Here is a 47,362-nt window from a genome sequence, read left to right on the forward strand (position 1 = left end):
CCTCGGAACATATACATGAGCTTGGGGAATAACTGGCCAATAACTGACAAACTTAAAAAAGAATTAAAAAAGCAAAGCGAGAAAGGTCGCTTTGTTTTTTCTAATCCTAGCTGCTTAATTCCTGCTGATTGTCATGTCGGTCATTCCGATGACCATCGTCGGCGTCATTCTTGGATTATTCCTGAGTCATCTCTTCATCCCACTTCACTTTTAACGGAACGTTTTCCTCATTGATTTTCAGTTCACCTACAGGCATCTGTAAAAAGGCTTGCTCAATGAATTGCTTGATCTGCGGCTGGGACAATCCCGCTTTTTCAATTTCAGACTCATTCAGCTGGACAACTTGTTCAACAGAAGTTCTTTCAATGGAATTTTCGGCCGCGACAATTCCTTCAATAGTCTTTAGTTCTTCTATAAACCCATCAGCGATTGTTTGGAGTTCATCAAAGCTCTCACCTGAGATATTGATTCGAACAGGGGACCCGCCGCCTCCAGACATGGCTGCTGCGGCGCTCTTCAAAGGAACCTTCTCCTCTAGACCTCTTAATGACTTAAGAATCTTTTCATTCACGTCTTTTTGTTCTCTTGTAATTTCATCGCCTTTTGTCATATTGATGACGGTGTACAGCATGTTGCCATTATCCATTACATAGTAAGATCCAATATCTTTAACCTCGTCTAGTGCTTTGTTCATTTCATCAGGAACTTCTCGGATAGAGAAGGAATCAGAGTGAACGAAACAATTACAGAGCTAATGAGAGTAATGGCTACAACAACAGATAGGATGATCATGAATGAGCCCATTTCACCGCCAAGCAAACCAATCGGCACAAAAACGACAATTGCGGTGAGCATCGAAGCCAGAACGGCTGTGGCTACTTCCTGGGTTCCTTTAATGACTGCCTCCAGACTCTTTAAACCGAGTTTTTTTTACGGTAGATGGATTCAAGAATAACGATGGATGAATCGACCATCATCCGATTCCAAGTCCGAGACCGATCAAGGTGAGCATATTGAAGCTGTCACCAAAAACCCACATTGAAGCGAAAGTGAGATTGATAATCCTACGATCAATGTAGCACGGATATTTCTCAAGAACAGCATCAGAATCGCGACGGCAATAGCAGCACCAATCAGGATATTGCTCGTCACTCCATCAATCGAATCCTTGATATAATCCGCTTGGGCGACCATTTCATTCAATTCGACGCCGCTGACTAATCCTTCTTCGCGGATTTGTTTGATTTCCTCACGTACTGCTTCTGCCAGCTCAATTTGAGTGGCATCGGCTACTCTGCCTACCTGGACAAAATGAAATCCTTCGATCCATTTTTCCAGGCTTCCTGACAGCAATACATCATGTACTTAAGGAAGAGCTTCCAGTCTCGGTTCCAGGATGTTCTTGGCAAAGGATGTCATCTTTTCCATGTCAGATCCAGAAACATCCATGAAAAAGTCGTAAGCCTGGCTAGTGCCAAATTGTCCGGTCATCACATCTTTGACACCGCTAATGTTATCCCTTGAATTAGAAATCCATAATGAGCCTGAGACAGATTTTTACATAGGGTTGAAGACGGAGAAGGAATAGGCAGATAAATGGAGAATAATAAGTTTTCATAGAAAAATGCGAGGTGAGGTATTGCAGCCAGCTAAATGTTTCCGGCATTGTGCCAATCATGAAGGATGGAAGATTTATAGAAGGAGTTGAGAGTGCCTCGCAGGAGTGAGCCATGCACTTTTGATCAAGATGAGCGATTACAAATAGCCTTCTCGAGGATGGTTCATTAGAAGGCTATTTTAATATCTCTAAAAGATCTTACTGCAACTTCTTTATATTAAAGTTATCGTCCAGCAGGACCCAGTTTTGCGGGAAGGGGTAGCCAAGCACCAGTAGCTGACTCCACGCAAGTTGTATTGCTTGATCAGGTCGAACTTTGCCTGGGCACTGCGGGCGTCTTCGAACCATACTTCGTGTTCACGGCCCTGTTCATCAGTGTAGCGGAAGTATGGCGATGCTGCTACAGTATCATATTGGATCGCAGCGCCATATCTGATGGCTCGGCTCACTGCTTCCTGCGGGCTGTATGTTTCTGCTTCCTGCCCCTGGACATGGGGGATGATCCAGTCTCTTGCATATAGCTGGAATCCCATCAGGATTTTATTCCTAGGGATAGCGGTAATCGCGTAATCAAGCACTCTGCGGATTTCGTTCAATGGTGAAACAGCCTGAGGCGATCCGAAACGGTAGCCCCATTCGTATGTCATCAAAACAACAAAATCTGCTATCCTGCCGTGTGCAGGATAATCATGCGCTTCATATAATAATCCTTTTTGATCGGCCCTGACTTTTGGAGCAAGAGAGGTTGAAACAAAATAGCCTTCTTTATGAAGGGCATCAACGGCTTCCTGCAGAAATGTATTATAATGCTCACGGTCTGCAGGCAGGACATTTTCAAAATCAATGTTCAAGCAACGGTAACCTTTTTCACGCATGACAGTAAGGATATTGTTGAGCAGTGTGTTACGATTTGCTTCACTGGCAAGTACTTCATGGGCGATATTCTCCCCAGCCTCAGTCGCTGTAAGTTGGTGATCGACATCATTGGCAGAGCGCCTTTTGCCAGTCCTGTCTGGATGGCTTCGGTATCATCCTTCATGTAAAGGATAAGCGAACCGTCAGGCTGAATGACATATGCAAACGGAGCAATATAGGTCATCAGATCAGCTGCTTCGCCGACCAGCTCAATTGCCTTTTCGTCAGAGTGATAGGTGAATGCATTTGATTCAATCGTTGGTTTCCGTTTTGGAATGACTAGAATAGTACCTGGATACAGCAGATTAGGATTTTGGATTTGATTGGCCTTGATGATCGCCTGTATGGTTACCCCATAACGCTGGGATATGTGCCATAGAGTTTCACCGCGCTGGATCGTATGGCGGGTAGCTGATATGCGGAGTACGGTCCCAGTAGATAAGGGCAGGGTTGGTGATAGCATTAGCCCGGATGATAGCATCTACGGTCGTACCGTAACGCTGGGCAATGGACCATAAAGCTTCTCCGGCTCGAACTGAATGGAATATATCATGAGATGGAATAAGAAGGGCCTGGCCAACGACTAGCTGGTTTGGGTTTTCCAGTCCATTTATTTCGCTGATTTGTGCAACAGTTACCTGATATCTGTTTGCAATTTGCCACAGGGCTTCCCCTCTTTGGACAACATGAATGATCATAATGAACCTCCCTCAGGAAAAAGTCCTACAATATGCTATGAGAAAAAAAGGGATTATATGTTGAGGGATGAATTATTATTCTCAGTTAATTGCTAAAAGCGAGCTGTGCTGTGGAGGGGTTAATGCGTATTTGTGGCACAACTTTGGAAGGTAAGGAGGATATGGGAATGGAATTATGGGTAGGTTCAGCTGGTGTATGCATCAATGAACATGGGGAAATTCTGATGGTCCTGCAGGGGAAAGAGGACGAGGAAAAACTTGTTTCGCTCATCTCACTCACCTTTTTCCAGGCAATTTCATGGATCAGCCCGTCAGGATCCTGAATTTGGATTTCTCTTCCAGTTACTTTTATCTCAAAGTACTGAACCTTGACTTTCACTCCGGAAATGACACCACTTTTCATAAAAAGCTGACGGACGATTTCCGCTTCATATCCGGTTTCCTTACCGCCTGCAGGTACTGCCCAAACAATTAAGTGATTGAACATTTCCGACACGCGGAATTGCACATTTGTGAAGCCAAATGGCTGGATGACGGCAGAAACGGCTATATATAAGGCGGCCAAAATCCCGTTTCGGACAATCATTCTCGTATTCATTTTTCATCTCTCCTAGTTTTTTTACGTGGGATGGTTACGAACCACGTTATTTAAAAGCCAGTTTTATATTGTATAGGATAAAAGACCTTCTCACAATATAATTTTCTTAGAATAATAGTTGGAGGTCCAGCATGAAATCTCAGTTTAAAGTATCTTTATTTTAAAATATATCATGGGGTTGTTATAATTTGGTGATAAGAACTTAGGCTACTTTAGATAAAGGGGTTATGTAAATGTTTAATAGAGATATCAAGAAACATTGGACCGTTCAATATGAAGAGAGAGGGATGCCGCACGTCCAGGCAGGACTTGTACTTAATCCGCAAAACTGGAGGGAGTTGGATCCTTTCATTTTGATGGCGGAGGACTGGTTTAAGCGCGGGACGTTTTCCGATCACCCGCATCGCGGTTTCCAGACAATTACTTATATCATTGACGGAAGGCTTGAGCACATTGACAACCATGGAGGTCACAGCATCCTGGAATCTGGTGATATCCAGTACATGAACGCCGGAAGCGGTGCGCGGCATGCTGAAGAGGCAGTGGATAATGATATAGCACATACACTGCAGCTCTGGCTGAATCTTCCTAAGGAACTGAAAGAAACAACCACTTCTTATCAAAACGTGTATTCCGAGCATGCACCTGTTGTCCAGTTTGAAGGCGGGACTTTAAAGGTGTATTCAGGAGAATCTGCTGGAGTGAAAGGGCCTCTCGAGCCATTAGTGCCTTTTACACTATCAGAAATCCAGCTAGCTGAAGGCGCGGACTTCTCATACGAATTGCCGGAATCACATAACGCATTCCTATATATACTTTCAGGTGATATCGAGGCCGGCTCAAGTCAAACAAACCTCAAAAAGTCTTCAGCGGCGACTTTGACTTTTAATGACGGAGGCGAAGGTACAAGCGGACTAATGCTGAAAGCGAATAAACGCTCAAAAGTATTGGTATATTCCGGGAAGCCAATCAAAGAGGAAGTGGTCGCCTACGGACCGTTTGTGATGAATTCGATGGAGGAAATTCGCCAGGCTTACCGTGATTATCAGGAAGGGAAGTTCGGCGAGGCGGCGGAATAAAGGATGGACCTTCCAGCTGAATTCCAAAGAATTGACGGAATACAAATTGTCATGTATCATAATCGTATACATTTGAATAGTTTCTCCTAAAGGGGAGTAGCTTTCACAACAGAGTCGTCATTACGGAGATCACTCCCGGCTTTGTTGGCAACGATAGTTGTTAGCAAGACCTTTGCCATATTTGGTGAAGGTCTTTATTTGTTTTCAGACCTTCACCTGAGCGGGTGAAGGTTTTTTTATGGGTAATCAAATAAGGTTAGAAAAAGTGGTTTCTCACAAGCGCGTGCAAGAGCAAGGAATGTAGAAACATTTTTATAAATCATCTAAAGATATAATGAGGCATTTTCCTAACGATAAACATAAATTTAAGTATTGGAGTGTGGATGTTGTGAAGAAAATAAAGACTAGTTTTAATGAACTTGTTAAAAAGAACAAGGAAGAATTGTTAGCAGACCAAAAGCGGATCGAGAACATCGAGAAGCGGCTTGATGACAAATACACCAATCCAAAAAAATAAATAACGGAGGAACAAGATGTTACTACGGAAGTATATGTCTTTGCTGGGAGTAGGCTCCGCCCAGATCGACCTGATTTTGGAGAAGGATGTTTTAGTCCCTGGTGATTCGGTGAATGGGAAATTTTTGATCAAGGGGGGGACGGTTGACCAGGATCTCCAGCTCATTGAGTGTGCCCTTGTCATGGTGAATTTGAAGACAGAAGCAGAAAAGGTACTGGATACTGTATCAATCGATGTACAGTTGAGGATTCAGCCAGATGGAGATGATATGGTGCCGTTCAGTTTCCTGCTGCCCTTGGATGTCCCACCATCAAGCAAGGATATCTCTTATCATTTAAAACAAAGCTGGTCTTTAAACAGGGCGTTGAAAGCTGGGATGAAGACATGATCAAGGTGGTGAAGGGCTGAACGGATGAATCTGTGCGTGTAAAAAACCGTCACCGCCTTTCGGCAATACAGTGAGAGGAGCGAGAGTATGAATCAATATGAACATCTGGCAAATAGTGTTGTTTATTCTATCAGAGGAACAAAAGCTGCTTTGGTTCATAAAGATCCATCTCTAAAGCTGGTTGGAGAGGGAAGGAGCGCGTTCGCGTTCAGGATCAACGGTACAGATCTAGTTTTAAAGGTTTTTTTTCCGCAGTATGAGAAGATTGCAGCAGAAGAAGCAGGGATTTACAAGGAGCTTGCGGGAAATCCATTTTTCCCTTCTCTCCATGAATCGGGACGCAATTATTTAGTCATGGATTACGTCCGGGGCATGACGCTCTATCAATGTTTAGTTAATGGCATGCCGATTGCCGCCGGCCATATTGAGGAAGTCGATTATGCCCTTAAGCTTGCAAAAGAAAAAGGCTTGAATCCATCTGACATCCATTTGCGGAACATCATCATCACTCCAGATGATGAAGTCAAGCTTATAGATGTGGCTCGATTTCGGCAGACGAAGCAATGTTCTCAGTGGGAAGACTTAAAAAACGCTTTTTATAAATATTACAGGCATGAACGCTTCCCGAAAAAAATGCCAGAGCCAGCGATGAATTTAATTGCTTTCTTTTATAAAAAAGGACTGTTCCCATCTATTACCTAATCTGGTATATGGCGCAGTTCTTTTTACATTTGCCGGGATAAGGTAAAAAAAGCTGGTTTACTTTGCCTGGAAATCAGATTCGTTGAATGTCCATAAGTTCAAAAACTTGTCCTGCCTTCTGAACCTGCGTTATGATGGATTATAAGAGTGTATTTTGGAATATAATCCGTAAAAGTATATATATAAAATTGTCATTGAACACATGGAGGAATCTACATGACCACAGAACTGCAAGCATTGGGAGAAGCAATTGTCAGCAGGAAGCATGAAATCGCCAAGGCGGTCCACGAAGACAGGTATTCTGAAGCGGTTTTGACAGAAGCTCAAAAATATGACCTTGGTAAAATTGAACAGCAAATCCTCGAGATCCGGGCGGATTTCATTGAGTTATTCGGTCAAGCATTGATTGAGCATGAAGATCAAGAAAAGGTATTTGCTAAAATAACAAACTGGGGTAAAGAAACTGGCGAGTATATCTATAAGCTCGGCGCATCTCTTGATGAAGCACTTAAAGATACAAGCTTTTACCGTGAGCATATTTGGAAGGCAATCAAAGAAGAAGCAAAGGATATGCCTGCTTCAGCCATCTTTGGTGTTTTGGATATTATAGATCCATTGATGGACCATGCTATTTACAGCTTCAGCCTCACGTTTGTCGACGCGCACCAAAAGAGCCTTGAAAATGCAAAAACAGCATTGCTGGAACTGTCAGTGCCAGTCGTTCCATTAATGCCTGGAGTCGGTGTATTGCCTCTTGTCGGTAATGTTGATACTGAAAGGGCCCAGCTATTGATGGAAGAAACATTGGACCAGGCTGTAAAACTCAAGCTTACTCACCTTATCTTTGATGTGTCCGGAGTCATGATCGTAGATACGATGGTTGCGGACCAGCTGTTCAAGGTAATCAGCGCCCTATCACTAGTTGGGGTAAAGACCATCATGACCGGCATCCGTCCAGAGGTAGCCCATACAATGGTGACGCTTGGACTAAACCTTGAAGGTATAATGGTAAAATCAAATCTACATCAAGCATTCAAAGAAATCCAGACTCTGCAAAATGCATAATTTGAAAAAGCTGCCCAGGCAGCTTTTTATTTTGCAAAAAAAGAGGAAAAACAATATAAGAAGAGAATTTTTATTTAACCTATAAACAAAGTGATGATGTTTTATGACTAAAATGAAGCCTAACAAAATTCATATCATCGGCTCTGTCGGAAGCGGGAAGACGACTCTGGCCAGAAGTCTGTCAGTCAGATTCAAATTACCGCATTATGAGCTTGACAATGTTGTTTGGAAGAGAACCGCTGGAGGAGATATCAGGCGGAGCGAAAAGGACCGAAATGAATATTTGCAGTCAATCGCTAACACCGATTCATGGATAATCGAGGGTGTCCATTACGAATGGGTTGCGGAGAGCTTTCAAAAGGCAGATATAATCATTTTCTTGGACCTTTCCTATCGAAAAAGAAAATACAGGATCATCAGAAGATTCATCTTGCAAAAACTTGGAGTTGAAAAGGCTAATTACGCTCCAACTTTTAAGATTTTCAGGAAGATGTTTGTTTGGAACAGGTATTTTGAAGAAAAGAGCAGACAGGAAATTATGACAATGCTTGGCACCCACCAGAATAAACTGTGCATTATAAAAGAGGCTATAGAGCTTGAGAAAAATATATTCCCGGAGGCGATGGCATGGAAGAGCTAACCATACGACCAGCTGAAGAACAAGATATTCCAAAGTTATACCATTTAATGACCCAATACATTGTTGATTTTTACAAGCAACCAGAACCACATGAAGCAGAATTGAAAAATTTGATTCAACACTTGCAAAGTCACCCTGAATCGGGTTTGCAATTTGTGGCTGAAAAAGAAGGAGAAATCGTGGGATTTGCAACCCTGTATTATACTTTCAGCACTCTCCAGGTTAAACGAGCGGCAATTCTTAATGACTTATTCGTTTCAGCCGAGGCAAGAGGCCAAAAGGCGGGCGAGCAGCTTTTTGCAAAATGCCTCGCACATGTCAGGGAAAATAATTTCGCTTATATGACATGGGAAACGGCCAAGGATAACTTCGTTGCCCAAGGGCTTTACAATAAAATGGGTGGAAGGCAATCAGACTGGCTGGTTTACGAAATAGAATAGGTATGCATTGTGGGGAATGATAAGCTTACCTCTCCGAGTCGAATCTCGTGTATTTTACAAGATTTACACCTATACTATAGTGTGAAATAACCAACTGGAGGGATCCATAATGCAGATTGAAATGTGGACAGACTTTGCTTGACCGTTCTGCTATATTGGCAAAAGGCGTCTGGATGACGCTATTAAACAGATCGATCACCCAATTGAAGTGACGTATCGATGCTTCGAGCTTGATCCGAACATGGGACGGGACATTGAGTATAATATATATGAAGGTTTAGCGAAGAAATATGGAATGAGTGTAGCCCAGGCGAAAGCGAGCACGGCTAATATGGTGCAAATGGCCAGGGAAGCCGGCCTTGAATATAATATGGACACGCTCATTTTAACCAATACATTTGATGCCCACCGTTTGACGATGTTTGCGAAAAAGCATGGCTGATGGCAGAGATGACCGAAAGAATTTTACGTGCCTATTTTACCGAATCGAAGCACATTGGGGACCATGGAACATTGACAGAGCTTGCTGCAGAGGTCGGGCTTGATCGTGAAGCAGTAGAGAAAATGCTTGCAAGCGATGAAATGGCTGAGGAAGTCCGAGCTGATGAAAGCACTGGCCAGCAGTATGGCATCACAGGTGTACCATTCTTCCTGATCAATAAGAAGTATGCCATTACTGGCGCACAGCCGACTGATGTAATAGTCCAGTCATTGAAAAAGGTCATTGCCGAAAATCAGATCACCGTTTTGAACAGTGATGACAGCATGATTTGTGATGACGATGGTTGTGAGATTCCTAATAAAAAGAACTAGTCCACGGACTAGTTCTTTTCTATGTGCTTATATAAATTCAACTATTTCCTCGACCGGAATGCGAGTCGTAGGATGTCCTGGTGCAGCAGCCTTTCCAAGAGCCAGCAGCAGGACTGGCATGTAGCGGTCATCAATGTTGAATTTCTCGATGAATTGCTGTTTGTTGAATCCGCCCATTGGTACAGTATCATAACCTCGTGCTCTGGCAACCAGCATGAGTTGCATGGAAACAAGACCGGCATCAAAGGACGCGATGTTCTCTCTTATTCCAATGGGTGCAGCAGGGTATAATTTATTCGTGTTCTCAATCATTCTGCTCATTGTTGTTTCGTCCATGTATCCAGCTTCGAAAGAACTGCGGTATACTCTCTCGCCATTATGATACATTTCTCTGTCGCCTAGAACCGCAATAACCGCTGAAGCAGTTTCGACCTGCTCCTGATTGTTGGCGATCATTCTTAGTTCTTTTTTGGTTTCCTCATCCTGGATGACGAGGAACTTCCATGGCTGGAGATTGCTTGAAGAAGGTGCCAGGGTTGCTTCTTTTAAAATATCTAAAATCTCTTCTTGTGAAATCTTGAGGTTAGGGTCATATTTTCTGACAGAACGGCGTTCACGAATTACCGTGGCCAGGCTAGTCTCAGATGTGTTCATATCTATTCCTCCAAAGTTGTAGTTACTTTTAGTAAGCATTAATCAGGTTACTATTAGTAAGTGTTGAAGTCAAACAAGTCAACCCGAATCCTCCATTCCAATAACTGGACATTCTAATGATCGTTGTTCTCATCCGGAATTATCGTCACGAAGGATGTATCCGATAATGTAGTTGCTGGGGGAATCACACGAGACTCACCAAAGAGATTTAGATATAAATAAAGGGTGCCCGTTTTTTCACGGGACACCCTCTACTTTGTTTTTTCTGATAGAATGTCATACCATTCTTCGGTTTCATCTGGATTCTTGCTGCTGATGAAAATCTTGTCATTGTCCGTTTCGATGAATAAATAAGGCGGTGAATCTTTGTGGATGAAAAGCAGGCTGCTCCCGTATTCCTCTACCTTGAAAATGCCCTTTGCCATTGTTGCAAGACCGAACCCATTTTGTTTCCATGTCACTTCTGGCATTTCCTCTAAAAGTTCAACATGACGAATTTCTGCATATTCCCATTCTCCGCCATACATGCCTGTGATTTCAAAAGAATCCTCATAGTCCTTCATTTCAAAGTCCTGGTACCCTATAAAGAAAAGCCATACAGTAAACCCAATGGTTCCAATGGCGAGAAGGCTACTGAAGATATAGCTCCGCTTACGCTTCTCTTTTATTTCATATTTTGAAAGATAAATGAGACCGCCGAGAAGGAATACCATCATAAAACCGAACTGAACCTCGATCGAATATTGGAAAGATGTGAAACTTAAAGGCAGCAGAATGACCATCCCCGCTGCAGTAGCGCTCATCAGCTTCCCGACTCTTTGCGGATAGCCATTCTTGATTAATTGCTGCTGCTCATCCTTCGGTTTGCCATTGAAATTAGAAATAAGCCAGTACCATTCCTTTTTTACAATCGCCCAGCCAAAGAACAGGAACAAAACAATAATAAAAAGCTGGATACCGATAAAAAGAGTCATTGACGATCACCCCTAGAATAAATCATTACCTAATAATACGGATGTACTTGAACACAAGTTTCACTGACGGACAGAAATTCGATAGTTGAGAAGAAAAGTGTCCGTCATAACCCGGATGACGGACAAAAATTCAATATTTGAGAAGAAAAATGTCCGTCATATACGTGATGACGGACAGAAATTCGATAATTGAGAATAAAAGTGTCCGTCATAACCCCGATGACGGACAGAAATTCGATAATTGAGAAGAAAAGTGTCCGTCATAACCCCGATGACGGACAGAAATTCGATAGTTGAGAAGAAAAGTGTCCGTCATAAAATCAATCGGTTTTATTTTCTATCTAAAACTCAATCTATGAATAAACAAAGCTGCCATTCCATAATGGCAGCTTTTAACGTGATTTTACGACCTTGGGCTTTGCTCGGTTTCTGCGCTTGCTCTTAAATTGCGGGACCTCATGAAAAAGATCGCGGTCATCACGATTGACAAGGCACCGAACATGACGCTCATATTTTGGAGTCCTACTGCATCGAGAAGGAATCCGGTCATCAACAGGACGACCTGGAAGAAGACGCGGTCCATCATATTCCGGAAAGAGAAGAAACGGCCATGAAAGTCTTTAGGCACTCTAGTCTGGAAAATGGTAGCGGCTGTCGGGAAGAAGCAGCCTACTGAAAATCCGAAAAGCAGAAAGGCGATGATTGTAAGAACTGGCTGATTGGCAAAATAGAGCATCAGCTGGGAGAAGCCAATCAACAACGAGCTTGCAAACAAAATTTTATACGGTGAAAATTTATAGCTGATCCGTTTGATCAAAAATGCGCCGCTCATGAAGGCGAGACCTTCGGCTGTATAAATCCAGCCTTTGATGGCAGAACTGTCCTGCAACTCACTTATATTGATGACAACCAGGTTGAAGCCTCCAAGGAATATAAGTGGAATCAAGGTTAAAATCAAGGTCATCATCACAATCGGCAGCTTGACAATGATTGGGAAGACGTCTTTGAACCCTTGTTTTTGCTGGCCATCTTTGATTACAGGGGACTTTTTATTTTCGTCAAACTGTAAAAACCAGGTCAATCCGAACAGGACAATGTAGGCAGCCATCGAAAGGAGATACACAGCATTCAAAGGAATGGCGACAAGCAAAATTCCTGCAGCGGCAGTCCCGATGATACGAGACAATGTGGATACATTCATATGGACTCCATTCAGCTGCAATAAGTCCTTCTCGCTAACGACAAGCGGGATTGCTGCCTGGAGTGCAGGAAAGTAGAAAGCGGCAGATATTTGCAATAACACAAGGAACACAAGCATCCACCAAACTGAACCGGTTTGAATGGCAATCAGCATAAAAACGACACTGATTATTCGTACAAAACCAGAAATCAGCATGACAGTCTTTTTGCTGTATTGGTCTGTCAATCTTCCTGCAAGAGGTCCAACTGCAATCCCAGCCAGTAACCCAGCAGCAAGCAGCAGCGATTTTAAAAAGTCAGAAGGAATATGTTCCTGCATAAACTCAAGATTTCCGATGATTCCAAGCCATAGTCCTAACCCGGCTATAAACTCGCCGGTCAATAAAATCCAGACATTCTTATTTCTCCACATTTCCTTTGCCTCTCGGTTTCGTATATTTTTCTTCTCCATAATTATCGGATAAATATAAACCTTCGTAAAGCTAAATATTTTTACAATGTATTCTAATAACGATCATTAAGTGAAAAAAGATACGGGACTAAGAAATTTGTACCATTAATTATTTCGATTCTTTTGTACGAGTTTTCAATTTTCACAACAGGGAAATGTATATGGATATGAAAAAGGAGGTGCAGTTGGTTAGTCCACTGGAATTGATCATACATACAAGTTAAATGGAGTGGGAGTGGAGAGTTTGAAGAAGTATTTAAAAAGCATGGCAGCAGCTTCGGCATTTTTGCTATTCTTGGTTTGGACAGCCAGGTGCTTGATTCTAATGACTTTCCTGACACAGTACATGATGTCGTCTTTCAAAGGAATGCTTTTTACAGCGGTACATGATGGCCAGTTTAATCTTCGGCCGAATAATACAGCGTACCTTGCAGTAAAGGATGCTTTGCTGGGATGGGACCCTTCTTATGGATCGGTTTATTACTATAATCCGAAGATCGCAACTAATCAATGGATTTTTACCAGAACAGTGACCAAACAGATAGGCAATCACCACTTTGCATATTAAAGCGTTAAGCATCGGTTTCTTTAGAAACTGATGCTTTTTATGCATTCAGAGGTAAAAAAAAAGGCACAGAATACTGTTAAGAAAGGGCGACTTGAATTTTGCTGCCGGATGTGCAAAACAGATTCTATCGAAAGCTAATATTGAAACTAAACCCAATTTTACGAGTTCAAAAGGTATATATCCATAGTTAACTATAGTAAAATTTTTAATACATCCAATTTAAGTTTAAACCGTGAAATGAGGTCTGCCAAATGAAGGTTCTAATATCCGGCTTCGAGCCGTTTGGAAAAATGAACATAAATCCTACTGAGGAATTGCTGCTTGAAGCAGAGAAGTTTGACATTGAGAACGTGGACATTTCAACGATCCTTTTGCCTGTTAATTATGATGAGTGCGGTGAAGAGTTGATAAAAAAGATGGACGATTTCCAGCCTGATGTGGTGATTTCCTGTGGTCTGGCAGCAGGCAGAACAGCGATTACGCCGGAGCGGATTGGAATCAATGTGAAGGATACAGGTTCCGGTGATCCTTATCCAGATAATAAAGGAAGGATCCCGAAAGATGAAATGATTGACGATGATGGACCGGACGGCTTGTTCGCCACCTTGCCCAACCGTTTGATCGAGAAGAATCTGAAGGAGATGAACATTCCTGCAGCTGTGTCGAACAGTGCCGGCACATTTATTTGCAATAATACCTTATATGCTGTTTTGAATCATATCCGGAGAAATAATCTGGACATCAAGGCTGGATTTATCCATTTTCCTGCATCGACGAAAATGTCAGCGATGAATCCATCCTTGCCTTCACTGCCCCAGGAAACAATGGCCAAAGCACTGAAGGTGATTGTTGAAACGTGTGCCGCGGTTGGAGTACGACAATAAGATGATGCCAGATGATACTTGTCTGGCATTTTTAAAAGGAGCAAGGATGGAGTATGTAATCTCGCCGCTTGGTGATTTGGCTGCAGTTATGTCATTCGGTAATGAAATTAATGAAAGAACCAACAAGCAAATACAGCTTTTCGTCAGCAAACTGGAAAAAGAAAAGATTAGGGGCATCATAGAATGGGTGCCTGCCTATACATCTTTAACGATTTATTACCAACCTGAGATTATTGCCTATGAATCTCTCAAAGCTGAGCTTGAAAAAGTCAGCCTGTCTCCCGGAGATTCTAAAACAGACAGGAAGTTCGTCTATGAAATACCGGTCTGTTATGGTGGGGAATGGGGCCAGGATTTGGCTTATGTCGCTGATTATCATGGCCTGGAGAAGCAGGAAGTCATTAATCTTCATGCAAATAGAGAATACCTCATCTACATGATGGGATTCATGCCTGGGTTTCCGTATCTGGGAGGCTTGTCTGAAAAGCTGGCTGTGCTAGCTCGAGAAGCCAAGGCAGAGTGTGATGCCCGGTGCTGTCGGGATTGGCGGGAATCAGACAGGCATTTATCCTGCTGATGTTCCTTCAGGATGGAGGATTATTGGCACCACTCCTGTAACTTTATTTTCTCCAGCGAAGGAGGAACCGTTCCTGTTCAGTTCCGGTCATTATATTAAATTTGTCCCTATCAGTGAGGAGCAATTTTTAACGATAAAACAAATGGGCGATGCTACCAGGTAAACAGTTTTGAAAAGAGGTGAGGAAAGTGTTAAGTGTCGATCTTAACTGTGATTTAGGTGAAAGCTACGGATTATTTAAAATTGGCAATGACAAGGAAGTGCTAAAGTATATCACTTCGGCCAACATTGCCTGTGGGTATCATGCCGGTGATCATAATGTCATGATGGAAACGGTGAAAATGGCAAAAGCATATGAAGTGAAGATTGGTGCGCACCCTGGCTTTCCTGACTTGCATGGTTTCGGCAGGAGAGAAATGAAGATGAGTGCGGAGGAAATTTACAATCTGACTGTGTACCAGATTGGCGCTCTTGCTGCTATAGCAAAGTCTTGTGGCACAAAAGTCGAACATGTTAAGCCGCATGGCGCATTGTACAATATGGCTGCAAAAGATAAAGCAATCGCCGATGCTGTTTCGAGGGCAGTGGTTGATGCCGATCCAACACTTGTTCTATTCGGACTTGCAGGCAGCCGGCTTGTGAAAGCGGGAGAGGAAAAAGGCCTGCAGGTGGCGCATGAAGTGTTTGCTGACCGAACCTATCAGACTGATGGTTCGCTGACACCGCGTTCGGAGAAAACTGCGATCATCCACGATCCTGGCTTAGCAATAAAAAGAGTGATCCGGATGGTACGAGAAGGAAGAATTGAGGCAGTTGACGGGACAGACATTGAAATCAAGGCAGATACCATTTGCATTCATGGAGACGAGCCCAGGGCACTGGAATTTGCCGTTGAATTAAGAGAAGCTTTACAAGCTGAAGGAATAGAAGTCGGCAGAAGCTGGGATTCTCTATGACGGAACCCTTGTTTAAAGTCCTTAAGCCAGGCTTGCAGACAACAGTACAGGATTTAGGGAGAACGGGTTATCAGCAGTATGGCATCAGTGCTTCAGGTGCGATGGATCCCTATTCCTTGCAAATGGCCAATCTCCTGGTTGGAAACCCTCTTAATGAAGCAGGACTGGAAGTTACTATGCTTGGCCCCAGTCTTGAAGCAATGACGGATATGTCGATTGCCATTTGCGGCGGGATTCTGCAGCCAATGGTGAACAAGAAAAAAGTATCCATGTGGAAAAGCTTTGTTTTTAAAAAAGGAGATATTCTGTCATTCGGTAAAGTGGAAAGCGGGGCAAGGGCATACATAGGCTTTGCCGGCGGAATTGATGTCCCGCTCGTGCTAGGCAGCAAGTCCACTTTTCTCAATGGTACGATGGGCGGTTTTAATGGCCGGGCACTAGAGTCAGGGGATATTTTATACGGAAGGCCTTTTGTCCGGAAAAATCGCTTTATACATAAAGACTTTATTCCTGAATATATTGCCCAGCTTGAAATGCGGGTGATTCTCGGCCCTCATCTGGAAAAATTTCATCCTGATGCAATAAAACGATTTTTATCAAATGAATACATGATTTCACCCCAGTCAAACAGAATGGGGTATCGCCTCGAAGGACCAGAACTTGGCCACATTGACGGAGCAGATATTATTTCTGATGCCATTCCGGCAGGAGGAATCCAGGTGCCTTCTAACGGGCAGCCAATCATTTTGATGGCAGAACGACAGACAACAGGCGGGTACGCAAGGATTGCCACTATCATTTCTGTCGATCTTCCTCTGCTCGCACAGGCGATGCCTGGAACAAAAGTCCGCTTTGCTGAAATCACAGTAGAAGAAGCGCAGGAGCTTTATCGGAAGCAGAGAAAACTATTCAATGTCCTTTCTATTGCTACTGGATAACTAACCTTTTATTGAGACCTGACTATTCCTATATCAGGTCTTTTTGAATTGTATAAAATCTTTCTCGCTGGAAATAACTGATAAAATCAGTATTTTCGGGGAGAGATAAGCATGTATCTATTATTGGTCATAGCAGTCTGGATTTTTTTCGCTTATAAATTTGTTGATTGGTCACAATGGAAAAAGCAATACTCAACTATTTTATTTTTTATGGTGGTCAACCTGCTTTACAACACTCTTTACTATAATCACACTTTATGGGCATTTCGCGGCATAACAGCTGAATGGCTGAACCACTCGATCATCAATATCGCCTTCACTTTTTTCATTTGTCCGGTTGGTTTGATAATCTATCTTCAGCGGTTTCCGTCAACAAGGAGGAACCAGTTGATTTATGTCGGCATATGGGTAGCCTTTTACACAATTATTGAGGCTTTATTCGCGCATAGAGGGATGTATGTATATGACAATGGCTGGAACAGCTGGCACAACATCTGGCTGAATTTGATTTTGTTTGTGGTTCTGTGGATACATTATCGCAAACCAGTGATTGCATGGATTATATCTATCCCGCTAGCGGTTATTTTCTATTTATTTTTTCCGTTCCCGCTGGACAGCCTAAAGTAAAAGAGGTGGCTTAATTTGTTGATACAGAATGTATTGTCAGCACCTGTGTTTCTCGTATTGCTTTTCCTGACTTATATCTCGATGTGGATATATATCAGCAGGCATGAGGTAAGAAAGGAAAATAAAGATAAACATTAAACAGGAATATACTGTTGATTTTATTTAGGAATATATCCAATAGTCTAGGAATAACGAGCCTGGTTTAAGGAATAAACAGCCTGGATTCAGGAATATATCCAAATGAAAAAAACACACGGAGGAGAAGGTTCCGCCGTGTGTTTTAAGTTCGATTTTCTTTAGAAACAGTACATCGCATTCGCATTAATCAATAACTCGAACTACGTCATTGCCACAGTTTTTGCATTTTCCTTCGAGCACAACACTGTCGCGGAAACCCTTGATGACATATTTCTCAATTTGCACGGTGTCTCTGCAATGTCCGCAAAAAACATTCCGGACGAGCATCTGGCGGACGTCCACAGGAATCATAAGCCATTTTTTATTTGCCTCAAAAGAGCCTGTTTCATCACTGTTCTGTTGGCTGCGGGAATTTCCTTTATCCAGTCTCTGTATGACTTCGCGGATCCTTTCTGGAATAGGTTTGAAATTCTCCAGCTCCAGCCATTCAATCAGGATGTCGATCAGTTCCTTGCTGTCTCGCTCTTCAATGAGATCAAGTAAATCCATTTTTAATTCTGGATGCTGGCCAAGGATGAAATTCACATACTCATATCTTCCAAACTCAGCAGCCAGAGCGAATTCAGTATAAATACTCTCTGCCAGTTCATCTTTAACAAAGTCCCAGCCTTTGTCTGTATACATTAGAAGGGAGAGTTTTTCATCTTTTGTCAGGTAGCCATTATCAATCACCCATTCAACCTTCTCCATGACTTCCTTTTGTTTCATGTCCGCAAATGCACCGTACATAGGGGAATGATGGAGGTCAGCTGTATAAATCCTCTTGTCTTGTGAACCTGCGAGAATCTTGCCAAGCAGGCCTTTCCCGGCATACATAATGATTTCATTTGCAGCGAGCAAAATTGTGGTAAGCTCTTTTTCGCTTAATGGATTCTCAGTATTATTTTTGTTCATAAAAAACTCCATTCAGTAATCGTTATGTGATTATTACACCATACTTCATTATTCCATGCCAGTGTAATTAGGGAAGCAACTATTGTCATAATGAGTTGTAAAGCTGATTGGTTCAGATTCCTCTTAAAAGAAGTCTATATTACGGGTGCAAAGATCTGACTGAAAGCAATGGTTATAAAAGAAAAGAGGATGAGCCGCTGCTCATCCTTTTACCATTCCTTAGGTTCATAATTCAAGTCGCTGAAAAGCTGCCTTTTTTCTTTCTTTGTCAGGTCACGCCATTGACCAATTGGAAGGTTCCCAAGGTGAATGTTCATGATTCTGATGCGCTGCAGCCTGACGACCTGGTATCCAAGGGTTTCACACATCCGGCGGATCTGCCTGTTCAATCCTTGTGTAAGGATGATATTGAACTCGTATTTTGATAGTTGGACGACCTTTGCGGGCAATGTTTTCGTTCCCAGTATTTTCACACCTTCAGACATTGCCTTGACGAACTCTGGAGTGATGGGCTTGTCCACAGAGACAATATATTCCTTTTCATGCTTGTTTTCAGCACGGAGAATTTCATTGACGATGTCTCCGTCATTTGTAAGAAGAATTAAGCCTTCGGAATCCTTATCAAGCCGTCCGATGTTGAAAATCCTTAGCGGGTGATTGACAAGGTCGATGATGTTGCCCTTCACATGCCTTTCTGTTGTGCTGGTAATCCCGACTGGTTTATTCAAAGCAATATAAACATAGTTTTGCGCCATCCTGATTTCTTCGCCATTCAGGCGAACGATATCTCCAGGCTCAACCTGGCTGCCAATTTTCGCAACCTTCCCATTGATGGAAACGCGTCCTTCTTCAATGAGCCGGTCCGCGCCCCGCCTTGAAGTTTTACCAGTTTCGCTGATGAATTTATTGATACGCAGGTTAATCCCATCCTTAAATATGAAGTATACATTTAAGAATATTCCACTGAAGATTTATTTTCAAGCTTTGCCTTGCAGCGCAGATGAGCGAGAGGTCTTCGCTTATGGCTCACCTGATGAAAATGGATGTTGTGAAGAGGTTTAATAGAGCTAAAAGAAAAGAAATGATTAAACACGCCCTAAATGGTCTAAATAAGTAAGGAAAGAGCTGGTAACTTAAGGGGCTGTTATGTTTGTAGAAAAAGGTTGTTTTACGAATAAGGGAAAGTATGTGGCTGAAGCCGGTTATTTATAGTGTACTGGCATTCTTGCTGGCATTGGCCGTGATTTATATCGATCTCGACGCTTTTCTTTTAATCGGAAGAACAGCAGATGATTCCTTGAAGAAAAGCATCTGGGAGCTGTATATCTACAGCATGGAAAAGTTCGATTCAAATGAGTTGAAGGACATCGACCAAATCTATTTGAATGAGAAAAAGCGTGAATTATCAACGGTGCTGGGAATTGCCCTTTGAGGTGTTACTTTGTTTACCTCGCTGAAAGTAGACAATATTCATCAGTTTTATAGGCCATATGGAATAATTCCGTTGTGCGAAACCTAGTATGTTTGTTATGTTAATAAAGGAATATTTGGATTTTTAATTTAATAGGAAATTATAAAATATTTTCAATGTGGATAACTATCCAGGTTTTCTTAATCCAGCTCCAGCGCCTAGCCCCTCGAGTCGCTTGTCTAGTTTCGCATCCTAGAAACTCCGAAACTTCAACTCCGCCGTCAGAAGCAAAAAGCGCTTCTTTGTCGGAGTCTCCAGTTTCTGCGTTTCTGGACAGTCGGCTATACATTTCGATTTCGGTCCTGCCAATGAAGTCAAAGAACGACTTCACAGTCAGGCCCTCCGAGGCACAGGACGTGCTAGACCCGCCAGCCACAGGACGTGGCGCTTTAAGGCGGGCAGCGCTAGTCGGGGCTGACCAAGGCGCTTGCGCTTTTCTGATGATAACCATGCAGCCTGGCACAGGGGGAAATGTTTGAATGGACAGTGACGGAAAGATACAAAGATACACCGGATTATCTATCATATTTTTTCTTCTGTTTGCGGAGCTGATCGATTGGCTGACTTCGTTTTATTTTCCCATAAGTGAAGGTGTTGGCTATCTGATTGATCTAGCTGTCACCATTGTTTTTATCGCATTGGTCTTCCGGGTATTCAAAGCGGTGAAAAATGCAGCAGAGGATTTAGAAGGACATAAAAAGAGATTAAAAAGCATTTTTGACACACTGGATGTCGCGATCTGGTCACATGATCTGAAGACGGATACATTGCTGATTACATCTGGCATCGAAAAATTATACGGACATTCGTCTGAAGAGTTTTATCATGACAACACCCTCTGGAAAAAAGTCATCCACCTGAGGATCTGCACATTTTAGCTGACAGGGAAGATGGGCTTTCAAGAGGAGAAGCAGTCACCAGCGTGTATCGAATCATTCGTCCCGACGGAGAGGTGCGCTGGATCCAGGATAGAGGCATTCCGGTCATTGATGAATCCGGAAATTTCGTTGATTTTACCAGTGTCCTTTTCGATATAACCGATCGGCAGGAAAGTGAAGGACGCTATCGCAGTCTAGTGGAAATGTCCCCTGATTTGATTGCTGTATACAGCAGAGGAAAGCTGGATTACATCAATGAAGCCGGCTGCAAGCTGTTCAAGGCGAAAAGTCCAGAGGAATTAGTCGGACAGCCGATATCCATGCTTATCCCCCCTGATGTACTTGCCCATATAAAAAATCGCGAATTGGCAATAGATGAGGATTTTGAGGAAAAATTGTGGTTCGAATTTAAAGCAACACAGATAGACGGACAAAAAATTGATGTCGAAATGTCCGCGATGCCGATTTTATATGAAGGAAGAATGGCTGAACAAATTGTTGGCCGTGATCTGACGCAGCGCAAGAAGGCGGAAAAAACGATTAAATATATGGCCTATTATGATGTTCTTACCGGGCTGCCTAATCGGAATATGGTCAGGAAGCACCTGAATGCTGCGCTATCAAATGGCAGCGGGAAGCTCGCAGTACTCTTCCTTGATCTCGACCGTTTCAAGATTATCAATGATACGAAAGGCCACCGTGTTGGTGACCTATTGTTAAAGGTTGTTGCCACAAGGCTGAAAAATGCTGTCAGAGAGCAGGGGCTTGTTTCACGACAGGGTGGTGATGAATTCATCATTGTACTTAAGGATTTCGGGAAGGAACAAATCATTGAAGTCGCAGAAAGAATCCTTAATGAATTTAATGAGGGGATTACCATCGAAGGTCAGGAGTTCTTCGTGACACCTAGCATTGGAATCAGCATGGCACCAGCGGATGGCCAGGATGAGGAAACACTGATCAAGCATGCGGATACCGCGATGTACCTCGCAAAAGACCGGGGGAAGAACAATTACCAGTTTTATACCGACAAGCTGCACGGACTCTCCTCCCGAAAAATGGAACTGGAGAATGGCCTAAGGAAAGCATTGGAGCAAAACCAGCTTATGCTTCATTATCAGCCACAGGTGAATCTGGAAACCTGGAAAATCATCGGGGTAGAGGCACTTGTACGATGGGTGCATCCGGAGAAAGGCATCATCTCACCAGCTGAATTCATCCCTATGGCCGAGGAAACCGGATTGATCGTTCCTCTTGGTAAATGGGTGCTGAAAAAGGCATCGGCTCAAAACAAAGTATGGCAGGAAAAAGGCTACAGTCCGATTCCGATGTCGGTGAACATTTCTGTTCGCCAGCTGCAGGAAGACCGCTTTATTGATAGTGTAAAACAGGTACTGTTCGATACTCAGCTGGCACCGAAGTATCTGGATTTTGAGATTACAGAGAGTGTCATGCAGAACAGCGAGAAGACAGCATTGATTCTTGATCAACTGAAGGAGCTTGGCATCACGCTTGCGATTGACGACTTTGGTACCGGATATTCATCGTTAAGCCTGCTGAAGCATTTTCCGATTGATAAAATTAAAATCGACAAATCATTTGTTGATGATATCATCCATCATTCCAATCAGGGAGCGATGGTCAAGACGATCATTGACATGGGACACAATCTGCAATTCGATGTCATTGCTGAAGGCGTTGAGGAACAGGAGCAGGTTGAATTTTTGCTTAAAAACGGCTGTGTGGTTGGCCAAGGCTATCATTTCAGCAGACCTCTATCAGTGGAAGCAATGGAAGAATTGCTTATCAAAAATAACGAAGGCACTTTGCTGTAGCAGGGTGTCTTTATTTTATGGCTCATTTTGGTTTCGAAAATAAATGTGTATTTCGAGCGTAATACAGGTTGGTTTCCGGGCGTTCAATAGAATATTTGCTGTAAAAAGGACCAAAGCTGCTTTGATTCTTTTTTTGTGCATTTTAAGTGGGATTTCCGTAGCTGAGAATTTTATTGGCGAAAATTTCATTTTATTGGCGAAAAATTGAATTTATTTGCGGAGTTCACAACTTTATTCGCGAACTGGAAATTATCCTTGATTTTTTCCAGTTGATTCGCTATAGAAGTGTAAGATATATCACCGTAAGCAGCAGTCAAAGTCTTTATAATGAAAATATGTAAGGGCTTACATTTATTTATCGATCTGGAAACTACCTACACTGAAGCAGCTTTGCCAGGTCCGATTACGGGAGGGGATGTTTGTGTTGCTAACGGAAGAACAGAAAATGGTGCTGGATATTTTTGAAGAAATGAAAAGCCAGGGGCATGAACAGGTGATCTTCAACTATGACAAGGCAACTGGATTGAAGTCGATTGTCGCCATCCATGATACGACGCTCGGTCCGGCTCTGGGGGGATGCCGGATGTGGGATTATGAATCGACTGAAGATGCGCTGCGGGATGTTCTGCGCCTGTCAAAAGGAATGACCTATAAATGCGGCGTTTCAGGTGTGACATATGGAGGCGGGAAGGCAGTCATCATCGGCGATCCCAAGTCAGAAAAAACAGATGAACTGTTTCAGGCTTTCGGTTCTTTTATTGAGACGTTAAAGGGGCGCTTTTTTACTGGAACGGATGTCGGTACGATTGGCATGGATTTCGTTTCTGCCTCAAAGCAAACTTCGTATCTCGTTGGCTTGCCTGAAGAATATGGCGGCAGCGGCAATTCGGCTGTCATCACAGCGTTCGGTGTATGGAAAGCAATCAAGGCCACGGCAAAAGAAATTTTTGGAACAGACTCACTTAAGGACCGGAAAATTGCGGTCCAGGGCCTTGGAAAAGTCGGCCGCTTTCTCGTTGGCCACCTTCATGAAGAGGGAGTAAAGCTGATTGTCACCGATATTTTTGAAGAGAACGTTATAGAAGTTAAGGAGCAATACCCGGATATCGAAACAGTTGAACCACTTGATATTTACAGCGTAGAATGCGACATATTTTCACCGAATGCATTGGGCGCAGTTATCAATGACATCACAATCCCAAAACTCCAGTGTCTCGCAGTTGCCGGAGCAGCGAATAATGTACTGGCAGAAGAACGCCACGGTGACATGCTGCATCAGAAAGGCATCCTATATGCTCCGGACTATGTGCCAATGCTGGCGGTTTGATCCAGGTGGCAGATGAACTTCATGAGTACAGCAGAGACCGGGCGTTCAAGAATGCGAGCATAATCTATGATATTCTCGAAAAAATCTACAAAATCTCCAAAACTCATGATATACCAACGTATAAAGCCGCAAATATATTAGTAGAAGAGAAGATTGAAAAAATTGGCAAAATCCAGAGCAAGTATACAGGGTAAGCAACAGGAAGTGAGAAGCATGCGCTATAAAAGCTTTAAAGATGTCATTGATGTTGCGAGAACAAGACCGCCTGTAAAAATGAGCGTCGCGGCAGCACATGATTTGGATGTGCTTCAAGCTGTGAAAGGGGCAGTAGAACTTGGAATCATTGAGCCGTACCTTGTCGGCGACCCGCGAAAAATCTTTGAGATGGCAAGGGAACTCGACTTTTCTGTTGAGGAATATCCTGTTTATCCGGCCTATACTGAAAATGAAAATGCATTTATAGCTGCCAAACTGGCAAGCGATGCTCAAGTGCAGGCAATCATGAAAGGATTTGTGAATAGCACTCCATTTTTAAAAGGGGTTCTCCATAAGGATCTTAACTTAAAAACTGGCTCTGTTATCAGCCATATCTCCGTGTTCGACATCCCGGGTGCAGATCAGCTTATTAGTATGAGTGATGGCGGTATTAATATAGCACCGAATTTTCAGCAGAAGAAGAAAATCATCCTGAATGCGGTACAGTTCCTGGACGGAATTGGAGTGGACCGTCCGCGCGTAGCGATTTTAGCAGCGAATGAACGAGTCAGCGAGAAGATGCCGGTGACCGTGGAAGCTGACCATCTGGCCATGCTGATTAAAAATGAATATAGTCAGCCTATATTAATAGAAGGACCGCTTCCGCTGGACCTAGCCATCAGCAGAGAATCTCTTGTGCATAAAGGATTGGATAGCGAGCTGGAGGGAGCGGCGGATTTACTGATTGTCCCTACAATTGAGGCAGGAAACTTCCTTGGCAAAGCGATCACGTATTTTGCGAAGGGAACGATGGCGGGAATCGTCTTGGTGCGAAGGTACCGCTTGTCTTAAACTCCAGGTCAGATACAGCAGAGGCAAAATTGGCTTCGATCGCACTGGCCGTCGTTGCGGCATCCAATACGACAGTCAGCGTCTGACAGATAGGAGAGGTAAAATGAAAATCTTAGCGATAAATCCAGGGTCCACTTCTACCAAGCTAGCAGTTTACGAAGATGAAAAATTACTTTTTGAAGAAACGATTCGTCATGCTGATGCTGAAATCATGAAGCTTCCGGACCTAGCCGATCAGCTGCCGTACAGATTAGAGTCAATAATGGATGCTTTAAGATTGAAGAGTTTCAATTCTATAGAGCTTGACGCGGTCGTCGGCCGTGGTGGAATGCTAAAGCCAATGGATAGTGGGACGTATATTGTTGATGCCCATCTGCTAGATGATGCAAGTTCAGGAAAATATGGAAATCATGCATCGAACCTGGGATCCATTATTGCAGCGGAAATTGCTGGAACTCACCAAATACCTGCCTATATCGTTGACCCTGTCTGTGTGGATGAACTGATACCGGAAGCCAGGATATCCGGCCTCGCTGATATCGAAAGGAAAAGCCATGTCCACGCTCTCAATATCAAGGCAGTTTCTCGTGAGATTGCAGTCGAAATTGGGAAGGACTTGGTTGATTCAAGCTTTGTTGTTGCACATCTCGGGGGAGGCATTTCGGTTGCAGCACTGAGGAATGGCAGGATCGTTGATGTCAATAATGCCGAAAATGAGGGGCCGTTCGCTCCTGAGAGGGCAGGCGGGCTTCCTGCAAAACAGCTTGTCCAGCTTTGTTTTTCAGGAAAATATACGGAAAAAGAATTGCTTCAGCGAATGACAAAGCAGGGTGGGATTTATTCTTATCTTGGCACTAAGAATGTCATAGAAGTCGAGCAGCTCGTACTGAAGGGGAACCCGGAAGCTGCTAATATTTTGAATGCAATGGTACATCAAATAGGAAAAGAGATTGGCGCGATGGCCACGGTACTGGGAGGGAAGATTGACGGAATCATCCTTACCGGGGGAATAGCCCATTCAGAACTGATTGTAGGTTTGATTCAGGAGAAAATCAGTTTTCTGGGTAAAGTTTTCGTCCTGCCTGGTGAAGCAGAAGTGGAAGCCCTGGCTGCAGGTGCTTTTAGAGTGATGAAAGGGCAGGAAGAAGCGAAAATCTATTAAAAAATGCCTGAGTTTATGTGTTTTGCAAGGACACATAATGGCTCAGGCATTTTTTTTGACTAGAATAAAGGAGTTATTCACAAAAATAGCATTTTAATCGCAAAAAACCAGGATTTATTCACAATTAAATAGAGTTATTGACATTTTATTCACAATTAAATAGAGTTATTGACATTTTATTCGCAAATAAATAAAGTTTTTCGCGAAAACTAATAGTTTATTCGCAAATAAACAAATTTATTCGCAAAAAACACTCTTTTATTCGCAAACTGGAAATTATCGCAGATTTTTTCCAGCAGCAAGTCCACTTTCATAGATTTTTACATTACCATAAATGGCAGATAGAATCGGCGCCGTCAAACCCGACTGCTCCGCATTCTCCAGCAAGTAGCCAAATAGGTGGTCCCCTTCTGTCAGCAGTGACTTTTCCATATCGCGCTGGAGGGAGGATTTCATTCCATGGCCAATTTCCTTTATCCTCGCCAAGGTATTCGCCGCAGCTCCTGATGCCAGCGGCGCGCCAATTTTCTCCATGATTGCCGCTGCTTCATGCACCAGGCGTTCGATTGTTTTCCAGCCATGCTCCTGTTCGCGAATAGGGCCGATTGGCGAACAGAACAAGGAGGTGATGCCGCTCATTGAAGTGATGAATAAGTACTTGTGCCACATCTCTTGCTCGATTTTTTCAGAAAGGGTGAAGCTTGCTTTCGTTCCGATAAATGCTTCTTCCAGCTGTAAAATTCGTTCAGTTTTTTCGCCATTTCGTTCACCGAAGATTAAATCATGGATGGGGCTGGTTTGAACGATTTTTTCATCCAGAGCCAGGGTTGTCTCGATAAAGCATAAGCCTCCAATTACCTTTTCAGCCCCGAATGCTTCTGTCAATATATCAAGATGCGAAATTCCGTTCAATAATGGCAGGACCATCGTCTCGTCTCCAACATAAGGCTGGATGCTCTCAATCGCGCCATCCAGATGATAGGACTTTGTGGAAACAAGAACTGCGTCATATGGTTCTACATTTTCTCCTGTCAAAATTGTCTTAGGCTCCGGAAAATGCATATCTCCATGAATGCTTTCCACCACCAATCCATTCTCACGGAGCTGCTGCTGGCGCTTCTCGCGGACCAAAAACGTGACATCTTCTCCTTTTTCCAACAGGCGGCCGCCGAAGTAACCGCCAATTGCTCCTGCGCCCACAATCAGTATTTTCATTTTCATCAACCTCCTTGACTATGTAAAAGTGCACGCCTGGAATCAAGCGTGCACGATCCTTGCTTATTATTATACGAGAAAGGCTGCCAGCAGCCCTCCTGCAGAAATGAGAACAATGATGATTTTTGCGAGAAGGGGAAGCTGCTCTTTCCCTTTGTCATTAACTTGTGCTTCCTTCTCATTGACCGATTTGCGGTAATTCGGACTGCAGCATCCGCTCATCGTTACGCCACCTTGTTATAGTTGGAGATATCTTCCTCAAGCGGGATGTTTTTAGTCCGTGCTTTTTTAGCAGCGTTGAAGAAAATAACCGTGATGGCAACTGTTACAATTAACGCTCCGATATTGGATACAGTCAGCGACTGCCCAAACCCGATTGGGGCATTAAGGATATACGAAGTCGTAGCTGCTGTCATGAACATGCCAGGAATCACGGCGATCCAGTAGTTCTTCTTGGCGATGAACAGGTACATTGCACCAACCAAAGTGCGATAACCGCTGTTGATTGGTTAGCCCATGAGAAGTATCTCCAGAGAAGCGTGAAATCAATTTTTGTCAAAGCGAAAGAGATAACGAATAATGGCAGCGCGATCCAAAGACGGCTAGTGAATTTCTTCTGTGAATAGTTGATGTAATCAGCAATAATCATACGTGCGCTTCGGAATGCAGTATCACCAGAAGTGATTGGAAGTACGATTACACCAAGTACTGCAAGAGTTCCGCCAATTGCGCCAAGCATCGCTGTTGAAGCTTCACTTACGATTGCGGCTGGTCCGCCGTTCGCAAGCATGTCGTTCAAGCCGTTGTAGCCGTCGAACAGGCTCATTGCCGCAGCAGCCCAGATCATTGCGATGATACCTTCAGCAATCATCATGCCGTAGAAAATCTTGCGTCCTTGCTTTTCATTTTGCGTTGTACGAGAAATGATCGGTGTTTGTGTTGCATGGAAACCTGACAGCGCGCCGCAAGAAATTGTTAAGAACAACAGCGGGAAAATCGCTGCGCCGCCTGGGTGGAAATTCGTTAATGATAATTCAGGAATCGGTGCACCAGTAATGACAAGCATCGCGCCTACTCCGATTGCACTGATCAACAGCAATGCGCCGAAGATTGGGTAGAAGCGGCCAATGATTTTATCAACAGGAAGCAGCGTCGCTAAAATGTAGTAAATAAAGATTGCCCCGATAATAAGGCCCATTGTTACTTTTCCGTCCATCAGATTGTGAAGCAAGCCAGCTGGAGCTGTTACGAAAACGGTTCCAACTAATAGCAAAAGAAGAATTGCGAATGCATTAACCACATGCTTCATGAATTTGCCGAGGAATTTTCCCGCAAGTTCAGGAAGGTGTGCGCCTCGGTTACGGATTGAAATCATCCCTGTTAAGTAGTCATGGACAGCACCAGCGAAAATAGCGCCAAGAACGATCCAAATGAAAGCAACCGGTCCATAAAGAGCTCCCATGATCGGCCCGAAAATAGGTCCGACACCAGCGATATTAAGAAGCTGGATCAAAGAGTTTTTTGCTGTGGACATTGGCACATAGTCAACGTCATCCTTATGTGTATAAGCCGGAGTGGAACGACCCTCGTTAACACCGAAAACCTTTTCTACAAATTTGCCATACGTAAAATAACCAATAATTAAAAGTGCGATACCAGCTAGAAAGGTATACATATGAAACCTCCTCAAAGAATAATGTATGCGTTTTCATTAAGTATAATAGAGAAGGATGAATTATGGCTGTTTTGTGAACAAGATGCAGGAAAATGAGCCTGAAGCGCAAAAAATGTCGATTTAAATGCAAAAAAGCATCATTAAGATGCTTTGTAAAAATTCATAATTCCAGCTTGGACCTCAGTGCTTTTACATAATTCCGGCTGACTGACAGCATTTCATTCCGGCCTTCGATTTCCAGTTGATAGGCCCCGTTGAACCATGGGGTAAGGCGGGTAATATAATCGAGATTCACAATATAGCTTTTATGAATACGGAAGAAAGAGTATGCCGTCAGCCTCGTTTCAAGATCCTTCAAAGGAATTCTTGTTTCGTATTCCCTTGCTATCGTGACAATTTTTGAATATTTTTCTTCTCTCGATATGTACAGGATATCCTTTGGGTCCAGGTAAAAGATTTCTCCGTCCCCTTCAACGGCAAGCTTGCCAGTTTGCTTGCCTGATTCGAGTTCAGCAGGCTGGAGGAAATGCTTTTCAATCCGGAGCACCGTCTCCCTCAGCTGATTCTCGTCATAGGGTTTCAACAAGTAATCAACTGCCTCATATCTGAAAGCTTCGGCAGCAAATTGTGGATAGGCTGTTGCGAACACAATCAGCGGTGTTTTTTTTAACTCCATCAGCGCTTTCGCGGCTTCCATGCCATTCATTTTCGGCATTTCAACATCAAGGAAGACAACATCCGGATGGAGCTGCAAGGCTTTCATGACCGCAGCTTCACCTGATTCAGCTTCTCCGACAACTGGATGGAAGGGAAGGATTGCAATAAGTGCTTCAGCTCATCCCTGCTGTATAATTCATCATCAACGATTAGAGTACGTATCATCTTGTCCATCTATAATTCCTCCGCTTGTGGAATCGAAAAGGAAATCTCTGTGCCTCTTCCAGGCTCGCTATCAATCCTCAGTGAGGAATCTTCCCCAAAATTCATCGTAAGTCTTCTGTTCACATTGAAAAGTGCGATTCCGCTGCCTGTTTCAGAATCAATTATCTGTTTACCTAACTGTTGGCTCCGTTCTTTGCTCATTCCCTGCCCGTTATCTCTCACCGTAACATTAGTGCTTTTATCGGCTTTATGAATCTCTATATGAATCTGGCAGTCATGATCCATATTCTTGATCCCATGTTTTACGGCGTTCTCTACAATTGGCTGCAGAGTCAGCGGCGGGATTTTTACAGGCAAAGCGTCCACCTCAATATCATAGGTAACCTTCAGTTTTTCCACAAATCGTGCCTCTTCAATAGATAGATAGGCTTTGACATGGGCCAATTCCTGCTCAAGCGTTGTCATAGATACGGTTGTCGCGGTCAGGTTCTGACGCAGGAAATGCGAGAGAGAGACAAGCAGCTTCCTGGCTTTTGCAGGATCAATCCTTATTAGAGAAGTGATAACATTCATTGTATTGAAAAGGAAATGAGGGCTGATTTGTGCCTGCAGTGCTTTAACCTCCGCTTCCTTGGCAAGCTGATAGGCCTTTTCAGCTTCTGCGATTTCAAGCTGGTTGCTGAGCAGGTTGCTGAGGCCGGAGATCAGCTCAATGACGACATTGGTGATTTCCTTTTCCGATTTAAAATAAAACTTCAGTGTGCCAATCGTTTCTTCACGCAGTTTCAAGGGGGCAATCACCGCAGCGCCAAGAGGGCAGCTATCCTCGCGGCAGTGAATCGTTTCATCATTGGCAACGACAAGCTTGCCGCTTTTCAGAACATCTTTCGTAATCTGCGTCTGGATAGGACTTGTTGAGCGATGATGGTCATCACCAAGGCCGACATGTGCCAGAATTTCTGATTGGTTTGTGATTGCGACCGCACTAGTCTGAACTTCCTTATGCAGAATCTCGCAGACCGACCGTGCTGAATCGGGATTGATGCCCTTGCGCAAGTATGCGAGCGTCTGATCGGCAATCCGCAGTGTTTTTTGCGCAAGCATCGCACCAGTCTTTTCTTCTTCGGAAACAACATTCTTGATCACCATCAAAAATAAAGCAGACCCAAGTCCATTTGCGATAATCATTGGAACACCGATAATTTCGACAAGTGTTTGCGCCTGTTCATAAGGCTTGGCAATCAAAAGGATGATCAGCATCTGTACCGTTTCGGCGATTGCCCCAACAAGGAATGCTGTCCTCAGATTGACATTATTTTTCTTCTTCTGAAAGCGGCCAGCGATGATTCCGGCCACGATTGCCGCAAGTCCACAGGCAAGAGCGGTGAAGCCGCCGAGCGTGAAACGATGCAGACCCGCAATAAGCCCCGCGCCAATGCCGACCTTATAGCCGCCAAGCATACCGGCAATCACAATCCCGATGACACGGGAATTGGCAATCGCTTCATCCGATGCCAGGTCGCAGTCCAGGGATCGAACTGGAGTGAATCAGTTGAGAAGCTCATGCCGGAATATGTACCGATGATCCCGAAAAAACCAAAGAATACAATTGCGAAATATTGCTGTCGCCGATTCAGGGAATCATGGTAAATCAACCCCCGGAAGAAGCGGAACCTCGTTAAAATGAAAGCAATCGTCACAATGATGCCAAGCCGTTCCAGCATCGTAATGAGTAATTCGAACATAAGCGTACTCCTCAGGAAGTGTTTGCATTCATTTTAAATTAAGAATCAGGAAAAACAAAGATAATAAGCACGATTTGCTGCAAAGAGGCTGTATTTAGGCTGATAATCCTTAGATGAGTGTTAAAAAAAATTTATTATAGCGAAAATCTTAATTTTATAGCGAAAATCTCAATTTAATAGCGAAAATAACTTTTTCATAGCGAATTGGAAATTTTCCGTACTTTTTTCCAGTTCAATATATTCATGGCGAAGTTCATTTGCGTTACTACAATATAAAATGGCGAACCGGGAAAACCAGGTCGCCATTTATTTTAAAAGATTTCAATATCGCCGCTTGATACATCAGCGTTGATTTCGTATTTCCCGCTTCCGTGTTTGCCGCGGAGGTGGTTATCGGATTCTTCTTGGTTTTCAAGCGAGAATTGACTCGATATGCCACCGCTGCTTATTTTTCCGTTCAACGTAAAATTAGCATCATCTGGCAAATCCAGCTCGATATCGCCTGAACTTACATTTAAGTTCACATCATCAGTCAATGAATCCATCTGGATTTCGAGCTCACCCGATGACACATCTGCCTCAAGCTTGCCAGAATAGTTTTTGACATGGACGCTTCCAGAGCTGACTTCAAATGAACCAGACCCCGCAGCAATTGAGTTGAATTCAGCTTCTCCTGATGAACTTTGGTGTTCAAGTGTCTCAACATCCAGGTTTTCCAAAACCATGCTGCCAGATCCGATATCAATCGCAAGATTCTTAAGCTTCATCGGAGAATCACTGGAATGCCCTTTGAATACTACATCGCCAGAACCAAGCTCGATTGCCATGTTCTTTTCATAGTCTTCAGGAATATAAACTGTGAGCGTTGTTTTGTCCATTTCAAACCAGTTGAACCAGAAGAAGCCTTTGCGTTTGACCTCAACTAGTATCTCATCGCCATGCATATCAACTTTTACCGTACCTTTGCCATTCAGCTCGGCACGAACATCATCCCGGTCTTCTGGCACGATCATCGTCTCGACACTGGAGATATCAATCGAGATATTTTCTGTTTGATTGCTCACCTTCACTGCGTCTTCCGCCTTGGCAAAGTTAACTCCACTGCCATCAAACATATAATTCCAACCAATATAAGCCCCTGTAATCAACAGGAAAATAACCAAAATCCGTTTCATTTAAAAAACTCCTCTCAATCTCATTCTATATTCAGAATAAGGCAAACCATTCTTATTCCCAATGCACCTCCGATTTAAATCTGGATAGGACCTGAGGCGGATTTTGAGTTAAGTCGCTCATGAAAAAAAGCCAGATTCCGTTCACAGTCTGGAATCTGGCTTCTTGTTGTTATTTGTTAAGCTTTCGCTTCATAAAGTTTCGCAATCTCTACAATGGTTTCAACGGATTTAAGCATATTATCCACTGATATATATTCAAACCTTCCATGGAAATTCTCACCGCCTGTAAAAATATTCGGTGTCGGCAGTCCCATATAGCTCAGCTGCGAGCCATCTGTGCCGCCGCGGATTGGTTTGACGATCGGCTTGATGCCGAGGTTTTCCATCGCCTCGTAAGCGATGTCGACAATTTGTTTTACCGGCTCGATTTTATCCTTCATGTTGTAGTACTGATCGTTCATTTCAAGCTCAACACGGGTCTCGCCGTATGTCAGCCTCAATTCATTGGTGATCTTCTGCATTAAATCCTTCCTCGACTGGAAGCTGTTACGGTCGAAGTCACGGATGATATAGTGAAGTGTCGTTTCCTCAACATCACCTTCAATGGAGCTGAGGTGGAAAAAGCCTTCATATCCTTCCGTATGCTCAGGTGCTTCTTCAGCTGGAAGCTTGCTGTTGAACTCCATCGCACTCTTCGCTGAGTTCACCATTTTTCCTTTTGCCGTGCCAGGGTGAACGTTTTTACCTTTAAAGGTCACCTTGGCGCTTGCTGCGTTAAAGCTTTCATACTCCAGTTCGCCAAGCGGTCCGCCGTCAACAGTATAAGCAAATTTCGCATTGAATGCTTCAACGTCGAACTTATGCGGTCCTCTGCCAATTTCCTCATCTGGTGTGAACGCGACACGGATTTTACCATGTTTGATTTCCGGGTGCTGGATCAAATAAGCCATTGCCGTCATGATTTCAGCAATTCCAGCCTTGTTATCCGCGCCAAGAAGAGTCGTGCCATCGGTCGTAATCAATGTGTGGCCTTTATACTGGGGAAGCTCAGGAAAATCGGCCGGAGAAAGAATGATATTTTGTTCCTCATTAAGGATAATCTGGTTGCCGTCGAAGTTTTCCACAACCTGTGGATTGACATTTTTGCCGGTAAAATCAGTTGCTGTATCGACGTGTGCAAGGAAGCCAATAGTTGGGACTTCTTTATCGGTATTGGCAGGAAGTGTCGCCATCACATAGCCGTTCCCGTCAATCGTCACTTCTTCCATTCCAATCGTTTTTAACTCCTCAACAAGCATGTTGGCAAGGGTAAGCTGGCCTTCTGTGGATGGAGTGGTTTCACTGCTTTCATTAGACTGTGTGTCCACTTTTACATATGATGTGAATCTTTCAATGATCTCGTTCTTCATTTCCTTTCAACTCCCATTCCTATGTATATTTTCATATTAGCATAGAACATCAGAAACGCCATTTTAAAGGAATTTCAAAATTCAATTTTTAAGGTATAATGGTAAAAAGGAGGCTGGGTAATTATGGGATATATATTAACCGCCATTGTTCTATCTGTCGTGTTTTATTCAATTTATAAAATAATCACATCCGGAAAATTGCCTAGCAACAACTATACTCCATTTGATGATATTACTGAGGGGAAAAAAACTAATGATGATTGATGTTGGCGTAATTATTGTTCTGATTCTGTCGCTCTGGTTCATTACGATCACACTGCAAAAATTGGCTGACAGAATCATGGAAAAACAGGAGAAGCAATATGAGCTGCTCAAAGAAATTAAAGATTTGCTAAAAAAAGAAAAATAGCAGAATAGGATGTTATTTCTTTACATAAATAATAGTTAAGGTTAGGATGAAAATAATTGAATATTCGATGTACTACTAGGGGTGCCCTGTCACGGGCTGAGAGAAAGACGTTAAGTCTTTTAACCCTTCGGACCTGATCTGGGTAATACCAGCGTAGGAAAGTAGTGTGAGAGATGTTTTCTTACTTTGCTTCTAAGCCAGGTCCACTTATATGGATCTGGCTTTTTTATTTTTTCAAGGAGGTTACAGAATGAAAAAGAAAGAGATTGCTATACTGCTGGACAGAGTCCGCATGGAGAACCCGCTCGTACATAACATCACCAATGTGGTGGTGACCAATTTCACTGCTAATGGATTGCTGGCTCTGGGGGCTTCCCCGGTAATGGCCTATGCTCAAGAGGAAGTTGCCGAAATGGCGAGGATGGCGGGAAGTCTTGTCCTCAATATTGGAACGCTGAGACACGAGGTAGTTGAGTCGATGCTGATAGCCGGCAAGGCGGCGAACGAGCATGGAGTACCGGTTATCCTGGACCCGGTGGGTGCGGGCGCGACCCAGTATCGCACCGAAACAGCAAGAAGGCTAATGGAAGAATTGGAGATTGCCATTATTAGAGGGAATGCATCCGAGATTGCCAATGTTGCCGGGGAGCATTGGAGTATACGTGGAGTAGATGCAGGTGAATCAAATGGGGATGTGTTCGAGCTTGCTGTATCGGCCGCGAAAAAATTGAAGACGGTTGTTGTCCTCACTGGTAAAGACGACATTATTACAGACGGACATACTGCATTTATTGTCCACAATGGACACCCAATGCTAACAAAAGTGACAGGCACCGGCTGTTTGCTGACTTCCGTAATCGGCGCCTTCACTGCTGTTGAAAAAAATACGCTTAAGGCCGCAGCAGCTGCAGTAACCATTTATGGAGTGGCGGCGGAAATTGCTGCTGATATTTGTGCTAATCAGGGTCCGGGAAGATTTCAAATAGAATTTTTAAACCAGCTCTACCTAATTGGTGGAAACGATCTGATTGAGAAAATGTCTTTTACTCAAAAGGAGGTCGATTGATATGGAAAAAGCTTTAACAATTGCGGGCTCGGACAGCGGCGGCGGTGCTGGCATCCAGGCGGATTTAAAAACCTTTCAGGAACTGAAAGTGTTCGGGATGTCTGCGCTGACTGCTGTAACGGCGCAAAATACGCTTGGGGTCCAGGGAGTCTTTCCGATGGAGGCAGAGGTGGTCGCTGAGCAAATTCAATCTGTCGGAGAAGATATAGGGGTGGATGCTTTGAAAACTGGAATGCTTTTCAACGCAGAAATCATTGAGACTGTTGCTGAAAAAATAAAGCGTTTCGCCTGGGATAAGGTGGTTGTCGATCCGGTCATGATTGCGAAAGGAGGGGCTCCATTGCTCCAGCAGGAAGCTGTTTCGGCTTTGAAAAATCATTTGCTGCCGCTTTGCTTCGTGATCACACCGAATATACCCGAAGCAGAAGTGCTGACAAGGATGACGATTCACAGTCCAGATGACAAAAAGGAAGCAGCCAGACGCATCCATGCCCTTGGAGCAAAAAACATCGTCATAAAAGGAGGTCATGATGTAAATACAAATGAGGCTGTTGATCTCCTTTTTAATGGTGCAGACTTTGAGTTCTTCTCTGTTCCGAGAATTGAAACGAAGAATACTCACGGAACTGGCTGCACTTTTTCCGCTGCGATCACTGCACAGCTTGCAAAGGTTTATCTGTATATGACGCGATATCTGTAGCGAAGGAGTTCATCCATGCCGCCATCGCAAACCCGCTGAATATTGGCCACGGCCACGGCCCAACAAACCACTGGGCTTTTAACAGGGAGAAAGGAAGTATTGCGACATGGCAAAGATAAGTCCTGGTAAAATGAGAAGCTTGCTTAAGGTGTATTTTATCGCCGGCAGCACGAATTGCCTGGAGGATCCCCGAGTAGTGCTGGAAGAGGCGATTCGCGGAGGAATCACTCTTTTTCAGTATCGTGAAAAAGGAGAAGGTTGTCTTGATGATCACGAAAAGCTGGAGCTGGGCAAAAGGCTGCAAAGAATCTGCAGGGATAACGGCATACCGTTTATTGTGAACGATGATATCGAACTGGCACTAGAGCTCAATGCGGACGGCGTCCATATTGGCCAGGAGGATGAGGATGCATCACTGGTTCGCGAACAAATCGGCGATAAAATTCTTGGAGTATCTGTACACTCTCTAAAAGAAGCTGAAAAGGCAAAGCTTGCAGGTGCTGATTATTTTGGCGTTGGCCCGATTTTTCCAACAGAAACAAAGAAGGATACAAGAGATGTTCGGGGAACTGCACTTATCGAGGAGTTAAAAGATTTTGAGGTTCCGATTGTCGGTATCGGAGGAATTACCGCTGAGAACGCTTCGCTCGTGATGGAAGCTGGAGCCGATGGAGTTTCCGTGATTACGGCGATCAGCCAAGCAGATGACGTCAGGGAAGCAGCCGCAAAATTGAGAGGCAAAATTATTCACAAATGGAGGGTAAAATGAGAAACACACAAAAGCTTACACTTACTGCGATGATGGTAGCCATCGGTACATTGACCAGCCATATGTTGTTTATCCCGCTTGGTATTGTGAAGGTGTTTCCTGTGCAGCATTTAATCAATATATTGTCTGCCGTGCTGCTTGGACCATATTACGCGATAGCCCAGGCTTTTGGCGTATCACTGCTGAGGAATTTGATGGGGACTGGTTCAGTCTTTGCTTTTCCGGGGAGCATGATTGGTGCACTCCTGGCTGCATATTTTTATAAAAAAACGAAGAAAATGGGTTTCGCTTTTGCCGGAGAGGTAGTTGGCACCGGAATCATCGGTGCAATTGCCAGCTATCCAATCGCAGTACTTTTTCTTGGCCAGGAGGCAGCTGTATTCGGATTCATTCCCGCATTCCTTGCAAGCTCACTGGCTGGGGCGACATTAGGCTTTGTTCTTTTGAAAATTTTTCTGAAGAATGCTGGTAGAAGTATTGAGATGACTAGCAAGCTTTGATTTGGAAATAGTTTCTTACGTATGTCTTTAGCTGGAAATGGGTGAATTCCTGCTATATGATAAATGATAGAATCATATATTCCAGCTGAAAAGGGTGACATTTTTGAACAAAGAGAACAAGCTTGGATTGGTAGTGGACGTAGAGACAACTGGATTAGGTCCGGATTCAGATGAAATAATAGAATTGGCTGTGAAGCTATTTTCCTTTCATGAGGAATCAGGAGAAATAATAGACATTCTTGATGAAGATTCTTATTTAAGAGAGCCGCTGTCGACAACTGCGCAGAGAAATTATGACAGAGCGTACCGGATTCATGGGATTTCTTATGATCTGGTTCGTGGGAAGACATTTTACGATGAAAAATAATCGATTATTTCAATCGCACCGATGCGATCTTTGCCCATAATGCCTCGTTCGACAGAAGCTTTTTATTCAGGATGTATCCAGAAGTCAACGAGATGAAATGGTATTGCACGATGAAGAATGTTCAATGGAAGAACCACGGCTTCCCGAACAGCAAGCTGCTGACATTACTGCAGGCTCATAACATTTCGAAATTCCAGACGCACCGGGCGATGGATGACATTACATATTTGACGGAGTTGCTAAAACAGCAAAATCCAAATGGTGATTATTATTTGAAGGAAGTATTGGATTATGGTCCGATGCGGAAGTACCAGCCTGCGCAAAAACAAAGAAGAAGAATGTTTTATTAAAAATGGTGCCTCGTTTTGACGAGGCACCATTTGGATTTTTAAAGAACATACAAGTAAACGCTCAGGAAATGGGAAAGGCTCCCGAGCATGATGAAAATGTGGAAAATCTCATGGAAACCGAGATGCTTGAAGCGAAGGAAATCAGGCTTCAACGCATAAATGACGCCGCCGATTGTGTACATGATTCCCCCAGCAACCAGCCAGAAGATTCCGGCAGGGTTTAGGACGGATGAGAGGGGAGAGACGACAAAAATAACCATCCAGCCCATGACAATATAAATAGATGTAGACAGCCATCTTGGACTTCTGAACCAAATCATCTTAAAGAGGATTCCGCACAAAGCAGCGAAAGTAATGATGCCGAACAAAGTCCAGCCAGTGACTCCATTGAGGCTGATCAGGCAAAAAGGCGTATAGGTTCCGGCAATCAAAACAAAAATCATGGAATGGTCAATTTTTCTAAGGAAGGCGATCACGCTATCTTTGCTGATGACCATATGGTAGGTGGCCGAAGCCGTATACAGCAAGATCATGCTGATGCCAAAAATCGTGACAGAAGTAATAGCCAGCGGTGAGCCTGTGGTAAGCGAAGCTTTGATGACGAGTGCAAGCAGACCTGCAAAGGATAGTAAAGCACCGGCAAGATGGGTCAGGCCATTAATTGGTTCGCGGATGTAACTGTTCATTTTTTACCCCCATATCACTTTATGTAGTGTTAATAACTACTTATAATAATATATGCATAACGATACATAGTCAATGTTTACGATTGTGTTTTTTGCATTATAATAAAATAAAAACATGAGGGATTACTATTGAATAATTTAGAACAGTCGCTGGCTGAGCTTAAACTTGAAAATAATATCGCACTGGAAGACATCCCGGAAATCGACCTGTACATGGACCAGGTAATCCAGCTATTCGAAAAGAATTTTGGAAGCTGGACACGGAATGAGGATGAAAAAGTCCTGACGAAAACGATGATCAACAACTACGCAAAGGGCAAGTTGTTCTTTCCCATAAAAAATAAAAAGTATTCCAGGGAGCACATGATTCTGATCAGTTTGATTTATCAGCTGAAAGGCGGTTTGTCGATCCAGGATATCAAGCAGACTCTCGAAGGGGTTAACCAGAAGACAGAGTCGGGGGATATTCCACTTGGCCATTTTTATCAAAGTTATTTAAAGCTTTATGAAAAAAACGTTGAAATCTTCAGCGAGGATGTTCTGAAGACCGAGCAAGATGTTAGACAGGAAGTGAAGAGGCTGGAAGCAGATGAACCAGAGGAACTCGAAACGGTATTATTGATTGCTTCACTCATTAATATAAGTAATTTTTACAGAAGGACAGCAGAAAAGCTGGTTGACAGGCTTGGTGCTGAAAATAAGAAAAAGGACTGAACCAAGGTGTATTTAACAGTAAAAGAAGCAGCAGAATACTTATCGATCCCGGAATCGAAAGTAGAAAAGATGATTTTTCAACGGAAAATAAGGGCCATTCACGATGGCGACGATTATTTGATATACAAAGATCAATTCAACACGCATATGAAACAGATGGAGAAATATAAAACACTTGTTGAAGAAATCATGAATGAACCGGTGCCCGAGGATATCGATATTAAAGATGAGGATTAAAAAAACGCGAAAGGACTGATCCTTTCGCGTTTTTAGTTCACAGATGTTTCGACTCTTTTCATTTTATCCGCGTGCTTGATTGGCAATTGAACGATTACGTCTGTACCTTTATCAGGCTCACTTCTAAACTTGATTGTGCCATTATGGGATTGGACAATTTTAAAGCTGACAGTCATTCCGAGTCCGGTACCTTTTTCTTTGGAAGAATAAAAAGGTTCACCAATTCTTTCGAGCAGCTCTTTTGATATCCCTACACCCTGGTCCTTAACCACAACTGTAACATTGTTATCAAAGCTCTCGAGTGTGATGTTGACGGCATCCCCCGCTGAAGATGCTTCAATTGCATTCTTTAAAATGTTGATGAACAACTGCTTCAGCTGATTCGGCTCGCATTCAATCATGACAGGCTCACTTTGTACCTGGAACTCGATTTGGATATTATACAGGCTCGCTTCTGATTTTAAAAGCGAGATGACATCATGTAAAATAACCTGCAAATCTGCTTCTGTGTATTTAATTTGCTGCGGCTTGGCCAATAATAACAATTCGCTGACGATATGGTTAATCCTGTTCAGTTCATCAATCATGATCTGGTAGTATAGCTGATGCTTCTCATCCTCCATCTGCAATAGCTGGACAAGTCCCTTTAAAGAGGTAAGCGGATTGCGGATTTCGTGGGCGACGCTCGCTGACAGCTCACCGACTACAGACAGCTTGTCCGTTCTTCGCAAACGCTCCTCAGTTTGGCGAAGCTCCGTAACGTCCCTGGAGTTGCAGATTATTCCCGCAATTTTATCATTCACAATAATCGGCAGGGAAGTGCTCTGGAAAATGAGTGGCTTACCGTTTTTATGCTGTAACTCCAGTTCAAACATTTGTGGGCAGTGATTTTCCACCACATTTGCAACCTTATCTAAAACAATCTGCCTGTGGGAATCCGGAATTAAAGCTGCCAGGTTTTTTCCGATATACTCGTCCCTGCTATAACCAGTGATTCTCTCAAACTGTGGATTAAGATTTGTGATCGTCCCATTCAAGTCGAGCATCGAAACAATATCAGGACTATACTCAAATAATGAACGGTATTGCTGCCTGCTCTCTTCAAGAAGAGTTTCAACGTATTTGCGTTCAGTAATATCCCGGCCCATTATGACAAGACCTTGCCGGCTGCCGTCCTCATTGAAAAGCGGCACTTTAATTGTATCAAACGTCTTGGTAGTTCCGTCCGGCTGTGGAAGCACTTCCTCGACACGGATGATTCCGCCTGCTTTCCATGCTTCTTCATCGGAAATCTCACAATACCTCAAGGCATCGCTGAAATAATTGCTGTATTCCGCAAGCTCAGAGTCTTTCTTTCCTCTATAGTCAACGTTTTCAATATCAAACAGTTTCAAACCAAAATTATTGGCCTGAATCCATCGGCCTTCTCCATCCTTGAAGTTGACGAAATCGACCATTGAATTGATCAGCGTGGACAGCCGCGCTTCTTCTTCTTTTGACGCACTCAATTCCTCCATCTTCGAGATGAAAAAATAGAAAAACCATCCTGCCAACAAAACATAAAGGACTTCCTTAGTATGTTCGATAATGGCAACGAATTCTGAAGGAGCGTATAATTTCAGCAGGTAATTTGTTCCGAAAATCCAGGTAATGCTAAGTATGAAAAAGGTCAGGACATATTGCTTTTTTTTCATCTTTTGACTCCTAAAGTAAGCATTCAGCTCACGCAATTTAAATAAGTGTTACTTTTCTATAGTAGCACAATTCATCCAACTAAAATTAAGATTATTTTTAATTTATCTTCTCTTTTATTTGGAAAAATATACAAAGGACCGAATCGGATTCGGTCCTGTTTTGTTACCAGATAAGAAAGTATAAATCTTCACTTCGAGAATTGTCTGGCTCCAGCGCCTAGCCCCTCGAGTCGCTTCGGTCCTGCCAATGAAGTCAAAGAACGACTTCACTGTCAGGCCCTCCAGCGCTTGTCGGGGCTAAACAAGGCGCTTGCGCTTTTCTTATTAGAAATCTCCATCGGAGGCTTGGAATGAAAAATTCAAACGGTTTTCAACTGTCCGGAGTCTTTGGTTCAATCGATTTAAACGGCGCGTGTGTCGCTCGTCGTTTTGATTTAAGCGGGTAACCTCATTATTAAGCCGTCCAATTTCCCTGTTAAGCCTTGCAATCTCCCTGTTTTGCCGGCCAATCTCTTTATTCTGTCTATCCAGCTCTGTTTTTTGAACCTGGATTTGCCGTTCAAGCTGACTGACTCTTCGTTCAAGAGCCGGCTGCCTTGCGTGATCAAGTGGTTCCTGCTGTTGCGCGTAATAGTTGAAATCATAATGAGTATAGGGGTCAAATTGATGCGGACTGTAAGCATAGTGATTCGGATACATATGGGCACACTCCTTAGTTTTAGCCTGGGAATAAAATTCTCTATAAAATATGTAGGTGAATGCGGAGAGTGATGGGCTACTGCCTAAAAGAGGAAAAAACTGGTGAACTGGACTATTTTTGCTGAATGAATGTCACGCAATCGTAACTAAAAAAAAGAGCGCATATCCTGCGCTCTCAACCTTTCCTGAGTTGCTCCAATATACCCTGTGCCTCATAACCGGCGGCGAAATCAATGATTGTCGCTTCTTCACCTTTGATCGCTTTTACAAGATTATCAACCAATGAATCTGTCAGGCTCTCGTCGGCTTCCAAAGGACCAATCTCCTCACCAAGCTTGCACCCTTCAAGCTGTCCCCAGTTTAAAAGTGATAAAGTTCCTTCGTCACCATAGGCTGTGAAGGCAATTTCCTCCTTGCCGGCAATCTGGCTCATGCCATCAATCAGTACAAGAGTACCGTCCGATAGCTCCAGAATAGCCAGAATCGCATTTTCACTAGCGTGCGGGTCTTCAGGGAATTGAATTTGAACATCCTTCACCTCTACCGGTCCGAAAATCTTTTGCAGCTGCTGGATGAAATGGACCCCAACCTCAAGAACATAACCACCCTGTTCCTTGCTCGCAACCCACGCATTCTGCTGCCATGGGCGCGGCCATTGTGGGAAATGCATCTTCAATTGGACTCTTCTCAGCTTGCCAACATAGTTTTCCTTGATTAATTTTTCAAAAGTCTTGCTGCCAGCACTGTAGTTCAGCGGAAAGTTCATCGCATGTACCACACCTGCATCCTGCGCCTGTTTCAATAGACTTTTAGCTTCCTCTACCGAGTTTGCCAGCGGCTTTTCACACAAAATATGTATTCCTTTCACGAGGACATCTGATGCAACAGCAAGGTGGAACTTAGGGGGAACAGCGACATAGACAAGATCTAATTGCGTCTTCTCAAGCATTTTCTGATGATTCGTGAATGCCGGAATCCCGCCAAGTTCGGCTGCCGTTTCATACGCTCGTGATTCCATTGCGTCACACACAGCCGCGATTTCCATCTCTGGGTGTTCTTGAAAACCTTTTATCAGACGCTGGCCAATTGCACCCAGGCCAATCACTCCTACCTTTATCATAGGGAACCTCCAAGTTTAATAGTTCTTTCCTTCCATTATACAAATTATTGTACAAATTAAATAGTTTAGTAGGTCTAAATTTTAATATGTCGAAATATAGTACTTTCCAAGGGGGATTTTAGTGGTATTTGGAAAATACATACGAATTTAATTGAATGATTTGATAATTTAAAATATTGTAAATTTAAAGTTTACTTGCTAAAATAATATTGCACTAAATATTCTGAAATCTATTCAAGGAGAGGGGTAGGAATTTGAAGAAAAATTTAGGTCTTAAGGTCCTATCAAGCATTACGATGACCGCAATGCTTGCGAGCACGCTATCATTCGCGTCTGCTGGACCAGCTAAAGTCAATGCAGTAGAAAAAGCAAGTTATCAGGCCCATGGAGGAGCACCGATCGATTTAGGCATCGCTAACGATGAGAGATTGATAGAAATGCTGAAGAAAGAAGGAAAGATTGCCAAGGATGCATCACCGTCAGTTGCAGAGAAAGCATTGCAGAAGTACTTGCAGAACAGAGCATCGGGCTCATCTAAGGAGCCTGGTGAGCTTCATGGACATGAGAAGGAATTAGGCAGTTCCCTAAAGGAAAAGCTGAACACAACCGGCCTGGTTAACGGTAAAGGGAATAAAGTTGGGCAAACAAAAGGGACAAGCGTTGATCCGGTAAAGGAAGAAGCCTGGGATGGCAGTCAGCGAAAAGATAATGTTCTTGTACTATTAATTGAATATCCAGATTTCCCTGCGACAAATATCCAGCCTGGCGAAACGGATATGTTTTATGATGAATACTTAAAAGAACACTATACGGATATGATTTTCGGTGACAACGGTTATAAAGGACCAAAAGGAGAGAATTTAATCTCTGTAAAGCAATACTATGAACAGCAATCCGGCGGCAGCTATTCCATTCAGGGCCAGGTGGCTGGATGGTACAAAGCAAAGAATCCTGCTGCATACTATGGCGGCAATAATGCATCAGATAACGATTCAAAACCACGCAGTTTAGTCTATGAAGCATTACTGGCAGCTGCTCAGGATCCAGAAGTCAATCTCCTGGATTATGATAAAGAAGACCGCTATGACCTTGATGGCGACGGTAACTACCGTGAACCAGATGGTTTGATCGACCATTTGATGGTCGTCCACTCTTCAGTGGGTGAGGAAGCAGGCGGCGGATCTCTTGGAGGAGATGCAATCTGGTCCCACCGCTGGAATCTTGGTGGAGTTGCTTCTATTACTGGATCGCCAACACCTGAAGTGGATTACTGGGGCGTAGGTACTATGTATGCTTACGATTACACAATCGAACCAGCTGATGGCGCTGCAGGTGTATTCGCTCACGAATACGGTCATGACCTTGGACTACCAGACGAATATGACACCATTTACAGCAGCTCTGCAGGTGAGCCTGTTGCATACTGGTCGATCATGTCATCGGGAAGCTGGGCAGGGAAGGTTCCAGGAACAGAACCGACTGGATTCAGTCCATACGCCAGAGAATTCCTGCAAGCATCAATGCCTGGAAGCAACTGGCTGACTGGAACAGCTGTCAATGCGGATGAAGTGACGAAAAAAGGCACTGAAGTATTGCTTGACCAGGCAAACTCCAAAGGAACAAATAACGATGCAGTAAAAGTTGATCTTCCGAATAAGGAAAGAGTCATCAACAAGCCGGCTGCAGGTTCATGGGAGTATTACGGTGGCAATGGCGATGAAATCGATCACCAGATGGTCACTGAAGTGGACTTAACGAACGCTGCCAAAGCTGCGCTCGAGTATGATGCCTGGTATCAAATCGAAGATAATTGGGATTATGCAATGGTTCAGGTTTCCACAGATAATGGAGCTACATGGAAGTCTCTATCAACACCAAATACAGACTCTGACATTGTTTCAGAAGGATATGATGCTATCAAAGAGAACCTTCCTGGGTACACGGGGTCTAGCAATGGCTGGATTCACGAATCAGTGGATTTGAGTGAATATGCTGGCCAAAAAGTCCTGCTTCAATTCCGTTATATGACGGACTGGGGCACAAACATGGATGGCTTCTTTGTTGACAATGTGCAAGTAACTGCTGATGGTGCCGTGCTTGTTAACGATGGTGCTGAGGGTGAATCAACATTTGCCATGCATGGTTTTAAAAAGCACGAAGGCAAAACCTCGACAAAGCATTACTACTTATTGGAGTGGAGATCGCACAATGGTGTTGATGAAGGCTTGAAGAACATTCGCCGTGGTGCAAGTCTGATGACTTATGATTCCGGACTTGTTGTATGGTACGTCGATGAGGCATTCGATAATAACTGGACCGGAGTTCACCCAGGAGACGGATTCCTTGGAGTGGTTGATGCTGATCAGACCATTAATAGATGGAGCGATGGCGCACTTGCTTCTTCTCGTTACCAAGTCCATGATGCAGCGTTCAACCAAGGAAAGTCTGAAAATATGTATCTTGATTATAAGTCAATATTTGGCTCGGTCCTTACAGACAATGCAACACAAAGGACACCGATTTTCGATGATAGCTCTAAGTACACTTCACCAGTCCTGCCTCAAGCTGGACGTAATGTAACATCATATGGCCTGAAATTCCGTGTTCTAGGTTCAAGTGCTGATGGAACAGTTGGTAAAGTATTGATTCATAAGTAAAAAGTGAAAAACGCTGCCGATTTATTAAACGGCAGCGTTTTTTACTTTCTTTACTAGTTAGGATCCGGCTGAAACCCGATTAACTTCGCTTTTTTATCAGCTGTTGGATCTGCATCCGGGAAGGTGATCACAGAGGCGATATAATCCCAGCGCAGGAACATGTGGGTGATGCAGGTTTCTTCAACCTGGTCTTCGGCGGGAATGGCGGTTCCATCTTCTTTCTGGACGGGAGTCCGCTTATAGCAAGGGTTCTCAACCCAAATCCCCATATTCTCCGCATGTACTATTTTTACAAGATACCATTCATCTGGCTGGTAGATTCCCGTAACATCCCCAATCATGCTCTCAGGAAAATTTTTCAGCTTTACCTGTACCTTTTGATTAACATAAGCGTCTAAAAACATGGACAATCTCCTTTCAATAAAAGACTCATCCTTTACCTACTTCCTTTTTCAGCAAAAAATAAACATGAAAAAAAGGCCAATTCAGGCCTTCTCTAAAAATAATACCATCAAATCTTCATCATGATAGGTTCCATTAATCACCATGGCTTTTTTATCTGCTCCATAAGTTTCAAAGCCAAGAGAAGCATACAGTTTTTTCGCTGGCTCATTGCTGGCGTTCACCGTCAGGTAAATCTGCTCTACACTTGTTAACTCAGCCGCCTGTTGAATTGCCTTCTTCATTAAAAGCCTTCCAGTGCCATGACCGCGCTGTGAAGGAGTCACGTACATGGCAAAAATATTCGCACGGTGCTTTAATTTAACTTTGCCTTCAGGAACAAGCGTAACAACTCCAACAAGTTGCCTCTCGTTGAATGCTCCGAAAGTGTATGTGAATTTACTATCTAGCCTTTGCCTGTATTCTTGCTCTTCATAGTACATCTCATCTTCGTAACTCGAGCTGAACGCCACAGGGTTCTTAAGTAATGCTTCATGGCGGAGGGTTCGATAACTTTCAGCATCCCCGCCAATTAATCGTCGAATTTCCATCATGCTCACCTCTGTAAAAATAGTTGCTTTATAAAGTTCTAGATTAACAGCAGATTATCCTTTTAAAAAGAGAATTTGTGATTTGGGCCGAGAGAGGAATTGCAAGGAAACAGCGGTTATTGTGACAGGTTAGGGGGCGAGCGTGGAAAAGCTGTCAAGAAAAAGCCATTATTGTGACAGGTTTAGG

Annotated in this window: 51 protein-coding genes, 9 pseudogenes and 2 riboswitches (1 of these 62 running past the window's edge); of the genes and pseudogenes, 35 read left to right on the forward strand and 25 right to left on the reverse strand. The window is 43.4% G+C overall.

Annotation, left to right across the window (positions count from 1 at the left end; translation table 11 throughout):
- Positions 1–32, forward strand: partial view of an oxidoreductase gene (locus tag JCM21738_RS01940; RefSeq protein WP_023625681.1) — the 3' end only. Its footprint begins 628 nt before the window's first position; 32 of the gene's 660 nt are visible here — the last part of the coding sequence; its start codon lies beyond the left edge, outside the window; it ends in the stop codon at positions 30–32.
- 143 nt (positions 33–175) lie between these two features.
- Here JCM21738_RS01940 and JCM21738_RS25050 read toward each other — a convergent pair whose 3' ends face one another.
- From JCM21738_RS25050 to JCM21738_RS01955, 4 genes and pseudogenes are all read right to left on the reverse strand, one after another.
- Entirely contained in the window at positions 176–694 is a 519-nt protein-coding gene (locus JCM21738_RS25050) for a hypothetical protein (RefSeq protein ID WP_023625680.1), read from the reverse strand.
- Positions 691–1,353: pseudogene (locus JCM21738_RS25055) on the reverse strand (efflux RND transporter permease subunit). The gene JCM21738_RS25050 and the pseudogene JCM21738_RS25055 overlap by 4 nt, the downstream one beginning before the upstream one ends.
- Positions 1,354–1,365: 12 nt before the next feature.
- On the reverse strand, positions 1,366–1,494 hold the full coding sequence (locus tag JCM21738_RS26505) for a hypothetical protein (protein WP_256360157.1): 129 nt from the start codon (positions 1,492–1,494) through the stop codon (positions 1,366–1,368).
- A 322-nt stretch (positions 1,495–1,816) separates the two neighbouring features.
- A pseudogene (locus tag JCM21738_RS01955) lies at positions 1,817–3,231 on the reverse strand (glycoside hydrolase family 18 protein).
- 167 nt (positions 3,232–3,398) lie between these two features.
- Here JCM21738_RS01955 and JCM21738_RS24670 point away from each other — a divergent pair.
- Positions 3,399–3,506 (forward strand): annotated as a pseudogene (locus tag JCM21738_RS24670) (NUDIX hydrolase); the annotation flags it as partial.
- A gap of 188 nt (positions 3,507–3,694) precedes the next feature.
- Here the strand turns inward: JCM21738_RS24670 and JCM21738_RS22925 are convergent.
- Positions 3,695–3,829 (reverse strand): annotated as a pseudogene (locus JCM21738_RS22925) (QueT transporter family protein); the annotation flags it as partial.
- Between the two features lie 6 nt (positions 3,830–3,835).
- A riboswitch (PreQ1 riboswitch) is annotated at positions 3,836–3,880 on the reverse strand.
- A gap of 182 nt (positions 3,881–4,062) precedes the next feature.
- Between JCM21738_RS22925 and JCM21738_RS01965 the strand changes: the two are divergent.
- The 9 genes from JCM21738_RS01965 (at position 4,063) to JCM21738_RS26515 (ending at position 9,473) form a co-directional block, all read left to right on the forward strand.
- Positions 4,063–4,908: a pirin family protein gene (locus JCM21738_RS01965; RefSeq protein WP_023625674.1), complete on the forward strand. Its 846-nt coding sequence runs from the start codon at positions 4,063–4,065 to the stop codon at positions 4,906–4,908.
- Positions 4,909–5,296: 388 nt separating this feature from the next.
- Positions 5,297–5,425 carry an FbpB family small basic protein gene (locus tag JCM21738_RS01970; RefSeq protein WP_023625673.1) on the forward strand — a complete coding sequence of 43 codons (129 nt, stop codon included), beginning with the start codon at positions 5,297–5,299 and terminating at the stop codon, positions 5,423–5,425.
- A gap of 16 nt (positions 5,426–5,441) precedes the next feature.
- Positions 5,442–5,813, forward strand: a complete 372-nt coding sequence (locus JCM21738_RS01975) for a sporulation protein (protein WP_052019536.1) — start codon at positions 5,442–5,444, stop codon at positions 5,811–5,813.
- A gap of 87 nt (positions 5,814–5,900) precedes the next feature.
- On the forward strand, positions 5,901–6,515 hold the full coding sequence (locus JCM21738_RS01980) for a hypothetical protein (RefSeq protein WP_023625671.1): 615 nt from the start codon (positions 5,901–5,903) through the stop codon (positions 6,513–6,515).
- 216 nt (positions 6,516–6,731) lie between these two features.
- Positions 6,732–7,580: an STAS domain-containing protein gene (locus JCM21738_RS01985; RefSeq protein WP_023625670.1), complete on the forward strand. Its 849-nt coding sequence runs from the start codon at positions 6,732–6,734 to the stop codon at positions 7,578–7,580.
- Between the two features lie 103 nt (positions 7,581–7,683).
- Positions 7,684–8,220 (forward strand): P-loop NTPase family protein, encoded by a 537-nt coding sequence (locus JCM21738_RS01990; RefSeq protein ID WP_023625669.1) that lies wholly within the window; start codon positions 7,684–7,686, stop codon positions 8,218–8,220.
- Positions 8,208–8,660 (forward strand): GNAT family N-acetyltransferase, encoded by a 453-nt coding sequence (locus JCM21738_RS01995; RefSeq protein WP_023625668.1) that lies wholly within the window; start codon positions 8,208–8,210, stop codon positions 8,658–8,660. Before JCM21738_RS01990 ends, JCM21738_RS01995 begins: the two co-directional genes overlap by 13 nt.
- Positions 8,661–8,862: 202 nt before the next feature.
- Positions 8,863–9,102 carry a thioredoxin domain-containing protein gene (locus tag JCM21738_RS26510; RefSeq protein ID WP_256360163.1) on the forward strand — a complete coding sequence of 80 codons (240 nt, stop codon included), beginning with the start codon at positions 8,863–8,865 and terminating at the stop codon, positions 9,100–9,102.
- Positions 9,102–9,473, forward strand: a complete 372-nt coding sequence (locus JCM21738_RS26515) for a DsbA family oxidoreductase (RefSeq protein WP_256360158.1) — start codon at positions 9,102–9,104, stop codon at positions 9,471–9,473. Before JCM21738_RS26510 ends, JCM21738_RS26515 begins: the two co-directional genes overlap by 1 nt.
- Positions 9,474–9,500: 27 nt before the next feature.
- Here JCM21738_RS26515 and JCM21738_RS02005 read toward each other — a convergent pair whose 3' ends face one another.
- The 3 genes from JCM21738_RS02005 to JCM21738_RS02015 form a co-directional block, all read right to left on the reverse strand.
- A complete protein-coding gene (locus JCM21738_RS02005; RefSeq protein WP_023625666.1) occupies positions 9,501–10,127 on the reverse strand; it encodes a nitroreductase family protein in 627 nt (208 codons plus the stop codon).
- Positions 10,128–10,378: 251 nt separating this feature from the next.
- Complete coding sequence (locus JCM21738_RS02010; RefSeq protein WP_023625665.1) at positions 10,379–11,101, reverse strand: DUF3784 domain-containing protein; 723 nt, start codon at positions 11,099–11,101, stop codon at positions 10,379–10,381.
- A 403-nt stretch (positions 11,102–11,504) separates the two neighbouring features.
- Positions 11,505–12,752 (reverse strand): MFS transporter, encoded by a 1,248-nt coding sequence (locus JCM21738_RS02015; RefSeq protein WP_256360159.1) that lies wholly within the window; start codon positions 12,750–12,752, stop codon positions 11,505–11,507.
- A gap of 244 nt (positions 12,753–12,996) precedes the next feature.
- On the opposite strand from JCM21738_RS02015, the gene JCM21738_RS02020 reads away from it, so the two are divergent.
- From JCM21738_RS02020 to JCM21738_RS02045, 7 genes are all read left to right on the forward strand, one after another.
- Entirely contained in the window at positions 12,997–13,320 is a 324-nt protein-coding gene (locus tag JCM21738_RS02020; RefSeq protein WP_052019537.1) for a cell wall hydrolase, read from the forward strand.
- 251 nt (positions 13,321–13,571) lie between these two features.
- On the forward strand, positions 13,572–14,204 hold the full coding sequence (locus JCM21738_RS02025; protein WP_023625662.1) for a pyroglutamyl-peptidase I: 633 nt from the start codon (positions 13,572–13,574) through the stop codon (positions 14,202–14,204).
- A 1-nt stretch (position 14,205) separates the two neighbouring features.
- Positions 14,206–14,781: a 5-oxoprolinase subunit B family protein gene (locus JCM21738_RS02030; RefSeq protein ID WP_256360160.1), complete on the forward strand. Its 576-nt coding sequence runs from the start codon at positions 14,206–14,208 to the stop codon at positions 14,779–14,781.
- Positions 14,729–14,944, forward strand: coding sequence for a carboxyltransferase domain-containing protein (locus JCM21738_RS26520; protein ID WP_256360161.1), 216 nt, complete (start codon positions 14,729–14,731; stop codon positions 14,942–14,944). Before JCM21738_RS02030 ends, JCM21738_RS26520 begins: the two co-directional genes overlap by 53 nt.
- A gap of 25 nt (positions 14,945–14,969) precedes the next feature.
- Complete coding sequence (locus JCM21738_RS02035; protein ID WP_023625660.1) at positions 14,970–15,737, forward strand: LamB/YcsF family protein; 768 nt, start codon at positions 14,970–14,972, stop codon at positions 15,735–15,737.
- The gene (locus JCM21738_RS02040; protein WP_023625659.1) at positions 15,734–16,675 is read left to right on the forward strand and encodes a 5-oxoprolinase subunit C family protein; all 942 of its coding nucleotides are present in this window, start codon (positions 15,734–15,736) and stop codon (positions 16,673–16,675) included. Before JCM21738_RS02035 ends, JCM21738_RS02040 begins: the two co-directional genes overlap by 4 nt.
- Before the next feature lie 111 nt (positions 16,676–16,786).
- Positions 16,787–17,302 carry a CBO0543 family protein gene (locus JCM21738_RS02045; RefSeq protein WP_023625658.1) on the forward strand — a complete coding sequence of 172 codons (516 nt, stop codon included), beginning with the start codon at positions 16,787–16,789 and terminating at the stop codon, positions 17,300–17,302.
- Positions 17,303–17,623: 321 nt separating this feature from the next.
- Here JCM21738_RS02045 and JCM21738_RS02050 read toward each other — a convergent pair whose 3' ends face one another.
- Together JCM21738_RS02050 and rluF are read right to left on the reverse strand one after the other, a co-directional pair.
- A complete protein-coding gene (locus JCM21738_RS02050) occupies positions 17,624–18,394 on the reverse strand; it encodes an RQC-minor-1 family DNA-binding protein (RefSeq protein WP_023625656.1) in 771 nt (256 codons plus the stop codon).
- 209 nt (positions 18,395–18,603) lie between these two features.
- The gene (rluF, locus tag JCM21738_RS02055) at positions 18,604–19,317 is read right to left on the reverse strand and encodes a 23S rRNA pseudouridine(2604) synthase RluF (protein ID WP_232215904.1); all 714 of its coding nucleotides are present in this window, start codon (positions 19,315–19,317) and stop codon (positions 18,604–18,606) included.
- Positions 19,318–19,580: 263 nt separating this feature from the next.
- On the opposite strand from rluF, the gene JCM21738_RS02060 reads away from it, so the two are divergent.
- A complete protein-coding gene (locus tag JCM21738_RS02060) occupies positions 19,581–19,826 on the forward strand; it encodes a hypothetical protein (protein ID WP_023625653.1) in 246 nt (81 codons plus the stop codon).
- Between the two features lie 139 nt (positions 19,827–19,965).
- On the opposite strand, the gene JCM21738_RS02065 is transcribed toward JCM21738_RS02060, so the two are convergent.
- Positions 19,966–20,196 (reverse strand): hypothetical protein, encoded by a 231-nt coding sequence (locus tag JCM21738_RS02065; RefSeq protein ID WP_023625652.1) that lies wholly within the window; start codon positions 20,194–20,196, stop codon positions 19,966–19,968.
- 148 nt (positions 20,197–20,344) lie between these two features.
- On the opposite strand from JCM21738_RS02065, the gene JCM21738_RS25060 reads away from it, so the two are divergent.
- From JCM21738_RS25060 to buk, 5 genes and pseudogenes are all read left to right on the forward strand, one after another.
- Positions 20,345–20,743, forward strand: coding sequence for a PAS domain-containing protein (locus tag JCM21738_RS25060; protein WP_035208793.1), 399 nt, complete (start codon positions 20,345–20,347; stop codon positions 20,741–20,743).
- Complete coding sequence (locus tag JCM21738_RS02075) at positions 20,737–22,578, forward strand: putative bifunctional diguanylate cyclase/phosphodiesterase (RefSeq protein ID WP_243462853.1); 1,842 nt, start codon at positions 20,737–20,739, stop codon at positions 22,576–22,578. The genes JCM21738_RS25060 and JCM21738_RS02075 overlap by 7 nt, the downstream gene beginning before the upstream one ends.
- Before the next feature lie 451 nt (positions 22,579–23,029).
- A pseudogene (locus JCM21738_RS02080) lies at positions 23,030–24,099 on the forward strand (Glu/Leu/Phe/Val family dehydrogenase).
- 19 nt (positions 24,100–24,118) lie between these two features.
- Positions 24,119–24,952: a phosphate acyltransferase gene (locus JCM21738_RS02085; RefSeq protein WP_052019538.1), complete on the forward strand. Its 834-nt coding sequence runs from the start codon at positions 24,119–24,121 to the stop codon at positions 24,950–24,952.
- Between the two features lie 103 nt (positions 24,953–25,055).
- Positions 25,056–26,114 (forward strand): butyrate kinase, encoded by a 1,059-nt coding sequence (gene buk / locus JCM21738_RS02090; protein WP_023625648.1) that lies wholly within the window; start codon positions 25,056–25,058, stop codon positions 26,112–26,114.
- Between the two features lie 276 nt (positions 26,115–26,390).
- Here buk and JCM21738_RS02095 read toward each other — a convergent pair whose 3' ends face one another.
- The 7 genes and pseudogenes from JCM21738_RS02095 to pepT all read right to left on the reverse strand — a co-directional run bounded on the left by JCM21738_RS02095 (position 26,391) and on the right by pepT (position 34,215).
- Positions 26,391–27,329 (reverse strand): ketopantoate reductase family protein, encoded by a 939-nt coding sequence (locus JCM21738_RS02095; protein ID WP_023625647.1) that lies wholly within the window; start codon positions 27,327–27,329, stop codon positions 26,391–26,393.
- 69 nt (positions 27,330–27,398) lie between these two features.
- A complete protein-coding gene (locus JCM21738_RS24675) occupies positions 27,399–27,551 on the reverse strand; it encodes a hypothetical protein (RefSeq protein WP_023625646.1) in 153 nt (50 codons plus the stop codon).
- A 2-nt stretch (positions 27,552–27,553) separates the two neighbouring features.
- Positions 27,554–29,004 (reverse strand): annotated as a pseudogene (locus tag JCM21738_RS02100) (carbon starvation CstA family protein).
- Positions 29,005–29,164: 160 nt separating this feature from the next.
- A pseudogene (locus JCM21738_RS02105) lies at positions 29,165–29,895 on the reverse strand (LytR/AlgR family response regulator transcription factor).
- A pseudogene (locus JCM21738_RS02110) lies at positions 29,864–31,631 on the reverse strand (LytS/YhcK type 5TM receptor domain-containing protein). The pseudogenes JCM21738_RS02105 and JCM21738_RS02110 overlap by 32 nt, the downstream one beginning before the upstream one ends.
- Positions 31,632–31,942: 311 nt before the next feature.
- A complete protein-coding gene (gene liaG / locus JCM21738_RS02115; protein WP_023625642.1) occupies positions 31,943–32,806 on the reverse strand; it encodes a LiaG family protein in 864 nt (287 codons plus the stop codon).
- Between the two features lie 176 nt (positions 32,807–32,982).
- Positions 32,983–34,215 (reverse strand): peptidase T, encoded by a 1,233-nt coding sequence (pepT, locus tag JCM21738_RS02120; RefSeq protein WP_023625641.1) that lies wholly within the window; start codon positions 34,213–34,215, stop codon positions 32,983–32,985.
- A gap of 123 nt (positions 34,216–34,338) precedes the next feature.
- Between pepT and JCM21738_RS27835 the strand changes: the two genes are divergently transcribed.
- The 8 genes and pseudogenes from JCM21738_RS27835 (at position 34,339) to JCM21738_RS25070 (ending at position 38,376) form a co-directional block, all read left to right on the forward strand.
- Positions 34,339–34,479 (forward strand): DUF3951 domain-containing protein, encoded by a 141-nt coding sequence (locus JCM21738_RS27835; RefSeq protein WP_023625640.1) that lies wholly within the window; start codon positions 34,339–34,341, stop codon positions 34,477–34,479.
- The gene (locus JCM21738_RS24680; RefSeq protein WP_023625639.1) at positions 34,469–34,624 is read left to right on the forward strand and encodes a hypothetical protein; all 156 of its coding nucleotides are present in this window, start codon (positions 34,469–34,471) and stop codon (positions 34,622–34,624) included. The genes JCM21738_RS27835 and JCM21738_RS24680 overlap by 11 nt, the downstream gene beginning before the upstream one ends.
- A 67-nt stretch (positions 34,625–34,691) precedes the next feature.
- Positions 34,692–34,801: riboswitch (TPP riboswitch) on the forward strand.
- Between the two features lie 73 nt (positions 34,802–34,874).
- A complete protein-coding gene (gene thiM, locus JCM21738_RS02125; protein WP_023625638.1) occupies positions 34,875–35,690 on the forward strand; it encodes a hydroxyethylthiazole kinase in 816 nt (271 codons plus the stop codon).
- Positions 35,686–36,509: pseudogene (gene thiD, locus JCM21738_RS02130) on the forward strand (bifunctional hydroxymethylpyrimidine kinase/phosphomethylpyrimidine kinase). Before thiM ends, thiD begins: the two are co-directional and overlap by 5 nt.
- Positions 36,497–37,159, forward strand: a complete 663-nt coding sequence (gene thiE, locus JCM21738_RS02135; RefSeq protein WP_023625636.1) for a thiamine phosphate synthase — start codon at positions 36,497–36,499, stop codon at positions 37,157–37,159. The pseudogene thiD and the gene thiE overlap by 13 nt, the downstream one beginning before the upstream one ends.
- Positions 37,156–37,659, forward strand: a complete 504-nt coding sequence (gene thiW / locus JCM21738_RS02140; protein WP_023625635.1) for an energy coupling factor transporter S component ThiW — start codon at positions 37,156–37,158, stop codon at positions 37,657–37,659. Before thiE ends, thiW begins: the two co-directional genes overlap by 4 nt.
- A 103-nt stretch (positions 37,660–37,762) precedes the next feature.
- Complete coding sequence (locus tag JCM21738_RS25065; RefSeq protein ID WP_243462850.1) at positions 37,763–38,026, forward strand: exonuclease domain-containing protein; 264 nt, start codon at positions 37,763–37,765, stop codon at positions 38,024–38,026.
- Positions 38,027–38,097: 71 nt separating this feature from the next.
- The gene (locus JCM21738_RS25070; protein ID WP_369385596.1) at positions 38,098–38,376 is read left to right on the forward strand and encodes a hypothetical protein; all 279 of its coding nucleotides are present in this window, start codon (positions 38,098–38,100) and stop codon (positions 38,374–38,376) included.
- 38 nt (positions 38,377–38,414) lie between these two features.
- Here JCM21738_RS25070 and trhA read toward each other — a convergent pair whose 3' ends face one another.
- Positions 38,415–39,062, reverse strand: coding sequence for a PAQR family membrane homeostasis protein TrhA (gene trhA / locus JCM21738_RS02150; RefSeq protein ID WP_023625633.1), 648 nt, complete (start codon positions 39,060–39,062; stop codon positions 38,415–38,417).
- Positions 39,063–39,191: 129 nt separating this feature from the next.
- Here trhA and JCM21738_RS02155 point away from each other — a divergent pair, with 129 nt between their 5' ends.
- The gene (locus JCM21738_RS02155; protein ID WP_023625632.1) at positions 39,192–39,776 is read left to right on the forward strand and encodes a DUF1836 domain-containing protein; all 585 of its coding nucleotides are present in this window, start codon (positions 39,192–39,194) and stop codon (positions 39,774–39,776) included.
- Between the two features lie 6 nt (positions 39,777–39,782).
- A complete protein-coding gene (locus tag JCM21738_RS02160; protein WP_023625631.1) occupies positions 39,783–40,013 on the forward strand; it encodes an excisionase family DNA-binding protein in 231 nt (76 codons plus the stop codon).
- A 32-nt stretch (positions 40,014–40,045) separates the two neighbouring features.
- Here JCM21738_RS02160 and JCM21738_RS02165 read toward each other — a convergent pair whose 3' ends face one another.
- The 4 genes from JCM21738_RS02165 to JCM21738_RS02175 form a co-directional block, all read right to left on the reverse strand.
- Positions 40,046–41,707 carry a PAS domain-containing sensor histidine kinase gene (locus tag JCM21738_RS02165; RefSeq protein ID WP_023625630.1) on the reverse strand — a complete coding sequence of 554 codons (1,662 nt, stop codon included), beginning with the start codon at positions 41,705–41,707 and terminating at the stop codon, positions 40,046–40,048.
- 114 nt (positions 41,708–41,821) lie between these two features.
- Positions 41,822–41,977, reverse strand: a complete 156-nt coding sequence (locus JCM21738_RS24105; RefSeq protein WP_156315495.1) for a hypothetical protein — start codon at positions 41,975–41,977, stop codon at positions 41,822–41,824.
- Positions 41,978–42,031: 54 nt separating this feature from the next.
- A complete protein-coding gene (locus tag JCM21738_RS02170; RefSeq protein WP_023625629.1) occupies positions 42,032–42,406 on the reverse strand; it encodes a hypothetical protein in 375 nt (124 codons plus the stop codon).
- 175 nt (positions 42,407–42,581) lie between these two features.
- A complete protein-coding gene (locus JCM21738_RS02175; protein WP_023625628.1) occupies positions 42,582–43,526 on the reverse strand; it encodes a Gfo/Idh/MocA family protein in 945 nt (314 codons plus the stop codon).
- 296 nt (positions 43,527–43,822) lie between these two features.
- Between JCM21738_RS02175 and JCM21738_RS02180 the strand changes: the two genes are divergently transcribed.
- Complete coding sequence (locus JCM21738_RS02180) at positions 43,823–46,183, forward strand: immune inhibitor A domain-containing protein (protein WP_034331206.1); 2,361 nt, start codon at positions 43,823–43,825, stop codon at positions 46,181–46,183.
- Positions 46,184–46,236: 53 nt separating this feature from the next.
- Here the strand turns inward: JCM21738_RS02180 and JCM21738_RS02185 are convergent, their stop codons facing one another.
- Both JCM21738_RS02185 and JCM21738_RS02190 read right to left on the reverse strand, forming a co-directional pair.
- Positions 46,237–46,587 carry a hypothetical protein gene (locus tag JCM21738_RS02185; protein ID WP_023625626.1) on the reverse strand — a complete coding sequence of 117 codons (351 nt, stop codon included), beginning with the start codon at positions 46,585–46,587 and terminating at the stop codon, positions 46,237–46,239.
- A gap of 81 nt (positions 46,588–46,668) precedes the next feature.
- Positions 46,669–47,178, reverse strand: coding sequence for a GNAT family N-acetyltransferase (locus tag JCM21738_RS02190; RefSeq protein WP_369385597.1), 510 nt, complete (start codon positions 47,176–47,178; stop codon positions 46,669–46,671).
- Between the last annotated feature and the right edge of the window lie 184 nt (positions 47,179–47,362).

This window comes from Mesobacillus boroniphilus JCM 21738, from assembly GCF_000517385.1.
Classification (GTDB): Bacteria; Bacillota; Bacilli; order Bacillales; family Cytobacillaceae; genus Mesobacillus; species Mesobacillus boroniphilus.

Excerpts from the sequence above, each read along its gene's own strand:
- JCM21738_RS25060 (WP_035208793.1), top strand. The coding sequence starts at position 20,345 with ATGGACAGTGACGGAAAGATACAAAGATACACCGGATTATCTATCATA.
- liaG (WP_023625642.1), bottom strand. The coding sequence starts at position 32,806 with ATGAAACGGATTTTGGTTATTTTCCTGTTGATTACAGGGGCTTATATT.
- trhA (WP_023625633.1), bottom strand. The coding sequence starts at position 39,062 with ATGAACAGTTACATCCGCGAACCAATTAATGGCCTGACCCATCTTGCC.
- JCM21738_RS02050 (WP_023625656.1), bottom strand. The coding sequence starts at position 18,394 with ATGAACAAAAATAATACTGAGAATCCATTAAGCGAAAAAGAGCTTACC.
- JCM21738_RS02170 (WP_023625629.1), bottom strand. The coding sequence starts at position 42,406 with ATGTATCCGAATCACTATGCTTACAGTCCGCATCAATTTGACCCCTAT.
- JCM21738_RS27835 (WP_023625640.1), top strand. The coding sequence starts at position 34,339 with ATGGGATATATATTAACCGCCATTGTTCTATCTGTCGTGTTTTATTCA.
- thiE (WP_023625636.1), top strand. The coding sequence starts at position 36,497 with ATGGCAAAGATAAGTCCTGGTAAAATGAGAAGCTTGCTTAAGGTGTAT.
- JCM21738_RS02095 (WP_023625647.1), bottom strand. The coding sequence starts at position 27,329 with ATGAAAATACTGATTGTGGGCGCAGGAGCAATTGGCGGTTACTTCGGC.
- buk (WP_023625648.1), top strand. The coding sequence starts at position 25,056 with ATGAAAATCTTAGCGATAAATCCAGGGTCCACTTCTACCAAGCTAGCA.
- JCM21738_RS01990 (WP_023625669.1), top strand. The coding sequence starts at position 7,684 with ATGACTAAAATGAAGCCTAACAAAATTCATATCATCGGCTCTGTCGGA.
- JCM21738_RS02025 (WP_023625662.1), top strand. The coding sequence starts at position 13,572 with ATGAAGGTTCTAATATCCGGCTTCGAGCCGTTTGGAAAAATGAACATA.
- JCM21738_RS26515 (WP_256360158.1), top strand. The coding sequence starts at position 9,102 with ATGGCAGAGATGACCGAAAGAATTTTACGTGCCTATTTTACCGAATCG.
- JCM21738_RS02060 (WP_023625653.1), top strand. The coding sequence starts at position 19,581 with ATGTGGCTGAAGCCGGTTATTTATAGTGTACTGGCATTCTTGCTGGCA.
- JCM21738_RS02190 (WP_369385597.1), bottom strand. The coding sequence starts at position 47,178 with ATGATGGAAATTCGACGATTAATTGGCGGGGATGCTGAAAGTTATCGA.
- JCM21738_RS02180 (WP_034331206.1), top strand. The coding sequence starts at position 43,823 with ATGACCGCAATGCTTGCGAGCACGCTATCATTCGCGTCTGCTGGACCA.
- JCM21738_RS24680 (WP_023625639.1), top strand. The coding sequence starts at position 34,469 with ATGATGATTGATGTTGGCGTAATTATTGTTCTGATTCTGTCGCTCTGG.
- JCM21738_RS24675 (WP_023625646.1), bottom strand. The coding sequence starts at position 27,551 with ATGAGCGGATGCTGCAGTCCGAATTACCGCAAATCGGTCAATGAGAAG.
- JCM21738_RS02015 (WP_256360159.1), bottom strand. The coding sequence starts at position 12,752 with ATGGAGAAGAAAAATATACGAAACCGAGAGGCAAAGGAAATGTGGAGA.
- JCM21738_RS01975 (WP_052019536.1), top strand. The coding sequence starts at position 5,442 with ATGTTACTACGGAAGTATATGTCTTTGCTGGGAGTAGGCTCCGCCCAG.
- JCM21738_RS02185 (WP_023625626.1), bottom strand. The coding sequence starts at position 46,587 with ATGTTTTTAGACGCTTATGTTAATCAAAAGGTACAGGTAAAGCTGAAA.
- JCM21738_RS02085 (WP_052019538.1), top strand. The coding sequence starts at position 24,119 with ATGCGCTATAAAAGCTTTAAAGATGTCATTGATGTTGCGAGAACAAGA.
- JCM21738_RS01980 (WP_023625671.1), top strand. The coding sequence starts at position 5,901 with ATGAATCAATATGAACATCTGGCAAATAGTGTTGTTTATTCTATCAGA.
- JCM21738_RS25070 (WP_369385596.1), top strand. The coding sequence starts at position 38,098 with ATGTATCCAGAAGTCAACGAGATGAAATGGTATTGCACGATGAAGAAT.
- JCM21738_RS02175 (WP_023625628.1), bottom strand. The coding sequence starts at position 43,526 with ATGATAAAGGTAGGAGTGATTGGCCTGGGTGCAATTGGCCAGCGTCTG.
- JCM21738_RS01985 (WP_023625670.1), top strand. The coding sequence starts at position 6,732 with ATGACCACAGAACTGCAAGCATTGGGAGAAGCAATTGTCAGCAGGAAG.
- JCM21738_RS26520 (WP_256360161.1), top strand. The coding sequence starts at position 14,729 with ATGCCCGGTGCTGTCGGGATTGGCGGGAATCAGACAGGCATTTATCCT.
- thiW (WP_023625635.1), top strand. The coding sequence starts at position 37,156 with ATGAGAAACACACAAAAGCTTACACTTACTGCGATGATGGTAGCCATC.
- pepT (WP_023625641.1), bottom strand. The coding sequence starts at position 34,215 with ATGAAGAACGAGATCATTGAAAGATTCACATCATATGTAAAAGTGGAC.
- JCM21738_RS02040 (WP_023625659.1), top strand. The coding sequence starts at position 15,734 with ATGACGGAACCCTTGTTTAAAGTCCTTAAGCCAGGCTTGCAGACAACA.
- JCM21738_RS02030 (WP_256360160.1), top strand. The coding sequence starts at position 14,206 with ATGATGCCAGATGATACTTGTCTGGCATTTTTAAAAGGAGCAAGGATG.
- JCM21738_RS02165 (WP_023625630.1), bottom strand. The coding sequence starts at position 41,707 with ATGAAAAAAAAGCAATATGTCCTGACCTTTTTCATACTTAGCATTACC.
- thiM (WP_023625638.1), top strand. The coding sequence starts at position 34,875 with ATGAAAAAGAAAGAGATTGCTATACTGCTGGACAGAGTCCGCATGGAG.
- JCM21738_RS01965 (WP_023625674.1), top strand. The coding sequence starts at position 4,063 with ATGTTTAATAGAGATATCAAGAAACATTGGACCGTTCAATATGAAGAG.
- JCM21738_RS02005 (WP_023625666.1), bottom strand. The coding sequence starts at position 10,127 with ATGAACACATCTGAGACTAGCCTGGCCACGGTAATTCGTGAACGCCGT.
- JCM21738_RS02010 (WP_023625665.1), bottom strand. The coding sequence starts at position 11,101 with ATGACTCTTTTTATCGGTATCCAGCTTTTTATTATTGTTTTGTTCCTG.
- JCM21738_RS02045 (WP_023625658.1), top strand. The coding sequence starts at position 16,787 with ATGTATCTATTATTGGTCATAGCAGTCTGGATTTTTTTCGCTTATAAA.
- JCM21738_RS01995 (WP_023625668.1), top strand. The coding sequence starts at position 8,208 with ATGGAAGAGCTAACCATACGACCAGCTGAAGAACAAGATATTCCAAAG.
- JCM21738_RS25050 (WP_023625680.1), bottom strand. The coding sequence starts at position 694 with ATGAACAAAGCACTAGACGAGGTTAAAGATATTGGATCTTACTATGTA.